Source organism: Flavihumibacter sp. UBA7668, from assembly GCF_002483205.1.
In the GTDB taxonomy this organism is placed as follows: domain Bacteria; phylum Bacteroidota; class Bacteroidia; order Chitinophagales; family Chitinophagaceae; genus Flavihumibacter.
Map to the genome: position 1 here is coordinate 793861 of NZ_DLHM01000001.1, position 43411 is coordinate 837271.

General features: G+C 41.2%; 34 protein-coding genes and 1 tRNA gene (1 of these 35 cut by a window edge). 24 read left to right on the top strand and 11 right to left on the bottom strand.

Annotation, left to right across the window (positions count from 1 at the left end; genetic code table 11):
- The 3 genes from B2746_RS03375 to B2746_RS03385 form a co-directional block, all read left to right on the top strand.
- A protein-coding gene (locus tag B2746_RS03375; RefSeq protein WP_290790986.1) for a 4-alpha-glucanotransferase crosses the window boundary here: on the top strand, window positions 1-1300 show its end. 1373 nt of this gene lie to the left of the window's left edge; the window shows 1300 of its 2673 coding nt (coding positions 1374-2673); its start codon lies beyond the left edge, outside the window; it ends in the stop codon at window positions 1298-1300.
- 18 nt (window positions 1301-1318) lie between these two features.
- Window positions 1319-2350 (top strand): dipeptide epimerase, encoded by a 1032-nt coding sequence (locus B2746_RS03380; protein ID WP_290790987.1) that lies wholly within the window; start codon window positions 1319-1321, stop codon window positions 2348-2350.
- A gap of 8 nt (window positions 2351-2358) precedes the next feature.
- A tRNA-Pro gene (locus B2746_RS03385) sits at window positions 2359-2432 on the top strand.
- Window positions 2433-2439: 7 nt separating this feature from the next.
- Here B2746_RS03385 and B2746_RS03390 read toward each other — a convergent pair.
- A complete protein-coding gene (locus B2746_RS03390) occupies window positions 2440-3666 on the bottom strand; it encodes an exo-beta-N-acetylmuramidase NamZ family protein (RefSeq protein WP_290790989.1) in 1227 nt (408 codons plus the stop codon).
- Between the two features lie 172 nt (window positions 3667-3838).
- Between B2746_RS03390 and B2746_RS03395 the strand changes: the two genes are divergently transcribed.
- The 3 genes from B2746_RS03395 to B2746_RS03405 all read left to right on the top strand — a co-directional run bounded on the left by B2746_RS03395 (window position 3839) and on the right by B2746_RS03405 (window position 11782).
- A complete protein-coding gene (locus B2746_RS03395) occupies window positions 3839-6832 on the top strand; it encodes a beta-L-arabinofuranosidase domain-containing protein (RefSeq protein ID WP_290790991.1) in 2994 nt (997 codons plus the stop codon).
- A 70-nt stretch (window positions 6833-6902) separates the two neighbouring features.
- Complete coding sequence (locus B2746_RS03400) at window positions 6903-9071, top strand: catalase (protein ID WP_290790993.1); 2169 nt, start codon at window positions 6903-6905, stop codon at window positions 9069-9071.
- 326 nt (window positions 9072-9397) lie between these two features.
- Window positions 9398-11782 (top strand): ABC transporter permease, encoded by a 2385-nt coding sequence (locus B2746_RS03405; protein ID WP_290790995.1) that lies wholly within the window; start codon window positions 9398-9400, stop codon window positions 11780-11782.
- Window positions 11783-11785: 3 nt separating this feature from the next.
- On the opposite strand, the gene B2746_RS03410 is transcribed toward B2746_RS03405, so the two are convergent.
- A complete protein-coding gene (locus B2746_RS03410) occupies window positions 11786-12652 on the bottom strand; it encodes an AraC family transcriptional regulator (RefSeq protein WP_290790997.1) in 867 nt (288 codons plus the stop codon).
- A 140-nt stretch (window positions 12653-12792) separates the two neighbouring features.
- Between B2746_RS03410 and B2746_RS03415 the strand changes: the two genes are divergently transcribed.
- From B2746_RS03415 to B2746_RS03425, 3 genes are read left to right on the top strand one after another with little or no spacing between them, the layout of a single operon-like run.
- Window positions 12793-13989, top strand: coding sequence for a Gfo/Idh/MocA family protein (locus B2746_RS03415; RefSeq protein WP_290790999.1), 1197 nt, complete (start codon window positions 12793-12795; stop codon window positions 13987-13989).
- Window positions 13990-14016: 27 nt separating this feature from the next.
- Window positions 14017-14844: a phytanoyl-CoA dioxygenase family protein gene (locus B2746_RS03420; protein ID WP_290791001.1), complete on the top strand. Its 828-nt coding sequence runs from the start codon at window positions 14017-14019 to the stop codon at window positions 14842-14844.
- The gene (locus B2746_RS03425) at window positions 14834-15757 is read left to right on the top strand and encodes a HEPN domain-containing protein (RefSeq protein ID WP_290791003.1); all 924 of its coding nucleotides are present in this window, start codon (window positions 14834-14836) and stop codon (window positions 15755-15757) included. Before B2746_RS03420 ends, B2746_RS03425 begins: the two co-directional genes overlap by 11 nt.
- On the opposite strand, the gene B2746_RS03430 is transcribed toward B2746_RS03425, so the two are convergent.
- The 3 genes from B2746_RS03430 to B2746_RS03440 are packed head-to-tail and all read right to left on the bottom strand — an operon-like array spanning window position 15746 to window position 18910.
- A complete protein-coding gene (locus tag B2746_RS03430; RefSeq protein ID WP_349680599.1) occupies window positions 15746-17023 on the bottom strand; it encodes a serine hydrolase domain-containing protein in 1278 nt (425 codons plus the stop codon). The genes B2746_RS03425 and B2746_RS03430 overlap by 12 nt on opposite strands.
- A gap of 30 nt (window positions 17024-17053) precedes the next feature.
- Window positions 17054-18289: a DUF418 domain-containing protein gene (locus B2746_RS03435; protein ID WP_290791005.1), complete on the bottom strand. Its 1236-nt coding sequence runs from the start codon at window positions 18287-18289 to the stop codon at window positions 17054-17056.
- A 39-nt stretch (window positions 18290-18328) separates the two neighbouring features.
- Window positions 18329-18910, bottom strand: coding sequence for a PhnA domain-containing protein (locus tag B2746_RS03440; RefSeq protein ID WP_290791007.1), 582 nt, complete (start codon window positions 18908-18910; stop codon window positions 18329-18331).
- 155 nt (window positions 18911-19065) lie between these two features.
- Between B2746_RS03440 and B2746_RS03445 the strand changes: the two genes are divergently transcribed.
- Together B2746_RS03445 and B2746_RS03450 are read left to right on the top strand one after the other, a co-directional pair.
- Window positions 19066-19791: a DUF4397 domain-containing protein gene (locus tag B2746_RS03445; protein ID WP_290791008.1), complete on the top strand. Its 726-nt coding sequence runs from the start codon at window positions 19066-19068 to the stop codon at window positions 19789-19791.
- A 47-nt stretch (window positions 19792-19838) separates the two neighbouring features.
- Window positions 19839-20597: an SGNH/GDSL hydrolase family protein gene (locus B2746_RS03450; protein ID WP_290791009.1), complete on the top strand. Its 759-nt coding sequence runs from the start codon at window positions 19839-19841 to the stop codon at window positions 20595-20597.
- Here B2746_RS03450 and B2746_RS03455 read toward each other — a convergent pair.
- Entirely contained in the window at window positions 20589-21941 is a 1353-nt protein-coding gene (locus tag B2746_RS03455) for an MATE family efflux transporter (RefSeq protein ID WP_290791011.1), read from the bottom strand. The two genes, B2746_RS03450 and B2746_RS03455, sit on opposite strands and share 9 nt — an antisense overlap.
- Before the next feature lie 51 nt (window positions 21942-21992).
- Between B2746_RS03455 and B2746_RS03460 the strand changes: the two genes are divergently transcribed.
- The gene (locus B2746_RS03460) at window positions 21993-23234 is read left to right on the top strand and encodes a DEAD/DEAH box helicase (protein WP_290791012.1); all 1242 of its coding nucleotides are present in this window, start codon (window positions 21993-21995) and stop codon (window positions 23232-23234) included.
- 2 nt (window positions 23235-23236) lie between these two features.
- Here B2746_RS03460 and B2746_RS03465 read toward each other — a convergent pair whose 3' ends face one another.
- The gene (locus B2746_RS03465; RefSeq protein ID WP_290791013.1) at window positions 23237-23944 is read right to left on the bottom strand and encodes a FadR/GntR family transcriptional regulator; all 708 of its coding nucleotides are present in this window, start codon (window positions 23942-23944) and stop codon (window positions 23237-23239) included.
- Between the two features lie 146 nt (window positions 23945-24090).
- On the opposite strand from B2746_RS03465, the gene B2746_RS03470 reads away from it, so the two are divergent.
- From B2746_RS03470 to B2746_RS03505, 8 genes are read left to right on the top strand one after another with little or no spacing between them, the layout of a single operon-like run.
- Window positions 24091-27480, top strand: coding sequence for a SusC/RagA family TonB-linked outer membrane protein (locus B2746_RS03470; RefSeq protein WP_290791015.1), 3390 nt, complete (start codon window positions 24091-24093; stop codon window positions 27478-27480).
- A gap of 24 nt (window positions 27481-27504) precedes the next feature.
- Window positions 27505-29085 (top strand): RagB/SusD family nutrient uptake outer membrane protein, encoded by a 1581-nt coding sequence (locus B2746_RS03475; RefSeq protein ID WP_290791017.1) that lies wholly within the window; start codon window positions 27505-27507, stop codon window positions 29083-29085.
- Window positions 29086-29108: 23 nt separating this feature from the next.
- The gene (locus B2746_RS03480) at window positions 29109-30050 is read left to right on the top strand and encodes a dihydrodipicolinate synthase family protein (protein ID WP_290791019.1); all 942 of its coding nucleotides are present in this window, start codon (window positions 29109-29111) and stop codon (window positions 30048-30050) included.
- A 35-nt stretch (window positions 30051-30085) separates the two neighbouring features.
- On the top strand, window positions 30086-31207 hold the full coding sequence (locus tag B2746_RS03485) for a kelch repeat-containing protein (protein WP_290791020.1): 1122 nt from the start codon (window positions 30086-30088) through the stop codon (window positions 31205-31207).
- 1 nt (window position 31208) lies between these two features.
- Window positions 31209-32435, top strand: a complete 1227-nt coding sequence (locus B2746_RS03490) for an MFS transporter (RefSeq protein ID WP_290791021.1) — start codon at window positions 31209-31211, stop codon at window positions 32433-32435.
- The gene (locus tag B2746_RS03495; protein ID WP_290791023.1) at window positions 32422-33612 is read left to right on the top strand and encodes an AGE family epimerase/isomerase; all 1191 of its coding nucleotides are present in this window, start codon (window positions 32422-32424) and stop codon (window positions 33610-33612) included. The genes B2746_RS03490 and B2746_RS03495 overlap by 14 nt, the downstream gene beginning before the upstream one ends.
- The gene (locus B2746_RS03500) at window positions 33609-34475 is read left to right on the top strand and encodes a DMT family transporter (protein WP_290791025.1); all 867 of its coding nucleotides are present in this window, start codon (window positions 33609-33611) and stop codon (window positions 34473-34475) included. The genes B2746_RS03495 and B2746_RS03500 overlap by 4 nt, the downstream gene beginning before the upstream one ends.
- Before the next feature lies 1 nt (window position 34476).
- Window positions 34477-35643, top strand: a complete 1167-nt coding sequence (locus B2746_RS03505) for a sialidase family protein (RefSeq protein WP_290791026.1) — start codon at window positions 34477-34479, stop codon at window positions 35641-35643.
- Here B2746_RS03505 and B2746_RS03510 read toward each other — a convergent pair.
- The 4 genes from B2746_RS03510 to B2746_RS03525 all read right to left on the bottom strand — a co-directional run bounded on the left by B2746_RS03510 (window position 35621) and on the right by B2746_RS03525 (window position 39101).
- Window positions 35621-35989 (bottom strand): hypothetical protein, encoded by a 369-nt coding sequence (locus B2746_RS03510; RefSeq protein WP_290791027.1) that lies wholly within the window; start codon window positions 35987-35989, stop codon window positions 35621-35623. The two genes, B2746_RS03505 and B2746_RS03510, sit on opposite strands and share 23 nt — an antisense overlap.
- A 1-nt stretch (window position 35990) precedes the next feature.
- On the bottom strand, window positions 35991-36218 hold the full coding sequence (locus B2746_RS03515; protein ID WP_290791028.1) for an alpha/beta fold hydrolase: 228 nt from the start codon (window positions 36216-36218) through the stop codon (window positions 35991-35993).
- Between the two features lie 135 nt (window positions 36219-36353).
- Window positions 36354-37862 (bottom strand): NAD(P)H-hydrate dehydratase, encoded by a 1509-nt coding sequence (locus B2746_RS03520; protein WP_290791029.1) that lies wholly within the window; start codon window positions 37860-37862, stop codon window positions 36354-36356.
- Between the two features lie 30 nt (window positions 37863-37892).
- The gene (locus B2746_RS03525; RefSeq protein WP_290791030.1) at window positions 37893-39101 is read right to left on the bottom strand and encodes a serine hydrolase domain-containing protein; all 1209 of its coding nucleotides are present in this window, start codon (window positions 39099-39101) and stop codon (window positions 37893-37895) included.
- Window positions 39102-39242: 141 nt separating this feature from the next.
- Between B2746_RS03525 and serA the strand changes: the two genes are divergently transcribed.
- From serA to B2746_RS03545, 4 genes are all read left to right on the top strand, one after another.
- A complete protein-coding gene (gene serA, locus B2746_RS03530) occupies window positions 39243-40475 on the top strand; it encodes a phosphoglycerate dehydrogenase (protein WP_290791032.1) in 1233 nt (410 codons plus the stop codon).
- Window positions 40476-40647: 172 nt separating this feature from the next.
- Window positions 40648-41934 (top strand): NAD(P)/FAD-dependent oxidoreductase, encoded by a 1287-nt coding sequence (locus B2746_RS03535; RefSeq protein ID WP_290791033.1) that lies wholly within the window; start codon window positions 40648-40650, stop codon window positions 41932-41934.
- A gap of 78 nt (window positions 41935-42012) precedes the next feature.
- Complete coding sequence (locus B2746_RS03540; RefSeq protein WP_290791035.1) at window positions 42013-42396, top strand: hypothetical protein; 384 nt, start codon at window positions 42013-42015, stop codon at window positions 42394-42396.
- Window positions 42368-43372: a type II TA system antitoxin MqsA family protein gene (locus B2746_RS03545; RefSeq protein WP_290791037.1), complete on the top strand. Its 1005-nt coding sequence runs from the start codon at window positions 42368-42370 to the stop codon at window positions 43370-43372. Before B2746_RS03540 ends, B2746_RS03545 begins: the two co-directional genes overlap by 29 nt.
- Window positions 43373-43411 lie beyond the last annotated feature (39 nt).

Below are 43411 nucleotides of genomic sequence, written 5' to 3' on the forward strand. Positions count from 1 at the left end.
TTACCGTTATAGCTGCGATGCCTGGGTGGCACCGGAATTGTACAATATGGATCAACAAGCGGGCGCGCCCCCGGATGATTTTGCAATAAAGGGTCAGAACTGGGGTTTCCCCACCTACAACTGGCAGCAAATGCAGAAAGATGGCTTTGGCTGGTGGAAACGTCGTTTTGCCCAGATGAGCGATTATTTTGATGCCTTTCGAATTGATCACATACTTGGATTCTTCCGGATCTGGTCCATTCCCTATCAGGCAACTGAAGGAATCATGGGACGATTTGTACCGGCCATTGGGGTCCATAAAAAAGAATTTCAGGAGAGAGGCATTTGGTTTGATCATATCCGTTATTCACGACCTTATATAACCGAAAATGAAGTTGACCGCAGATTCGGAGAGTTATCCGGATTTGTAAAGGATTCCTTTCTTGAACCAACCGGTTATGGACAATATTTTTTCAAGCCGGAATTTGATACCCAACGTAAGATTGAAAATTGGTTTGTTGAAGCAGGAGTGCGGGATAACAATAACTGGTTGCGTCAGGGATTGTATGATTTGCACAGTAATGTGATTCTGTTTGAGGAGGAGGGATCGAATGGAAATTATTATCATTTTAGGTTTGGAATGGATCAGACAAGCTCTTTTCAATCGCTGGAATGGGATACGCAACAGAAACTGAAAGACCTTTATATAAATTATTTCTTCCGTCGCCAGGATGCTTTCTGGCAGGAAGAAGCCATGCATAAATTGCCCGCACTAAAAGCATCTACCAATATGCTGATTTGCGGTGAAGATCTTGGTATGGTACCGGACTGTGTACCGGATGTGATGAACCAGCTTGGAATTTTGAGCCTTGAAATACAGCGAATGCCGAAGGATCCAACGAAGGAATTTTTTCATCCAAATGATGCACCCTATTTGTCCGTGGTTACGCCATCCACCCATGATATGAGTACCATTCGGGGCTGGTGGGAAGAGGACCGGGCCAAAACCCAGCGTTTCTTCAATAATGAATTGGGGCAATGGGGAGAAGCTCCGGTATTTTGCGAAGCCTGGATCAATAAACAGATAATAATCCAGCACCTCCATTCGCCTGCCATGTGGAGCATTTTCCAGTTGCAGGATCTGTTGGGAGGAGATGAGCAATTGCGGCGAGCCGATCCGGCAGATGAACGAATCAATGTACCGGCCAATCCAAAACATTACTGGAGGTACCGGATGCACCTGACCCTGGAGCAACTTCAGAAAGAAAAAACCTTCAACCAGGATTTAAAAGACTATATAAAAGCAAGCGGACGCGCATAATTTTTTTAGGTTTGCACCATGCGTGTAAGCTATATAAAAACAAACCTGCCTTTTATTCATCCTTTCACGATTTCGAAAGGAACAAAAACTCATCAACCCGCGCTGGTGGTGGAGCTCGATTTTAATGGCATTAAAGGCTATGGAGAAGCGCCGGCAATTGCATATTACAATATCCCGGTAGAACAGATGGAAGCGGATTTAATTGCGAAGAAAATCTTCGTAGAGAAATTCGCTTTTACTACACCGGATCGCTATTGGCATTATCTGCATCATTTATTTCCAGCCAATGGATTTTTGGTTGCTGCATTGGATATAGCGGCCTGGGATATTTTTGGTAAGATCAAGCGGCAGCCTTTGTATAAATTATTCGGGGGTGATGCTTCAAAGATGCCTATTACAGATTATACCATCGGGATTGATAGTATTGAAAAGATGGTTGCAAAAATGAAAGAAAAACCCTGGCCGGTATATAAAATCAAGTTAGGCACACATCAGGATATTGAAATTATGGAGGCCCTGCGCCAGCATACGGACACGCCATTACGGATTGATGCCAATGCTGCCTGGACAAAAGAAGAAGCCCTTGAAAAAATCACGGCATTCGCTTCGATGAAGGTGGAATTCATTGAACAACCGCTTGCTAAAGATGATTGGGAAGGCATGGCCTGGCTGAAAGATCGATCTCCTTTACCGCTGGTGGCTGATGAATCCTGTGTATTTGAAAAAGATGTGGTTAAATGTGCAGGTCATTTTCATGGTATCAATATCAAACTGACCAAGTGTACCGGAATTACACCTGCCTTACGGATGATCAAAGAAGCACGTGTTCTGGGTTTGAAAGTTATGCTGGGTTGCATGAATGAAAGTACGATTGGCTCTGCCGCATTGGCTCATCTTGCACCGCTTGCAGACTGGCTCGACATGGATGGCCCCTTATTACTGTCTGAAGACCTCGCGTCCGGCCTACACTATGATTTTGGTCGCGTAACCCTACCCGAAACCCCGGGTCTAGGTATTACCCGTCGGGTAAACCCGACGGGTAATACCTAAGGTCCATTCGGGATGTAGCGCAGCCCGGAAGCGCGCTTCGTTCGGGACGAAGAGGCCGCTGGTTCGAATCCAGTCATCCCGACAAATAATTACGGATACAACAAATACTTCGCGCGTATCGCTTTGAATTTCTGTAACCCTGGTTCCCAGCTTTTGCGGATTTCTTCTTCAGAAAGACCGGCTATAATTTGCTTTCTCAATTGATCGGTACCAATGCGCAGGTCAAAGGCGGAGATGTCCAGATTCGGTCGGCCAGGCGCAAAGAAATTTGCCTTATCCGGATACACCTTGTACAACTCAATCAACCATGATAAATTTATCTGGCGGCTTGCCCGAAGCTTATTGATATCATAATCGCGGAGATCCAGTCCATAACACACAACATCCTTGTGACGCGGACTTTCACTCATTCCGGGGATACCAATTGGTTTATAGGAAAACGGATAGATGCCCTTTAATGCAGGAGCTCCTAAAATTGTAAAGGGCATAAAAGTACCGCGACCTTCATTGATGACCGTTCCTTCAAACATACATAAGCTTGGAAACAATAGTACCGCCTGTTGGGTATTTAGGTTAGGAGAGGGGTTAACTGGCAGATCATAGGGCATATCATGATTATAATTTGCCACTTTAATCACCTTTATTTTACAGGGCTTCTTTAAATAACCTTCCCCATTCAGGTAATGAGCAAATTCTCCCAGTGTCATACCATGCGTCATGGGCGTATAATGAATCCCAATAGACGATTTAAACCGATCCTCGGTCATTACTGGCCCGTCCACCACATATCCGTTTGGATTAGGCCTGTCAAGAATCAGTAGCTCTTTATCATTTTCAGCACACCCCTGCATCACATGTTCCAATGTATTGATGTTCGTGTAATATCGGCAACCCACGTCCTGAATATCAAAGACCATCAGATCAATATCCGCCAATTGTTCTTTTGTTGGTTTTTCATTTCGTCCATATAAGGAAATGATGGGCAAGCCGGTTTTAGCATCTTTTTCATCATTCACTACAGCACCATTACTGGCATTTCCTCTGAATCCATGTTCCGGTCCAAACACTTTTACAATATTTACACCCAGACTCAGCAGACTGTCCACACTACTTTTATCTCCAATGATAGAACTTTGATTTGCGACGAGCCCAATCCTTTTGCCCTTCAGATAAGGAAGATATAATGCTGTTTGATCGGCACCAGTAATAATTTTCTGCTTTCCAGCCACTGATTTACCTGAATTTGTTACTTGTGCCTTACAATGAAAATTTCCAACAGCAAGCAATGTTACTATCAATAAAGTGTAAACTCTCATGATTTTCTAAATGAGTATTTTGAGTAATAATACTTCAATTAATCCGTAGAATGCTCCGGTTGGCTGGAATTTTCCAACCACTTCAACAAATCTTCCTGTTAAAATCATTTGATCATCGGCTAAAATAGGTTAAACTGAACTTCCTGCTTCTTCCTAGTTTAGTTGTATGAAAATGATCAAACTAGTCTTTCGCGTCTGTCTGTTTTTTTTATTGCTGCAACACTATGGTAATAACCTGCAGGCACAAAACGGCGACCAGATTTTAGATGGAATTGGTGAAACCGGACTGATAGCCAGGTATCTGTTAAAAGGTGATACCAGAGACTGGTCGAGGAATAATTTACACGCATCATTTAAGGATACTGCTATTCAATTTATTAATGAAATTCGCTTTGGAAAAGTTTTGTCTCTTACTGGTGCAAAGAATGCTTTTATTTCAATTCCTGGTGATGTGATTAAGGATATGGAATCATTCAGTATATCAACCTGGATCCAACTTCGTTCCAATGTATCCGGACAGGAACTTTTAGTTTTCAGGAAAGAAAATCAACCTCATTTTGCAATACAACCACTATCACTGGCTCCTTCCATAGAATTGAATAAATGGGTACATTTTGTATTAGTAGTAGATGTTGCATCAAAATCAATGATGACCTATCTTAATAGCAAACTGGTAGGTGAGGAAAAGGCTATCCCTACAGAACTAAATAAAATTTTGGGACAACAATCCGGAGAAAATATTCGGATTTATATTGGGAAATCACAACAATCCGGAATTCCGAATCTGAATGCACTGTTACATGATTTTCGGATCTACCGCGTTCCTCTCAATAGTGGACAAATTGCCGGTATCTATAAAAACGCTCAACGAGGCTTAAACGACGGATCGGTCAACGTGCGCAAACAAGAAGAAGAGCTTCCAACATTCTCTTCGACTGAACCTCAACTTTACACAGCATATTTAACAAAAGTAAATGACATCGAAGTTGAAACTGAACTAGGTAATTTACCCAGATTACCGACCCACTTGAAAGGGATTTATCGCAATGGAATCAAAGGTCCGTATGTTCGCGTAATCTGGCCTTCGGATATCGATAACAACGCAGTAACCAAACCCGGAAAATATACCATTATTGGTCGGATTGCCGGAACCAATATTAAGCCGAAGGCAATCGTTACTATTAAATATGCCGGCACATCATCACCAGTAAAAAAACTGGAACCATTCAAACTGCAGCAGGTTTCGCTGAAAACTGACAACAAGGGAAATAAGACAAAATTTATAGAAAATCGTGATAAATTCATCCATACATTAGCCCAAACTGATCCCAATTCCTTCCTTTATATGTTCCGTCATGCTTTTGGTCAATCACAACCGGAAGGAGCAAAACCATTGGGTGTATGGGATAGTAAGGATACCAAGTTAAGAGGCCATGCCACGGGTCACTACCTTACTGCGATAGCGCAGGCCTATGCGGGAACTGGATATGACAAAACACTTCAGGCCAATTTTATGGGAAAAATGGACCAGATGGTGAACTCGCTTTATGAATTGTCTCAATTATCTGGTAATCCAAAAGAAGCAAATGGTTATCATGTTGCAGATCCTTTGGCCATACCGGTAGGTCCTGGTAAAACAGCATACGATTCCGATCTCAGTGATACGGGTATTCGAACTGATTATTGGAATTGGGGAAAAGGATTCATCAGCGCTTATCCACCTGATCAATTTATTCTATTGGAGAAGGGTGCAAAATATGGCGGACAAAATAACCAGGTTTGGGCACCTTATTATACCCTTCATAAAATCCTTGCCGGCTTACTTGATATTTATGAGGTAAGTGGTAACAAAAAAGCACTGGAAATAGCAACAGGTATGAGTGATTGGGTATACACCCGGCTGAGTCAGGTTCCAAAGGATACGCTGATTAAGATCTGGAATACGTATATCGCCGGTGAGTATGGCGGAATGAATGAAACAATGGCGCGTTTATATAAAATTACAAGGGAAGACAATTATCTCAAAACAGCGCAATTATTTGATAATATCAAGGTCTTCTTTGGTGATTCCAATCATTCTCACGGACTAGCAAAAAATGTGGATCTTTTCCGCGGATTACATGCTAATCAGCATATTCCGCAGATTGTAGGAAGTATTGAATTATATGGAGTTTCAAAAAATCCGGATTATTATAAAATTGCCGATAATTTCTGGCACAAGGCAGTGAATGATTATATGTATAGTATAGGAGGTGTTGCAGGTGCCCGCAATCCCGCCAATGCAGAATGCTTTATCAGTCAGCCTGGAACTCTGTATGAAAACGGATTCTCTGCAGGTGGACAAAACGAAACCTGTGCTACCTACAATATGTTGAAACTAACCAGCAATCTTTTCTTTTACGATCAAAAGGCCATTTATATGGATTATTACGAGCGTGGCTTATATAATCACATACTGGCATCCGTGGCAGAGAACAGTCCGGCAAACACCTATCATGTTCCGCTCAAACCGGGATCCATCAAACAGTTTGACAATGCAGATATGACCGGATTTACCTGTTGCAATGGAACGGCCATCGAAAGTAGTACCAAACTGCAAAACTCCATTTATTTTAAATCAACCGATAACAATTCACTTTATATAAATCTCTATATCGCTTCCACTTTAAATTGGAGTGAAAGAAATATCCAATTGGAACAATCTACGGATTTTCCAAAACAAGATCAAACGCGGCTAACCATTAAAGGACGTGGACAATTTGATCTGCATGTCAGGGTACCAGGATGGGCTACAAAAGGGTTTATTGTAAAGATTAATGGGAAAGTATATAAACATGCTGCTCTACCCGGCAGTTACCTGAAAATAAGTCGCAGTTGGAAAGAGGGAGATACAATCGAACTAAAAATGCCCTTCCAATTTCACCTTGATCCGGTTATGGATCAGCAGAACATAGCAAGTCTTTTTTATGGTCCGGTTCTATTAGCTGCCCAGGAACCGGAAGCGCGAAAGGAATGGCGAAAAATCAACCTGAATGCTAACGATATAAGCAGTACAATTAAGGGAGACCCAAAGAAAATGGAATTTACAATTGATGATATTTTATTCAAACCATTTTATGACACCTATGGTCGGCACTCTGTTTACCTGGATGTAAAACTAAAATAAACGAAGGGTATTTCCAGAGGCGCAATATTTGCATAACCAAAAGAATGGATAAACCTTTCAAATTTTGGTTATGAAATCTAAAAAACAAGCAACCTCCGTAAATCGTTCTGAAAATTCAAAGAAAATAGACCTTGACTTAGATTCAGTGAATGATGCGTCAACTTTACTTACCACCAATCAGGGTGTAAAAATCAATGATGATCAAAATTCATTAAAAGCCGGACCACGAGGAGCAACCTTGCTGGAGGATTTCATTTTACGGGAAAAGATTACCCACTTTGACCACGAAAGAATACCGGAGCGGATTGTGCATGCCAGAGGTTCAGCAGCACATGGAATCTTTAAACTTTATAAAACCCAGAGCAAGTATACCAAAGCTTCCTTTTTGACAGATACATCCGTTGAAACTCCGGTATTTGTTCGATTCTCCACGGTTGCCGGATCCAGAGGATCCACAGATTTAGCCCGTGATGTACGGGGCTTTGCCGTAAAATTTTATACACAGGAAGGAAATTTTGATCTGGTGGGGAATAATATGCCGGTATTCTTCATCCAGGATGCCATCAAATTCCCCGATTTGGTACATGCTGTAAAACCAGAGCCACATAATGAAATTCCACAGGCTGCATCAGCCCACGACACTTTCTGGGATTTTATTTCTTTAATGCCGGAATCTGCTCATATGATTATGTGGCTGATGAGTGATCGGGCAATTCCCAGAAGTTATCGGATGATGGAAGGATTTGGAGTACATACTTTTCGCCTGATCAATGAAAAAGGCGCAGCGCATTTTGTAAAATTTCACTGGAAACCTTTATTAGGTGTCCATTCACTTGCCTGGGATGAAGCACAAAAGATATCAGGAAAAGATCCTGATTTTCATCGTCGGGATTTATGGGAATCCATTGAAAACAGGAATTTCCCAGAATGGGAATTAGGTCTGCAAATCATTCCTGAAATAGACGAACACAAGTATTCTTTTGATTTATTGGATCCAACCAAACTGGTACCGGAAGAACTGGTTCCAGTTCAGCGGGTTGGAAAACTAACTTTGAATAGAAATCCGGAAAATTTTTTTGCTGAAACTGAACAAGTAGCCTTTCATGTTGGACATATCGTACCAGGTATTGATTTTACCAATGATCCCTTATTGCAGGGAAGGCTTTTTTCTTATACTGATACCCAACTTATCCGGTTAGGCGGACCCAATTTCCACGAAATTCCCATTAATCGACCCATAGTACCCGTACATAATAATCAACGGGATGGATTTATGCGTCAAACCATTAACAAAGGACGAACCAGTTACCATCCTAATTCATTGGGAGGTGGCTGCCCTTTTCAGGCTTCTATGAAAGAGGGTGGTTTTACCTCTTATGCTGAAAAAATAGATGCCCATAAAGTAAGGGAACGAAGTAAAAGTTTTTTTGATCATTTCACTCAGGCTGGATTGTTCTACAACAGCCAATCTGAACCTGAAAAGCAGCATATAGTTGATGCCTTCTCCTTTGAATTGGGGAAAGTGGAAACAATAAGCATCCGGGAAAGAATGCTGGGAATAATCTCGCTTATTAACAAAACTCTGGCAACTGAAGTAGGGTATAAATTAGGCTTGAAAGTACCCATCCCTGAAAAACCCATCAACAAGAGTATTCCCGCGGATGGTGTTGAAAAAGATTTTCAACCTATTGAAAGTAAACCTGAAATTGAAATTGCCGCTTCTTTAAGTATGGCCAATACAGTTAAGGATACTATTAAAAGCCGGGTAATTGCATTTCTGGCAGCGGATGGAGTAAATGAACAAGCTATTGCAGGAATGAAAAAAATACTGGAGGAAAATGGCGCAAAAGTTGATATAATCGCACCCCGACTAGGAAGAATCCAGGGAGCAGGAAAAAAAGAAATACTGGTGAATCAAAGTTTTTTCACAGCTGCTTCTGTTTTGTATGATGCAGTTTACGTCCCGGGAGGAGATCAACATATAGCCACATTGGCAGCTGATCCGGATGCGATTCATTTTCTCAATGAGGCGTTCCGTCATTGTAAGGCAATTGCATTTGAAATTGATTCAAAGCCATTGTTAAAACTGACATATTTTGGAAAAAAATTGACAAGTAACAAAAAGGAGGACGGTTTAATCAGTTCTGAAAAACAGCAGGATATTCGGAAAGAATTTATTAAAGCAATATCACGTCATCGTTTTTGGGAAAGAGAAAAACCAAGAAAAATTCCTGCCTAAATTACTGAGAAACATAAAACCTGCCGGTGGAAGGAGCAGGACAAACTGGTGCGGAATGTACAATTCAATCAGGAGAATAGATCCAGGATTTCCAAAATGATGCAGAAATATTATTTAACCAAATTTACATAGGCTTTCTGCTCTATGATGGTCGCTGAATCAATGCTTTTTAACTTATCTAGAAGATTTTAAACTTGTATCATAATCGTACAATACTTGTATCATAATCGAATAAATGGATCAACTAAACTTAAAATAATGAATTGAAAATCAATTCATTATGATTTTGGCATAAAATACGAGCAGTTTAGCTATAATTAACTGCCATGATTAAGAATTATTTCAAAATTGCCTGGCGCAATCTGATGAAAAGTAAAGGATACAGTGTCATCAATATTGGAGGGTTGGCAGTTGGTATGGCAGTAGCTATTATGATTGGACTCTGGGTATATGATGAACTCACCTTTAATAAATACCACACAAATTACTATAAGATAGCGCAGGTAATGCAACATGCCAACTACAATGGTAAAATCGGAACCCAGGCAGCAAATCCGGCAATCATGGGGCCGGATATCAAAGCAAAATTTGGAAACGATTTTAAATACGTAGTTCAAAGTTCATGGTTTGGCACACATCTGTTGAGCTTGGGTGATAAACATATAAAGAGCGAAGGGTTGTTCATGGAACCAGACGGTCCAACTATGCTGACACTTAAATTATTAAAAGGTTCAAGTGCAGGAATGTCAGACCCATATACAATTCTCCTCGCTGCATCTGTAGCTGAATCCATATTTGGAGTAGAAAACCCAATAAATAAAACGATCAAACTAAACCGAACACACAATTTAAAAGTGATTGGTGTTTATGAAGATCTGCCAGATAATACAACATTCAAGTCCGTAAAAATCCTGATGCCATGGTCTTTATGGTTGATTGATAATCCCTGGGTAAAAAGAATGGATGATCCATGGGATAGCAATTTCAGTCAGACATTTGCTCAGTTGGCTGATAATGCTGATATGGAAGCTGTATCAGCAAAAATTAAAAATATTAAACTAGATCAGATTTCTGCTGAAGCGAAGAAATATGAGTGGGCTGTTTTTCTTCAACCCATGCGTAAATGGCATCTTTTTAATGAATTCAAAAATGGGATCAATACCGGAGGAAATATCCAATATGTATGGTTATTCAGTATTATAGGCATTTTTGTTTTGCTTTTAGCCTGTATTAACTTCATGAATTTAAGTACTGCAAGAAGTGAGAAAAGATCAAAGGAGGTGGGCATTAGAAAAACAATTGGTTCACTCCGTTGGCAACTGATTGTTCAGTTTTTTGCAGAATCTTATCTTATTGTTGTCCTGGCATTTTTTGTTTCAATCCTTCTAGTCCAGTTATGTTTACCATTTTTCAATGAAGTTGCGGGGAAGAAAATGGGGATTCCCTGGGAAAGCAGTATTTTCTGGATTTTTAACCTTGCCTTTATTTTGATAACCGGTTTATTAGCTGGAAGTTACCCTGCATTGTTTCTTTCTTCTTTTCAGCCTTTAAAAGTATTAAAAGGAACGTTCCGTTTGGGAAGATTTGCCTCTATGCCCAGGAAGGTATTGGTTGTAGTTCAATTTACTGTATCTGTTATGCTTATAATCGGAACCATTATAGTTTACCAGCAAATTCAATTCGCCAAAAACCGACCAATAGGATACACCAAAAATGGGTTGATCAGTCTGGATCTTGAAGATGAGGTTAGAAAACATTTTGATGCAGTTAAACTTGAAATGATTAACTCTGGAGCAGTGGAAGAAATGGCCGCATCTCAGGGCCCACTTACGGATGTTTGGAATACGAACGGAGGATTTGAGTGGGAGGGGAAAGACCCCAATCTGGCGGTTGATTTTCCAAATAATGCAATCAGCTTTGACTATGGAAAAACAATTCAGTGGGAAATTAAAGAGGGCAGAGATTTTTCCAAAGACTTTGCATCTGATTCTGCTGCATTTGTTTTGAATGAAACAGCTGCAAAATTTATTGGCATGAAAGATCCGGTTGGAAAAATTCTAAATTGGAACAGAGAGCCCTATAAAATTGTAGGTGTTGTAAGTGATATCTTACAGGAATCACCATTTTTTCCTGTTCGTCCTACGCTTTATCACATTGGTTCGTATGAAAACATGAGTGTATTGATTCTAAAACTAAATCCCAAACAAAGTACCAGCAAGTCGTTAAGCAGCATTGAAAACATTTGGAAAAAGCATACCCCAACGGTTCCCTTTGAATATAAATTTATTGATGAGGCATTCGGTAGTAAATTCAAATCTGAGGAAAGAATCGGTAAATTATCCACCTATTTCGCAATACTTGCCATTTTCATTTCCTGTCTGGGTTTATTTGGTATGGCAAGTTTTGTAGCTGAACAAAGAACAAAAGAAATTGGCATCCGAAAAGTACTGGGAGCAACAGTAGCAAATTTATGGGGGCTTCTTTCAAAAGAATTTATTGTACTGGTTATAGTTTCGTGTGTAATTGCTGTACCCATCGCTTATTATTATTTGAATAACTGGTTAACGAACTATGACTATCGGGTACCCATCAGCTGGCAGGTATTTGCATTGGCTGGAGTAACGGCAATTTTACTAACGCTGGCAACTGTAAGTTTTCAGGCGATAAAAACAGCATTATCGAATCCGATTAAGTCGCTTCGCACGGAATAGGTTTCATCTTCCAAACTGCTCCAGGAAACTGGAGCGAAATTTCCGCGGTGTTGTTTTTTTCAACTTAAAAAACTGCTTGTTAAAATTGACTGGTGAATTAAATCCGCTATCGTAGCAGATCTCTAAAATTGTTTTATCTGAACCTTGTAATTGCTGGCAGGCATATCCAATTCTAATTTCAGTTAAAAACTGAACATAGGATTTCTGAGTAGATTTTTTAAAATACCGGCAAAATGCAGTTACACTCATGTGTGCTAAGGCTGCTACTTCTTCTAAACTTATTTTCTGTTGGAAATTCCGAATGGTGAAATCAAAAACCTCATCCAGACGCTGTTTAAATTTATCATTGCTTGTAAATTGCTGCTGCGAGGAGAGTCCGATTTTTTCACAGGCACCTTCCATCATTTTAAGGCAATACAATAAATTGAACAGTCGGGAAAAACCTTGATCGAATTCCAATTGAGTTAAAATCTCAACCAACTCTTTCATGCATTCTCCTCTCAGTTGAATACCCTGCATGGACAAATGCAATAAGTTTCGAATAGATTGATTTTCCGGTATTCGCAAAAAATCCTTGCCCCAGAACTCTTCCGTAAACTGAACCACCATGGAAGAAGCAATCTGAACACCTTCATTTTTATAAAAAGCATGCGGCAGGTTTTTGCCTAATAGAAAAATATCACCCGTTTTAAATTCCCCGACATAATTACCAATAAAACACATTCCATGCCCCTCTTTAAAAAGGGCAATTTCATATTCCACATGCTGGTGCCAGGGTGTTTCAAAATAGGGGGTCCGGAACGTCTTCGCTATAAACGAGGTTTCGCTGGCCAGGGGCAGTTTTTGTACTATTGGACGAGCACCGATCATATTTTGAGTAGAATTGACATAAATTATACAAGTATCTGCTAATATAGTTTATATAATAAAGAAAAAAGAGCCCTTATTTTTCTTTATTTAAAGCTAACTATGTAACAGCACAACTATTATTGAACCAATGTATTCCGTTTATGAAAATTGCCCTATTAGGTGCCGGTTTTATCGCCAGATTTTATGCAACCACCCTTCATTCTCAACGAAGGAAGGACCATATTCATCTTGTTTATTCGCGTAAAAGATCAACTGCACAACAATTTGCAGGAGATTTTAACCTGCAGCATTCGACAGATGACATGGAAGCGGCAATCAACCATCCCGATACCGAAGTTGTGCTAATCGCATTACCGAATCACCTGCATCTTACAGCGGTTAAACTGGCTGTAAAAGCGGGCAAATCTATCCTGTGCACGAAGCCTTTGGGAAGAACTGCTGAAGAGGCAAAAACCATGTTGGATTTGGTCGAAAAAAAAGGAGTGTTTGCAGGATACCTTGAAGACCTTTGCTATACCCCTAAAATTCTCAAATCTATTAAAGCTGTTTCAAGCGGAGCCATTGGTCGGGTTTTATGGACAAAATCGAGAGAGGCTCATCCTGGTCCGCATAGCGACTGGTTTTGGAATAAAGAACTTTCCGGAGGAGGAGCCATTATTGACCTGGCCTGCCATTGTGTGGAGATCGGTAGAAATCTGATTGGAAAAAATATACGTCCGCTTGAAGTCATGTGCTGGGCAGGCACTCAGGTGCATCCTATTGAAGCAGAAGATCATGCTATCGGACTGGTTAAATATGCCAATGGTGCAATAGGTCAGTTTGAAGTTAGCTGGACCTTTCGTGGTGGAATGGATCTGCGTGATGAGGTAATGGGTACTGAAGGATCCATTTGGTTGAACAGTTTTTTGAGAACAGGTTTTGAAATGTATGTTGCAGGAAATAAACAAGGCTATGTGGCAGAAAAGGCAGAACAACAATCAGGCTGGCTATTTCCGGTTGGGGATGAAGCCCACGAGTTAGGCTATCCACATATGTTTACGGATATGTTTGATGCAATAGAAGAAAACAGGCTTCCGCAGGAAACATTTTATGACGGATATGTAGTAAATGCCATTCTGGATGCTGCACTTCTTTCAGCAAATTCAAGAAAATGGGAACCGGTAAAACTGGAAGACTGGCGGGGTATTCATCAACAGGAAACTGAGATGGAAATAGCGACTTATGATGATCATTATTTCCTGATTAAAAAAGAAATGTTACCAAATGGAACGCATAAGTTGATTTTGAAAGACAAACAATCCGGCGCTATAATTCAAAAAGAAATTACCGCAATATAATTTCGCTCAAACTAAATAAACCCTGTTATGAAAAAAATCCTTTCAGATGAGGAATTCAGATCCTTTCAACAAGCTGGTTACCTGATTTGCCGCACTATGTTTTCAGAAGAGGAAACAGCCTTGCTTTATAAAACAGCAACAGACGATGCCATAACCACCAATGCCATGGACTTTCGGGACACTACCGGAAAGGATACCAAACTAACCCTCTGGTTTACGCCGGGTGAAGATGCATTTGGCTTAATGTCCCGTTCAGAAAGACTTGTGTATGCAGTAGGAGAGTTGCTTCAGAACAAGCCTGAAGAAGTATGCCATTTTCATTCCAAGGTAATGCAGAAGCAGCCACTTACTGGTGGAGCATGGGAATGGCATCAGGACTATGGATACTGGTATAAAAACGGATTTCTATATCCCGATGCTATGATCTCTGTAATGGTGGCATTAACTGAAGCAACTAAAGAAAATGGCTGTTTACAAGTCATGAAAGGATCACACAAAATGCAACGATTTGAACACAATTTTGTGGGAGAGCAACAAGGTGCTGATATTGATTTTGTTCAGGAAGCAGCAAAAATCTGCGAACTGGTATATTGTGAATTGCAGCCGGGTGATGTACTTTTTTTTCATAGCAATATTTTACACCGATCTGATGCAAATACGTCCGGCAAGTCGAGATGGTCAGTAATATCAGCCTATAATCTCAGCTACAACAAACCTTTCAGAGAAAAACATTTATCCTGCATTGAACCCATACGGATTGTGGCCGATTCTGCGCTGCTTGCCGCGGGTACTCAACAACCGGTACAAGTTGATTTCTTAAAAAAACAGGATGAAATAACCCTGCATGTTAAATAGGAGCGGGATAAAATATCCTCCTGGAAAAGTTTTTTATTCCAATACAGAATTTCATACCTGCAAAGAGTGGTGCAACTTTATATCAACAGGAAAATTGAAGCGTATGAACTGTGAAGCACCAATCGAATCTATCAGTCAGTCAGGCAGCCTGCAGGCGATTATACATTTGCTGGTAATATCCATAGTACCTTCAAAAATATTTATGATGGAACATTCTTCCATCCCAAATGAAATAACAGGGCCTTATAGAGAATTACTGGTTGTACTTCCAAGCTCCGGCAATCATAAATTTACCCTGATGGAACCAATTATGGAATTATTTCACCATAAAAACAGACAGCTTTCGATTTCTCTATATGCAGAATGTAAAGTAATGGAAGGGCTTAGAAACGGAGAATGGTTTTACTCACTTTATTTTACTGAAGACAATCTTATTTATGATGATTTTTCGACAACATATCCTTTACCGGACAAAGCACAGTCACTGGAAATGAAAAATAATTTATTAACGTGCTTTAATGAATCCATAAAAAAAGCGAAGGAATTTTTAGAAATGGCTATCACGCTATACAAGCAATCAGTCTCTCCTTTATGTGTATTTTTTCTACATCAGTCAGTTGAACTTTGCTTTCGATCCGTTATACAGTATTTGGGAGGATATGAAAAACGAACACATAATTTAGGCATACTTAAAAAGCAGCTACTTAGAGTTGCTCCCGAAATGAACAATTGCTTTCAGGTAGAAACAGAAGAAGAAAAATCAGGAATGGAAATTCTTGAAAATGCTTATTTGAAAGCAAGGTATGATGATTCCTATGAAGTGCCTGTTTTGCAGCTTCCTTTGCTAATTAAAGAGGTAAATCATACGTTGGTTACAGCCTGTCAGACAATGAATAAAAAATTAGTAGGTTAATTTTCGAAACAGGTAAACATTATCCTTTTCTTTAACCTTTATTTCTCCTTTATCAGGAAAAAATTCAAAAAAATAACCCATTTTTTTATTCATAAAATAATTCCTGCGAACCGGATCCAATAAAATATCCTGACCTTGTATTTGAATTACCATATTTGTAGAATCTTTCGCACAGGTCAATTTCAAATTTCCAGATGAATAATTTCCTAAACATGAATCTGGCAAACTAAGATCCTCTGAAAATGGAAATGCAAACGAAATACCCGTGCATGATTTAAGTATTTCCTCGATTAAATCAACTCTTGGATAATAAATCCCATTAAGGCATACAGCCAGGATCAACTTATCCTTTGGGTAATACCAAAGTGCTGAATAAAACTCTTCTATTCGACCATTATGACCAAAACCAGGCGATGTCCCATATTTGTTGGCGAATACCCCCATGCCATACTCTTCCAATATAATTTGCATCGAGTTCCAATTTGACTTTTGGATTAATTTACCGGAATTAAGTCCATCCATAAAAATCAGCAGGTCTTCTGGAGTTGATAAAATTGCACCAGCACCACCATGAAGTTCAAGATTGGAGGCAGGTTCAGTTTTCCATTTGCCATTCACATAGGAGTAGGAAGAAAGGGTATCTAACCCAGATGCTTCGCTTCCAAAATAGGTATGATTCATTTTTAAAGGCTGTGTAATTTTTTTCTTTAGAAAATAAGCGTATGTGGATTGACTCAATTTTTCTACTATCCATCCCAAAATCAGAAAATTAGAATTGGAATAGTCGGCTTTGCTATCAGGTTCAAAATCCGGACTTTTTGACCGTATTATAGTTAATAGTTCTTCACTGGTTTTGGTTTGATTCTTCCAGTTTTCAAATTGGGTGTCTTTAGTATAATCATGTAAACCAGATCTGTGGTATAACAAATCTCTTATTTTGATTTTTTTCGCATTAGGAAGATCAGGGAAAAACTTATAAAGAATATCGTCTAATGATAATCGCTTTTCTTCCACCAGTTTAAAAATAAGAACAGTTGTAAATAATTTGGTAACAGATCCTATACGGTATAAGGTTTGAGTACTTGCCCCAAAAGCTTTTTTGGTGAGCTGCTTTCCATTGATTGAAACAGCGATACTTCCTTTAATCATTCCTTTTGAATCCAATATATTGAGCAGACTGTCTAATTTTCTTTGTGCCACTAATTGCGCAGAAACATTAAGTGCAATGAAATACCCAATTACCAATAAAACCAGTTTTTTTTTCATGTCAGATATGCTTGGAATATTATTACTCAGTTACAGCAACTGGGATGTTTTTTTTCTGAAACGTTGTATATGTTGGTAAGTAAGCGTACGCCAAAGCCATTCCATCGGACCGAAGTGAAAGTATTTTAGCCAAATAGGACTATAAGTTAACTGGAGAATATAAATACCGATTGCTATCAATGATAAAACTGCAGGACCGTAGAACGCTTCTTTCCCAAGACCATAGCTCATAAAAATAAATACACAGAAAACGGATTGCATCAGATAATTAGTTAGTGCCATTTGTCCCACTGGCGCAAATACCATCAAACGACTTTTCCATCTCGGAAGGATAAATAACAAAGCAAGTGAGGCAGCATAAAACAACGAAAGAGCCGGAACACCCAAAGCATACACCAGGGGTTGAATTATTCCCATTGGCTCCAGCTGATAATAGGCTGGTGTTGTCATCATAATCGCCAATATCAAGTTACAAGGAATTCCGATTAAGGCACCATATAGTACTGTCTTTTTAAGCAGCTGTCGACGACTTTCCAAATCAAGAAACAGGTTTTTTCCGGCTATATACATGCCCAAAAGAAACATTGCTAAAACCCGGAAAAAACGACCGGTAAAGAACAAATCAGGATATCGGCCGAATAATAATCCTCCGATATTATTCTGAACAATTTCCCAAAAACTGCCTGTTCGGTAGGTTTGTATCAACTGATCAAATAATGGATTGGAATTTCCACCTGCATTTTGAGGTGGAGGTGGATCAGATAAATGAACCAGCTGCATGATTAGGTATTGAATCACCGGCAAAAAAAGAAGAATAAAACCAGACCTGATCACAATTTTATCAGACGAATTTCGGAAAAGCAGAAGAATAAATCCCGTGAATGCATATACGGTTAAAATATCTCCAACATATAAAAAGACGGCATGCAAGACACCAAATGCAAACATGAAAAAAAGTCGTCTTCGAAAAAGAGGCAAAAAAGAAGCTTGTTTTTCTCCGGCCCGTTTCATTTGAAGAGCGAAACCAATTCCAAATAATAGTGAAAATAAAGAGTAGAACTTGCCGTCAATCAGAAAATGGTCGAGCCATTCAATTATATGATCGATATGTGCTGTCTCCATTGACTGTTGGCTATCAGATGACAGGAAAAAATAACCGGAATGTGTAACCATATTTGCCATCAAAACACCTAACAGGGAGAAACCACGAAGAACATCCAAAAACTGATAGCGCTCTGATCGGGCGACAGGTTGAATTGGGGTCATAAAAGATCCGTTGTTATGGACCTTATTAAATATACCAAATCAACCCTGTTTCTTCACAAATTTTGTAAGAATAACAATTTGCTGCCCTTCTACTCGCCCTTCAATTTGCTCGAAATTATCCTTCACAAGTTTTATATTTTTGACCACCGTTCCCAATCGGGCAGTAAGGCTGGAACCTTTTACATCCAGTGATTTGGTAAGCACAACCGAATCACCCTCCTGCAATATGGCACCATTGGCATCCCGATGCAATTCAACCAATCCATCGTTTACATGATCACCAGTTGCTTTGGCCCATGCTTCATGTTCTTCCGGCAGATAAAACAGATCCAGTAAATCTGCCGCCCAACTGTCTGAACGTAACCGATTCAGCATTCTCCAGGAAATCACCTGGATGGACGGAATTTCTGACCACATGGTTTGTTCCAACAGTTTCCAGTGTCGAGCATCCGGCATTTCTTTTTTCTCCAGTTGAGCCTTACATTTAGAACAAACATATACAGCAATCTCCTCTTTGGTAGCAGCATCAGGACCCGTTTCGTAGATTGATAATCCGGTAACTGATTCACATAACTCACATTTATTTCCGCTTCTGATTTGCAGGGCTTTTTCTGTTAACATATTGGCTGACTTGAGACGGCGAAGGTATTATTTTAAAATGAAAGAAAATTTTAACAGAAAAAAGGTTGTTACGTTAAAGAACCTATAAGGTTAAAATACCCTGCAACTATGGAGTCTCTTTTGCTCTCATAGCAATGAATCTAAACTACATAATTATGATATCTGTAACCAGGAAAATTTCTATGATGCTGTTATTTGCAGCAGTGGGATTGGGACTGACATCCTGCATGAAAAACAACGATGATCAACCTGATATCCCAAATGCCGGACTGATGGCCTTTAATTTATCACCCGATCAGGACGGAATCTTTGTTCGTTTATCCGGTAATACCTTAGGGAATCAGCCGCTGGCGTATACCAATTATACCGGCACTTATCTTCCGATTTTTACCGGCAACAGGGATGTGCGCGCACTTAATGCCACAACCGGAGAGGAAATCACCAATACCACCGGATTTACTTTTGATATAGACAAGTATTATACCCTTTTTGTAACGGGATCGGACAGTGTTTATACCAATCTGCTTGTAAATGACCATCTGGACACGCTGTTACCAGAATCAGGTGAAGCATTGGTACGATATGTTCAGGCGATTCCCGATTCGGCGGCATACAATGTTAGTCTGAGTTCAGGGTCAAAAGAAGTTCCTACGGAAGCATCATTTAATACGGTTAGTGAATTTGCCTCTATGCCTTCCGGCGATCTTACGGTAACTGCGTCCAAAGGTTCCGGGTCTGCTCTGACAAGGACAATCGCTATTGAAGCAAATAAAGCCTATACAGTTTTATTGATCGGTGATCCGAGTGCATCGGATGACACAAGAAAGCCGCAGATTAAGTTTATCGTGAATGGCACCGTTACTGATTCAACTGACCAGTAATTTTGAGCGCAATTGAACCAAAAAGGCAGGCAATCCGTAATTAAGGAATGCCTGTCTTTTTTTATTCCAACCGATCTGTAGCCAACTTATTTTGGATACTTGTCATATTAGGAGCCTGCTCCAAATCAAGGCCGAAACCAGCGCCACCACCAACACCGGTTCCGCCTCCACCCATTGAAATTAATCCACCTGTTATTCAACCCGATTCCCTTAGCTATTTGGCGTTGGGTGATTCCTATACAATTGGCCAGTCAGTTCCACCTGAAGACCGCTTTCCGGTCCTTGCTGCCAATCTCCTGCACCAAAAAGGTTTTAAAATGAAAGCACCGGATATTATTGCAAGAACAGGTTGGAGTACAGCAGATTTATTGTATGACCTAACCCAGTATTCAGTTCCCAATAATTATCAACTGGTGACCCTGCTAATTGGTGTAAATAACCAATTTCGCCGGCTTCCCCTGGCAGAATACGAAACTGAATTCCGGCAATTATTACAGTTCTCAGTAAACCGCGCCGGTGGAAATCCCAAGCGGGTAATCGTATTGTCCATTCCAGACTATTCAGTAACACCATTTGCACGAACCTCTAATCGTTCCCAGATTGCCAGTGAAATAGACCTCTTTAATGAAAGAAACCGGAACATAACAGCCGGCTCTGGTATATCTTATATCAATATTACTGAACTTTCAAGAGAAGCTGCCTCAGATAAGGCTCTGCTGACTTATGATAGTTTACATTATTCAAAGAAGTATTATGCTCAGGTTGCGGAGCTGGTAGTTAAGCTGGCAGTTGATAAATTACAATGACCCTTTCCGGCTCATCCGGAGGAACCGATAGATCAAAAACAAAGAAGCAAAACTTAATCCGGCTATCAATCCAATCCACATTCCTTTGGCACCCATTTGAAAATGAAACCCGAAAAGGTAACCCAATGGAATTCCAATAACCCAATAAGCTATCCCAATCAGGAGTGTTGGAATTTTTACATCTTTGATTCCACGCAATAAACCTGCACCAATGGCCTGGGTACTGTCAGATATCTGAAAAAATCCGGCAAATAACAGGAGGCTGGATGCCAGTGCCAGTACTTCCGCATTTTTGTTAAACAATTGTGGAATCTGATCACGAAAGACTACAAAACTTATGGCACAAATAAAACCATAAACCAGGGCTGTAACGAGGGTTGATCTTCCAATAACTGAAATTTTGGTCCAGTTTCTCCGACCATATGCATTGCTTACCCGAATTGATCCGGCCTGTGCCAGTCCCATTGAGACCATAAAAGTGAAGGAAGCTGTACTTAGTGCAATCTGGTGACTGGCCTGTGCAATCGCGCCCATCGTTCCTATAATAATTCCAGAAACTGCAAAAGCACCGGCTTCCATACCAACCTGCAAACTGCTTGGAATTCCTATATACAATAATTCACGGAGTGTGTGGGCTTTTAATTTCCACTGTTTTCCACTAACGGCAATGTACCTGCGAAAGGTTTTATGCCGTAGGATAACGATCAACAGTGTAAGAAACAAAATAGAACGGGTAATCAGGGTAGACCAGCCGGCACCCAACAATTCCAATCGGGGGAAGCCCCAGTTGCCATAAATTAATAACCAGTTCAGAAATATATTGATAGGCATACCGGCAAGCGACAAAATCATAGCCGTTTTGGTAAATTCCAGTCCATCTGTAAATTGCTTGAGCGTCATGAACAATAACATGGGAATAATTGAGAGTCCCATCAATTTCATGAAGGGTAGGGCAAAAGCCACTACTTCCGGGTCTTGCCCCATATGCTGCAGTAAACCTCTTCCACCAATCAACAGAAAAGAGATAAGCAAGGCTGTTAAGGCACAAAGAAAAAAACCATTGAACAGATAATGAGATACCAGCTGCGAGTCTCGGCGGCCATGTGCCAGGGAAACCATCTGGGAAACGGAAATAGTCATCCCAATCCCAATTACGAAAGGAATTCCAAGCGCATTGATTACCAGGGAAGCCGCTGCAAGTTGCTTGTAGCTGATTGCCCCTACCATGGCGGTATCAATAATATGCAATGCCATTTGTGCCAGTTCCCCCACCACGATCGGAAAAGCCAGCTGTATTGTTTGTTTCGCTTCCTGCCTGAACATACCCATCTTTTTTCGGGGCACAAATCTACGGTTAAAAAGCACGACCTTTGATAGCTATTTACAGTTTGGAACATGCGATTTGAACAATATAATATTTCTGAAGACATTAAAGAGAGTTTGGTTGAGCTTGGGTTTAAACGACCCACTGATATTCAATACAAGGCCATTCCGAGTATTTTAAAAGGGGAGGATGTATTGGCAATAGCCCAGACAGGTACAGGTAAAACAGCGGCATTTGCCATTCCCATCCTGCACCTCCTTCAAATGGATCAGGATCGCCGGCGCAAACCCAAACACCTTTTACAATGCCTCGTAATGGTTCCTACCAGGGAACTCGCCATTCAAATTGCCGGTGTATTTCAGCAAATTGGTCAATTTACAGAATTGAAAACCCTTGCCCTGGTTGGAGGAGTTGAACAAGACAATCAGATCAAAACACTTAAAAGAGGAGTAGATATAGTGGTTGCCACACCCGGACGGTTATTTGATCTTCAACATCAGCAGGCATTGGATCTTAAGGAAGTTCGGTTATTGGTTTTGGATGAAGCGGATCATATGCTTGATCTTGGCTTCAATAAAGACATTGTTGATATCAAAAAACGCCTGCCCAAACGCCACCAGACCCTCTTCTTTTCTGCCACGATTGATACCCGTATTAAAGATCTGGCCTATGCTATGGTACATAACCCGATCCGGATACAGGTATCTCCGCAGGACCCAGTTTCAAAAAATATTGATCATTCTGTGGCTTTTGTTGCAATGGATGATAAACGTTTTTTTCTGGAACGATTGGTTAAGGAATTACCAGGAAAAAAAATGCTGGTTTTTGCCAGAACCAAGGTGCGCGCTGAGCGGGTTCAGGCTGCCATGAAACGGGTAGAAATTGAAAGTCTGGTTATGCATGGCGGTAAGGAACAGGAAGACCGGCTTACCGTAATGGAACAATTCAGACTGGGAGAAATTCCACTACTGATAACAACCGATGTAAATGCACGCGGAATTGACATTCCGGATGTGGATTATGTTGTGAATTACGATTTACCCGAGCAGGCAGATAATTACGTGCATCGGGTTGGACGAACAGGAAGAGGTGTAAAAAAAGGACAGGCAATCAGCTTCTGCAGCGAAGAGGAAAAACCATTGCTCGAGGCAATTGAAGCTTATACCGGTACTAAAATCAAGGAAAAAATAATCGCTTCTTCGGAGTACCGGGAAACAGTTGCCCTATCTGAAGAAACACCACATGACAACTGGCGTCAGTTGCTAAAAGAAGCTGAAAAAGTTGAACCAAAAAAAAGGAAGAAAAAGAAATAAGTTTACTCAAATAAACGGGAGAAATGATTTTCCAGGTGATTTCGCATCGCATTCCGAAACAGCTCAGGGGAACCATTTTCAATTATTTCCACCAGACCTTTATGGGATACATAGCGCTTGACAGCTACCTGCTTTTTCAATAATCCACTATGGTGTACATAATCAAATACCGGTAATAACATGCGCTGAAATTTCTTAAGGGTTTCATTACCGGCAATTTCATATAACTTCCCGTGAAAAGCGATTTCATGTTCAATATTGAACAAATAATCCTGTGTAGCATCCGGCTCATTACTCACGATTTTTTTTAATTCCTGTATATCGGCAGGGGTTATGCGCTGAAAAATAAAATCAGCCATTCCGATTTCAAGAATAAGCCGCAATTCAAACATTTCTTTAAGTGTGGTTTGATCCAGTATATGAGGATTTACACTTTTTGAGATTATTCCAAAAATATCCGGACTTGTAATGACCGCGCCTTTTTTCTTTTTTGATTCTATCAACCCCATTACACGCAAACGGAGAAGGGCTTCCCTAATAACAGTTCGACTTACCCCCAGCCGATCTGCTAACTCCAGCTCTTTCGGGATGGTATCTCCCACATTCAGCTTCTGGTCCTTCAGCAACTGAACCAGTTTCGCTTCCACTTTATCCACTAGGCTACTGGTATCCACCGAATTGAAATCATCCATTAAGGAATTGATTGCCATACTGTTATTATGTATTACTAATTCTGACAAAACTACCGATTTCCTGTTTATCCACAAGAATAAGCCAGTTCCCAAACTTTTTCTTGGCGGTTTTAAATTAATTATTATTTTTATTATGTCATACATAATGCATAACTAATTAAATTATGAGAAAAACGATTAACTACCGGCATTTGTTCATTTTGCTGGTAACACTGCTTGGCTCCATTCAACTTTTTGCGCAATCCCGGTTGGTTTCCGGAAGCGTACGTTCAGGAGAAGATGGGAGAGCCCTTCCCGGTGTATCTGTTCTTGTGAAGGGCAGTACCAGGGGAACCCAAACCGACGAAAAAGGGAATTTTACTATTTCAATTGAGCCCGGTTCAATTTTGGTGATCAGTTCACTTGGATTTGAAACCCTTGAGTTAAATCCGGCTAATCAGGCAAGCCTGAGCATTACTTTAAATCCATCGAATAGTAAGATGGATGAGGTCGTAGTAGTTGGTTATGGAACCATCAAACGATCAAAAGTAACATCCTCCATTTCCAAACTGGACAACAAAGTGTTGGAAACTGGAATCCGTTCCAATCCGGCTCAGGCGCTGGCAGGAACCATACCAGGGTTGCGGGTTTCAACAGGAACCGGCCGACCAGGTGCGTTGCCTTCGATCATTCTCAGAGGAGGAACCGGTTTTGATGGAAGTGGAAGTCCGTTGATCATTATGGACGGACAAGTTCGTGAATCATTAAGCGATATCAATCCAGAAGAAATAGAAAGCCTGGAAGTATTGAAAGATGCTTCTGCTACCGCAATTTATGGTGCGCGTGCGAGTAATGGGGTAATTCTGATCAGTTCTAAAAAAGGGCGGTCCGGGAAATCATCTATCAGCCTGAAAGCACGTACTGGTTGGAACTACCTGAATGTTCCCTATAATTTTCTTTCTGCGCAGGACTACATTACTTGGCAAAGAAGGGGAGTAGTGGAAGCCATAAAAAATGGAACGCTTGCTGCTTCCGCATTAGGCGCTGTTGGGCCGCGTGGAACCGGGAATCTCTACAAAGATGCCAATGGTGTGGTGTTGGATGGTAATTATGATAACAGAGCTGTATGGAGTACCATGCGTCTTACCGATGCCAATCGGGAGTTATTAAGTCTGGGTCAGGGCTGGAAAACCATGACAGATGCCGTGCCAACCAATGCTGCCGGCGCCTATGATCCGAATGGAACATTTGCAGAACTCATTTACAAAGATTTCAATTATGGCGATTATGGTCTGAATAAAACAGCCATGGTGCAGGATTATAATGTTGGTATGTCGGGTGGAAATGATAAAGGAAAATATTACGCCAATATTGGTTACTACGATGAAGGTGGATTATCACTGGCCACTTTCTATAAGCGATTGAATTTCGCATTGAATGGAGAATATAAAATCAAGGAATGGTTAAAATCTGAAAGCAGTCTGCAATTCATTAAAGCCAACTGGCGTGATCAGTCGTTAACGAATGGAGAAGGCAACTATTGGGGTAGAATGCTCTCTGCGCCACCCACCATGCGAGGCACCAATATGAATGGTGAATTGTTACTGGGTCGCGATGCCAGTGATGGTAATCCGGTCATCAATATTGATAAATACCATCGTAAAAACCAGACAGATAAAATTACGTTGGGGCAGTCATTCACGATTAACCTGCATAAAGATTTGTACGCAAAAGTAGGCGGCATTCTGATGTATGACGAAGGATTATACGAAGCATTCAACCGTGATTTCAGAACCGGTTTGCTGAGTTATACCAATCCTAATACAGGATGGAACAGAACCCGGGCAAGTTCAAATTCTTTTGGCCGGACAACACGTCAAACATACAATGCCATCTTGAATTACAATTCAAGTTTTTCTGATTTACATAATATCGGAGCGATGGCTGGTTTTGAATATTACTCTGTTTATAATACCGGATTTTCTGCTGGTGGCGCATTGGCACCTACTGATGATTTTCAAAATCTGGGACTGACCTTAAATAATGCGGTAACCCAAACCCGTACAATGGGTTCCTATCATACAAGAGAACGGATCATGTCCGGATTCGGCCGCCTCAATTACGATTATGACGGTAAATACCTGGCAACTTTCACTGTGCGCCGGGATGGTTATTCCCGTTTGATTGGAGATAATCAATACGGTACCTTCCCTGGTGTTTCAGTTGGCTGGATGGCACATAGAGAAAGCTTCATGGCATCCACTGAAAATTGGTTATCCTTTTTAAAAGTCCGGGCTAGTTGGGGGAAGAATGGAAATATTGGGATTGGTACCAGTGGAAATAATTTTATTGGACTCTATGAGTTGCAAGGTGCTTATGATGCACAATCAGCTTATAATGGTGTAATCGGGTTCTTACAAACTGCCATTGCTAATCCGAAATTAACCTGGGAAAAATCAAATACAGTGGAAATTGGTGTAGAAATGGGATTCCTGGAAAACAAAATCAATGCCTCTATAGCTTATTACAATCGCCTTACTACCGATAAACTCGCCTTTATAAACCTGCCTATTTCATCCGGACTGGACCGTCTGCGTACAAATAACGGGAGTATGCGAAATAAAGGGGTGGAAATGGAATTGAGTTATCGCCTGCTGAAAGGAAAAAATTTCCGCTGGACAATCGGTGCCAATGCAGCCTGGAATAAAAACACCATTGTTAAATTACCAGAAAATGGAATAGAGAACAACCGTCAGGGTGGCACACAAGTTTATGATCCCAAAACAGATCGAATGATCTGGGTAGGTGGTTACCAGGAAGGTCAGGAATATGGTGAAATCTTTGGTTTTGTAAGTGCGGGAATTATCCGCAGTCAGAAAGAGTTGGATGCGTATAACGTTATTGATATCGCAGCAGGAGAAGCCCAATATGGAGCAGCCGCAGGAAAACGCGTGGCCAGCCAGGCATTGATCAGTCAATTAGGACTAAGCAATCATATCTCAACAAAATTAGGAGATATGATGTGGAAGGATCTGGATAAGAATGATACTATTGATTACCGGGATCGGGTTTCACTTGGCAGAATCATACCGCGTTGGACAGGCGGATTAAATACTACGGTTTCTTATAAAGGATTGTCTTTATTCGCACGGGTAGATTTTGGAGCAGGTCATATTCAGCAGGACTTCATGCAGATGTGGGCACTGGGAAGTTTCCAGGGTGAATTCAATGCAACGGATATCGTAAAAGATACCTGGACACCGGAAAATCCGAATGCTAAATATCCACGCTACACCTGGGCAGATCAATTAAATACAAAAAATTTCGACCGTCCCAGTGATATGTTCTGGGTGAATTCCAGTTATGTTGCATTGCGGGAAGTTTCACTGAGTTATGGTATTCCAACAGACATGCTTAAACGCTTTAAAATAGAAGGATTAACCCTGACCATAACCGGACAAAACCTTGGTTATCTGTCAAATGATCTGTTGAATTTACCTGAAAGAACCGGTGAGCAGAACAGTGCATACACCATTCCGACTTCTTTGATTTTTGGCGCCAATCTCACTTTTTAATTCTGAATGATTAAACAAACAAGAATGAAAAAATTACATTCCATTATATGGCTGCTGGTATTGGTACTCAGCACTTTCACATCCTGCCGTAAAACCCTTCAAGTGGCACCAGAGGATGGTTTTGGAGACAGAAACTTCTGGCAGAATGAAGCCCAGGTTAGCAATTTTATGGTCGGCTTACACAAGCAATTCCGTGATAATAATTATATGTTTATCCGCCTGGGTGAAATGCGCGGCGGAGGGTATAGTAATGTTGATGTGCAAAACACCTCTCTGAATGAACTCAATATTATTGAACAGCGTATAGAAGAAAATTCTTCCGGTGTAAGCAATTGGGCTGGCTTTTATAACCCGATTCTTCAACTCAACCTGTTTATTCTGCGAGTTAAGGCCATTGAATTTCTACCGGCAGAAAAGAAATCCTATTTGCTGGGACAGGCGCATGCCATGCGATCCTATTATTATTTCCATTTGTTGCGCACCTATGGAGGTGTACCCATTTGGCTGGAACCCGAAGTATTGACCGGCAATACCAATCAGGAAGCCCTGCGCAGGGCCAGATCAACTGAAGCAGAAGTATTGGCTGTTATCAAAAATGATATCAATACATCGCTTGAATTCTTTGGAAGCAGTGCAAGCCTTGATAAGTACCAGTGGAACCCCCATGCTGCCAGGATGCTAAAAGGAGAAATTTATTTATGGTCTGCTAAACTGGGAGGCACAACCGCTGATCTTGCCGAAGCAAAGAACAGTTTGCTCGCAGTAACCGATTATTCCTTACAACCTAATTTCAAAGATGTTTTTGCGTATGGCAAAAAAAGAAACAATGAAATTATTTTTGCCTTACCCTACCGGGTAGGGGAAGCCGAACTACCGAATGTAGCTGCCTATACCTATTCAACTTTTAATTTCGACGGACAGCATTACAAAGATTCAACAGTAAGTGCCGGGGTTGGAAATTTCCTGGTTGATCCATTAGTTATTGCCCAAACAAATTCACAACAGATCATTCAGCGGTATCGGTATACATTCGAGTTATTCCAGTCCTATGATCTTACTGATCAGCGTCGTAATGCGACTTTTTATGATTATTACAAAGTAAATACAAGCACCAGTCCATACACCGTAACCGTAAGGAATACGGCCCTGGTGAAATTTATCGGAACCATTGATGCCAACAAGCGCTATTTTGCAGATGACTGGCCGGTTTACAGAGAAGCAGATCGTTTGCTGATGCTGGCAGAGATTGCGAATGCAGAGGGTGCAGATCCAACAAGTTTTATTCAAGCTGTACGTGATAGAGCCTTCGGTGGAGCAGGAAATGATCCTACACCCTTTGTAAATGGAAACAAAGATCAGAATGAACTGGCCATATTTGCAGAACGCAGCAAGGAGTTTGTATATGAAGGTAAACAGTGGTATGATTTGAGAAGAATGATGGTTGGTTCAGAAGCCCTTGTTTTCAAAAGCAGCCAGCATCCATATGGAGTATTGGATAAAGCAAGTATTGGATATAAAACGCTCTGGCCAATTCCACCTTCAATCTGGACAAATGATCCGCTCGTAGACCAAACTCCAGGTTATCAGACGGCCAAACCTAAATAAGACAGAACAATTAAAATCGAAACATGTCCATTTATCATTTAGAAGGGTTGATTGCCGCACCGTTCACCCCCTTTTTTCCATCAGGTGACCTGAACCTCTCCATCATTCCGGAATACTATGCCATGCTTAAGGAAAATGGTGTAACCGGAGCATTTATAGCAGGTTCAACCGGAGAAGGTGTTTCCATGTCGCTCAAAGAAAAAAAACAGGTAGCAACGGCCTGGGGCAATGCTACCCGTCATGATCCGGATTTTAAAGTGATGTGCTTTCTAGGAGGCACTTCACTAACAGATTGCAAGGAACTCGCCCTGCATGCCCGACAAGAGGGACTGTATGCGGTTTCATTTACAGCCCCCTTTTATTTTAAACCTGCCAATGTTGAACAGCTCGCTGCCTGCTGTAAGGAAATTGCGGATCAGGTACCCGACATGCCATTATATTATTACCATATTCCGGTACTGACAGGGGTAGGCTTCAATATGCTTGAGCTTCTGCAGGCTGTTGAAAACCATATTCCGAATTTTGCCGGCATCAAGTACACACATGAAGATTTCATGGACTATCTGAGCTGTCTGCGATTCCGGGAAGGAAAATACGACCTGCTCTGGGGAAGGGATGAAAACATGTTATCAGCGCTGGTACTGGGAGCAAAAGGTGCTGTTGGAAGCACCTTCAATTATGCTGCTCCATTGTATCATGCCCTGATCGAAGCATATCAGCGAAACGACCTGGAAACTGCAAGGGCTGAACAACAGCGAAGTATTGATATGATCCGGCTACTGGGAAAATATGGTGGCATAGCAACCGGGAAGGCATTCATGCAGGCGATCGGATTGGATTGTGGAAATTTCCGGTTACCGGTTCGAAATATGAATGAAGAAGCCAAAACAGCTTTTAGCGCCGATCTTGATGCCATTCAATTTCAACAATATTGTTCCAAGTATCCGATTTCACAAAACACCTGATAGTGAAGCGAATTTTTATTTTCTTAAATCTAGTTATGCTCCTAAGCTGGCCGCTCACCGGTTGTAATACCCAATCGGAAACAATTCTTAACTGGAAAAAACCTATCCTTTTAGAGAATACAAACGGTGAGCCGGTTTTAGGATTAGCCGGACCAATTGCAGGAATACACGAAGATCTCCTGCTTCTGGGAGGGGGCGCCAATTTCCCTAATGGATTTCCCTGGGAAGGTGGAAAAAAAATAGTTCAAAAGGAATTGCACTTATATAAGCTGGATGAAAAACACGGCATACATTACCTGAGCAGTCAGTCATTTCCAGAAGCAACTGCTTACGGTATTTCCTGTTCTACACCATCAGGCCTGGTGATAGCAGGAGGAGAGCAGTCAGTTGGAATCACGGCGGCATCCTGGTTATTGACGAAGCAGGGTGATACTATCCGTTCTTCCAAATTACCGTATTTACCCATTCCACTAAGCAATGCTGCCGGTTGTTCAATTGAAGAGGTTCTTTATGTTGGTGGTGGAGAAACTTTAACTGGTATGAGTGACCGATTATTCAAACTTGATTTGCAAAAACAGGAATTTGGATGGCAGGAATTAGCGCCACTTCCATACCCGGTTTCACATGCAGTTTTGCAACCAGGACTTTCCAAAAACGGAAATGATTTGTTATTAATAGGAGGAAGGAGAAAAACAGCCAATAACAGTAGTGATTTTTATTCAACCTGTTATACTTACAACCTGGAGACCCATCAATGGACGCAGGCTCCCAGTTTACCCTATCCGGTTTCCGCAGCACTTGGAACTTCTCTGGCTGAATATGGTATTTTATTGATGGGAGGTGACGATGGCAGTACCTTCAGCAAGGTTGAAACCTTGCTGGGTGAAATCGCCATAGAAAAAGAAAGCTGCAGAATCCAGGAATTGATTGCTCAAAAAAATGAACTGCAAAAAAATCATCCGGGATTTAGAAAAGAGCTGCTCGTACTTAAACCAGGAAAAGATAAATGGCAGGTGCTCGATACACTTCCTTTTGAAGCTCCTGTTACCAGTACTTTATTAAAATGGAAGGATTACCTGATCGTTCCCTCAGGAGAAATTAAAGCAGGTGTTCGATCGCCTTTAATTCAGATTGGTCAACTAAATACCAAATACTAAGATGTCAACAAAAAGATACCCCTGGATAGTGGTCGGACTATTATGGCTGGTGGCTCTGTTGAATTATATGGATCGACAGATGCTGGCAACCATGCGTCCTTCCATGCAGGTGGATATTAAAGACCTGAATACGGCGGAGAACTTTGGTATTCTTATGGCAATTTTTCTATGGATTTATGGATTGATGAGTCCGGTTGCGGGTATCATTGCCGATCGATTTAACCGCAAAAGCCTGATAGTTGGTAGCCTGTTTGTTTGGAGTGGGGTTACCTTTGCCATGGGATACGCTACCAGCTTTGATCAGCTTTACTGGCTTCGTGCAATCATGGGCGTTAGTGAAGCACTTTATATTCCTGCAGCACTATCACTTATTGCAGATTATCATACAGGGAAAACAAGATCACTGGCTATTGGAATTCATATGACAGGCTTGTATATGGGACAGGCTTTAGGCGGATTTGGAGCTACCATTGCTTCAAATTTATCCTGGCAGTTTACGTTTCAGTCATTTGGATTTATCGGGATGGTGTATTCTATAATCTTGATACTTTTTCTGCGAGAGATCAACAGTAAAAACAGTGATTCCAATCGTTTACAATCGGCCGTATCTCCGATAAAAGGCCTTCGATTTTTATTTGGAAATCCGGCATTTTGGTTATTGCTCCTGTATTTTACGCTACCAAGTTTACCAGGCTGGGCTGTAAAAAACTGGCTGCCAACCCTTTTTTCTGAAACACTTGGAATTGATATGGCCAGTGCCGGCCCCATGGCTACCATTACCACCTCAGGCTCCTCCTTATTAGGGGTTTTGATCGGCGGGTATTTATCCGATCGATGGGTACAGAAAAATTTTCGAGGCAGAGTATATACGGGTGCTATTGGTTTGGCGCTCACCATACCGGCGTTGATCCTGCTTGGTTTTGGTTCAGAATTATGGCATATTCTGACGGCTGCTTTTTGTTTCGGATTTGGATTTGGCCTTTTTGACACGAATAACATGCCCATCCTATGCCAGTTAGTACCTTCCCGATACAGGGCAACGGGTTATGGTTTAATGAATCTGACCGGTATATTTTCCGGTGCAATGGTAACTGACTGGCTTGGAAAATCAAGTGATGCCGGTAACCTGGGACAGAGTTTCGCATTGCTTGCGATAATCGTTCTGGTAGTACTGACTGTGCAGCTCTATTTCCTTCGCCCAAAAACAATTGATTATGTCGAAGCCTGATTTGAATTATTATTTTAATTTTTATACGGATCAATTATTGACAGATACGATTCCGTTCTGGTTTCCGAGATCCTATGATAAAGAAAATGGAGGATTTCTTTTGATGCGGGATGCAGATGGCAGCTTACTGGATGATGATAAAGCGGTCTGGATTCAGGGAAGAGCAACCTGGTTATTGGCTACTCTTTATAATACGGTAGAAGCAAAAACAGAGTGGCTGGAGGGTGCAAAACTTGGATATGATTTTTTGGTAAACCATTGTTTTGATACCGATGATCGTATGTTCTTCCACGTTACACGTGAAGGAAAACCCATTCGAAAGAGACGGTATTTTTTTTCTGAAACATTTGCAGTTATTGCTATGGCAGCTTATGCCAAAGCAAGTGGTGATCAGGAAGCAGCAGATCGGGCAAGATGGCTTTTTGGAAAATGTATTGAATACACCACTGTGCCGGGCTTATTGGAACCGAAGTACACGGCTACTCGTCCGGCTATCGGAATTGGCGTTCCAATGATCATGATCAATACTGCCCAGCAATTAAGGGAAAACATTGGTGATGACCGCTGTGATGCATGGATCAGCACCTGGATCGGACAGATTGCCAAAAATTTCGTCAAACATGATATTCGTTGTGTGATGGAACAGGTGGCTCCGGATGGATCCATCATCAATCACCTGGATGGAAGAACGCTGAACCCGGGACATGCCATTGAAGGAGCCTGGTTTATATTACATGAGGCCATATATCGTAACCATGATCCGGTATTAATTGAACTTGGATGCCAGATGTTGGATTATATGTGGGAGAGGGGATGGGACCAGGAATATGGCGGCATACTTTATTTCCTTGATGTCTACAACAAACCCGTGCAGGAATACTGGCAGGACATGAAATTCTGGTGGCCGCAAAATGAAACCATCATTGCAACCCTGCTGGCTTATCTGGTAACCGGCAAAGAAAAATATGCACAATGGCATGAACTTATTCATGACTATGCTTATTCGCATTTTCATGATAAAGTAAATGGAGAGTGGTTTGGGTACCTGCATCGGGATGGGATAGTAGCCCAGCCTGCGAAGGGCAATCTATTTAAGGGACCCTTTCATTTACCCAGGCAGGAGTGGTATTGCAGAGAAATCCTGAAATCCTACCTTGCATCAAAATCGGATGAATGAAGGGAAAATTTGTTGCAGTTGGGATCTTGTTTGCCTTTTTATGGTCATCGGCTGCTACCGCAACCAAACTTGCCCTGGACAGTGCACAGCCCTTAACCATAGCGGTAACACGATTTTTATTTGCCGGATTTCTAATGCTGCTTATTTCACATGCAATACTGAAAAAGAGAAGACCCCAATCAGGTGAATGGAAACAACTGGCGGTTTATGGGTTACTGAATGTGAGCATCTACCTGGGAATTTATGTAGTTGCCATGCAATATCTGGGAGCAGGACTAGGGAGTCTGGCGATTGCAGTAAATCCCTTATTTATCAGTTTGCTGGCTGCCATTTTTTTTCGGTACAGAATTACCGGTACAGCGATCTTCTGTTTGCTGATTTGTTCTGTCGGGGTTTTGGTGGCTGCCTGGCCAATGTTGGAAAACAGTTATGCTACACCAGTAGGAATGGTACTGCTCTTTACAAGTATGTTGACTTATTCAATTGCAGCAATATATTATACCAGACAACAATGGAATGGACTGGATATTTTAACTATAAACGGATGGCATACCCTGATTGGTGGTTTATTTCTGCTGCCAATTGCACATATGGGATTTGATGCTTCGAAAAATAATTTTGATGGCAATTTCTGGCTGGCCACAGGCTGGCTGGCGATACCAGTTTCTATTGGAGCCGTGCAGGCCTGGTTGTATCTGCTGAAAATAAATACGGTGGCAGCGTCATATTGGTTATACCTCTGTCCAGTTTTTGGGTTTTTGCTGGCTTTTCTGGTTTTAAACGAACCAATTACCTGGTTCACAGTTGCGGGGATGTTACTGGTAATTGGTGGATTATATATTTCACAAAGAAAAATAAATTGATATGAATAAATTACTAGGATTTACAGGCATTTTATTATTGGTGACGGGCTGCGTTTTTGCCCAATCTGCAATACCTGTTTTTGTTTCTGGAGAAGACGGACATAAAAGTTATCGAATTCCGGCCATCGTATCCTTACCAAATGGAAAACTATTGGCATTCTGTGAAGGAAGGGTACATTCTGCCGGTGATTTTGGAGACATCAATATTGTTTTAAAAACAAGTTCCGATGGAGGAAAAAGCTGGTCAGCTTTGCAAACTGTTGTGGACTATGACAAAATGCAGGCAGGAAACCCTGCACCCGTTGTTGATCTCCTTGATCCCGTTTATCCGAGCGGTCGAATTTTCCTGTTTTACAATACCGGAAACAACCACGAAGGAGAAGTAAGGAAAGGGAATGGGCTGCGGGAAGTTTGGTATATCAGTTCCACGGATGGAGGAAATTCCTGGTCCGATCCGGTAAATATCACCCTGCAGACACACCGGCCAAATCAACCTGCCTTGAATGCTGCCTATTCCTTTTCAGAAGATTGGAGAAGTTATGCGAATACACCCGGACACGCTATGCAATTACAAACCGGAACCTATAAAGGGCGGATTTTTGTTGCAGCCAATCATTCTGCCGGAGATCCCAAAAAACAGTTTGAAGATTATCAGGCACACGGATTTTATTCGGATGATCATGGTAAAAGTTTTAAACTGAGTGAAACCATTTCTACACCGGGGGGAAATGAAGCAATAGCTGCAGAATTATCCGGCGGCAGGCTAATGTTGAACGCAAGAAATCAGAAAGGAGATATCCGATCAAGAATTGTTGCCATCAGTTCAGATGGGGGAGCCAGTTGGGACAGTACCTATTTTGACCCTCAATTACCTGACCCGGTATGCCAGGGGACCTTATTAACCATCGGCAAAAAGAGAAAGAAAAACATACTTGCTTTTTGCAATGCAGCGGATACCAAACGAAGAGATAATCTTACATTGCGAATCAGTTACGATGATGGTTTTTCCTGGAGTAAAGCGATTCTGGTTGATAAAGGGGAAGATCCCAAACAATCGGATCCTACTGCCTATTCAGATATAGTGAAACTAAATAAAAAAACAATTGGGGTTTTGTACGAAATGAACGGGTATACTAGTATCGCATTTAAAGCGATCCGCTGGAAATAATGCGGTGCTTATTTTCAACCTTCTTTAAATATTGAATCAGTCCGTTGAAATAAGTTGCCTGATCATCATAAAAATTCATATGGCTTCCATTGGGACAATGCAGGTACGTTCCTGATTGCACCTGGGAAGCCATCCATTCATTTAATGGAAGGCGGCAGACATGTTTGGTAAAGAAATTCAACATCAGCAACTCCATATAACGAGGATTTGCATAATCACCCCTTGCTTCAATTTGCCTGATACTGTCCAGTACAACCGGATCCATTTGTTTGGCAAGCACTTCTTGCGCATAGCGACCATAATCCGGGCAACTGCTCATCATATTTGAAACGATTAAACCCTTCATATTATGCTGAAATTTCAATGAAATTATCCTTATTTAGATCGAGTGCCTGGCGTACCTGTTCTACTTCCTCCACATAGCGGTTAAGGTCCCAAAAGCTGGTATCATTGGGGTTATCCGAGTTACCACAACCTAATTGATCATAATAAATGAATTCAATAGATTCAGCTGGTAGAAAGCTTTCAAAGCACTCAAAATATTCATGTGTTGCACCCGGACCTCCATTCAGCAACAGCAGTTTGATTTTCGAATTATTGCCAACCCTTTTGGTCCAGATATTGAAATTTCCTTTGGGAGTTTTGATTGGAATAATTTTAATACCGCCAGTTCGAATACCAGAATCCTGTTGTGTAACAGGATAAAAAAATTAAGCAGATTGTAGTTCCAAAAAAGCAGCACCGATAGAATCAATAAGATCTGTTGCCAGTACAGATTCCATTCCCCATTGGCGACTTGCTATTTCTCCTGCAGTACCATGCAGGTAAACACCCAGAAGGACAGCCTGTTCCGGCGAATAACCACGCGCCAATAAGCCTGTAAGAATGCCAGTTAGTACATCACCACTTCCCCCTTTTGCCATAGCTGCATTGCCGGTTGTGTTGAACCATGCTCGTCCACCAGGCATGGCAATAAAACTATGGTGTCCCTTTAATACAATGATGACCTGGTATTGTATCGCCAGGCGGGATGCCGCATTCATTCGTTCGAAATCATTTGATGCGCCCGGAGCCAGGCGGTCAAACTCTTTGGGATGGGGGGTAAGAATTGAAAAGGCTGGGATCTCTTCCAGCAAACCGGGAATAACCGATAGTATATTTAAGGCATCTGCATCTAATACCATTGGCTTTCGGAACTTTTGAATGAGATAGTGTAACCAGTTTTTTGCCCTTGTATCCTGACCCAAACCCGGACCGATACCAATTGTTTTGAACCGCTCGGTATCAGCGAGTACTTCTCCTGGTTCCTGATCCTGGTAATGGGCACTCATAGTTTCCGGTATTGCAATTGGAAGAGCTATTGATTCTTCGTGCGGAACCAGGGTAGTAAGCAAACCTGCTCCGCTGCGTAAGCATGCTTTTGCAGCTAAAACAGCAGCCCCCATTTTTCCATAGCTTCCGGCTAACAATAATGCATGACCGAAGTTACCCTTGTGAGCGTGAGCCGGTCTAGGTTGAAGGATTGCATGCACCAGTTCTTTATCGGATAATTCATATGGTGGTGTAATGGATTTCAAAAACCGTGGATCCAAACCGATATCCAGAATAATCGGAACTCCATAGTACGGCGAATTTTCAGCCATCAATAAGGCTGTTTTATAACATTGAAAACTTAGTGTGAGACCTGCTTTGATACAGGGATTAGGTATAGTAGTCTGATCGGTAAAAAGTCCGCTTGGCAGATCAATACTGATCACTGCATTGGGAAAGCGATTGATATACATTATCAGTTCCGCTACCCTGCCACTGGCTGGACGATTAAGACCGGTACCGAGAAGTGCATCAATTATCAGTACTTCCTCTGGAATATCCGGGAAGGGAGAGGATTCCTGTATAAAATGTATGGTTACCGGCAGGGTGTGAAGTCGATGAAGATTCTGCTGAAAATCAGGACTACCCAAATGACCGGTTTCGAGGATAAATACGTCAACAGGGCGATTGAATTTTTGAAGAAGTCTGGCTATAGCAAGACCATCGCCACCATTATTACCTTTCCCACAAAAAATATAGAACTGCTCTTGTGCTATCAGATTATTGATTTCCAGCCATTTTACGCATGCAGCTGCAGCTCTTTCCATTAAATCAATGGAAGGAATGGGAAGATTATCAATGGTATATCGATCCCATGCACGAATCTGTTCGGCAGATAAAACAACCATACCGAAATGTACAAAAAATAAGTGAGCGACTTATTCGGATCCTCCACCCACAGATACCGATCCATCGGCATCCGGATCCTGGAAAAGATTATTACTCTGTTGGTAATCACCAAAAAGATCACAGAGTTGTTTGGCTTTATAAATTCCGCGATTGTACCGATTGCCTAACATAATAATAGTGGCTTTTTCTTCCGGCAAACGGATGAAAACTGTATTATTCCCATGCCACCAGCCATTATGATATACTATTTTTTTACCGTTTTTCAATTCTGTCAATCGCCAACCCAATCCATAGTTGCGCATACCTGATTTTTCATAGCTATATCCCTGAAACGCTGCTTCGAGTGTTTCAGGTTTGAAAAGTGAATCACTGTAAAGTGCCTGATCCCATTTCAGCATATCGCGAACCGTGCTGTAAACATTTTTATCTCCATATACCAGATCCATGAATTCCATTCCATACCGGCGGTTATTGGCTTCAAAGGAAGGCATGGAGCCATTTGCGTCTTCCGGACGAAAGACGTAGGTATCATTCATCTGGAGGGGAATGAAGAAATTTTCATCCATGAATTCTGGGAAAGACTGACCGGAAATTTTTTCAATAATCAGCGCCAATAAGGCATAGTTGGTATTGCAATAACTAAAGCGACGGCCTGCTGTAAACTGAATTGGCGGACGCATTTTATAAAGGGAGGCCAATACATCCAGATTGGAGGCGAGTTTTTTCTTATTCCAACCGTAAACATCCAGGTAATTGGTATAGTTTGGTAAACCACTGCGGTGGTTCAGCAACATTTTTACGGTAATATTCTTATATGGGAATTTTTCAAAATACCTGGAGAGCTCATCATCCAATGAAAGTTTTCCTTCTTCCCAAAGTTTCAGAACAGCCATCCCGGTAAATGTTTTCGATACGGATGCCAGATGAAAGGCATCATGTTCCTGAAGGGCCTGGTCTTTCAGAACAGGATCGCGGTAACCAACATATTCCTCCGTGATGATCTGGCCGTCTTTCGCAATCAGGTAGGATCCATTAAACCCTCTGTTTCCAAAATTTCTTTGCATAAAAGCCTGAATAGCAGACTCATATCTATTTACTATGGCCTTATCTGCAAAGGTAAAAGAAGCCGTAACTACAGGGGGCTTTATATTGGAACCCGGCGTTTCTGCGGGTTCAGCATTTCGGCAGCCGGAAAGGCTAACCAGAACTATTAACAGTTGTACGAATCTGTTTTTCAAATGCTACTAATTTTCGATAAAGGATATGGATTGTTCAAATATAACGTAAAAATGGTGTCAAATTGTATGCCGTAAAATTTTAATGGGTCGATTTTTTGGTTGAAAACAAAGATATTTGCGCCTGCAAGCAACAACCAAACAATGGAACCAAAAACAAGTTACCCAAAAGACAAAATCAACATTCTCTTTCTGGAGAACATCAGCGACAAAGCAGTGCAACATTTCAAGCAGATGGGCTATGCATCGGTTCGCAAACTTTCCGGAGCTGTTTCTGAAGAAGATTTGATCAAAGAAATCAAGGATGTTCATTTACTTGGCATACGATCTAAAACAATGGTAACAGAAAAAGTAATAGCCGCTGCTACCAAATTACAGGCCATTGGAGCTTTCTGTATCGGAACCAACCAGATTGACCTGAAAGCAGCTACCAAAGCGGGTATAGCAGTGTACAATGCCCCCTATTCCAATACCAGATCAGTAGCCGAATTGGTTATTGGATTATCTGTTATGCTAATTCGTCGGATACCCGACAAAAATAAAGCTGCACATGACGGAATCTGGATGAAAGATGCAAAAGGAAGTTTCGAATTGAGAGGAAAAACATTGGGAATAATTGGGTATGGAAATATCGGCACACAGGTGAGTATATTAGCAGAAGCGATGGGAATGAAAGTACTCTACTATGATACACTTACGAAGTTACCCTTAGGAAATGCAGTTCCAGGAAAAAGTCTGAAAGATGTGGTATCACAGGCAGATATTATAACCCTGCATGTTCCGGATACGCAGTCCACAAAAAACATGATCAACAAAACCACGCTCAAACATTTCAAAAAAGGCAGTATTCTGCTGAATTATGCCAGAGGGGAGGTGGTTGATCTGGATGCACTACGTAAATGCCTCGTTGAGGGACAACTTAGCGGTGCGGCTATTGACGTATTTCCCTGGGAGCCGGAAAAAAACGGTGAACGATTCCAGACCCCATTACAGGATTTGCCCAATGTAATATTAACCCCGCATATCGGAGGATCAACTGAGGAAGCTCAACAGAATATTGGTGAAGATGTTAGTATGAAACTCTACCAATATCTTGAAATGGGCACAAGTTATGGTTCTTTGACTGTTCCACCACTCAGTTTACCACCACAGGAGGGAACACATCGGATACTGCATATACACCGAAATGTACCCGGCGTATTGTCCGCAATCAACACGGAATTATCAAAGCATAAAATAAATATCCTGGCACAATACCTAAAAACCAATGAGGAGATTGGCTATGTGGTGCTGGATGTAGATAAAAAACTTTCGGCCCAGGCACAAAAATTACTCAGGGATATTAAGGAAACCATCAAGGTTCGTTTGTTGTACTGATTAATACTATTTCTGCTGGCATTATTGCTGCATGTTACAACCTTACAATGCAGCAGTGGTTCTTACGAAACAATGTTTGCCGGTTTAAAAAACCCTGCTTTGTTTCGTTTTTTTAACAGCTAATGTTTCAATAATAATTGAAAGTTTAATAACTTTGTAAAAACTACACACGATGAAAGTTGTAATAGCCGGAGGAGGTTTTGGTGGATTACGATTGGCGCGTAAACTCAACAATAAAAAAGGTATAGAAGTATTATTGGTTGATCGCTTCAATTACCATCAGTTTCAGCCTTTGTTTTACCAGGTGGCAACTGCAGGATTGGATGCGAGTAATATTTCATTTCCCTTGAGGAAGGTTTTTCAGAAAAGTACGAATGTCCGGTTACGTATGGCAGATATTCGAAAAGTTGATGTGGCTCGTAAAGTTTTAGTTACAGATATTGGAGAAATAGGGTACGATAAGCTGGTAATTGCAACGGGAGCAGGTACAAATTTCTTTGGAAATAAGGAGCTGGAATCAAATGCATTTTCAATGAAATCAACGGTAGAAGCTTTACAGATCCGACATCGTTTAATGGAGAATTTGGAGCAGGCAACTGTGGAAAAAGACCCGCTTGAAATTGAACGATTGATGAATATTGTGGTGGTGGGTGGTGGACCAACCGGTGTGGAGCTATCCGGTGCTATTGCAGAAATGAGAAATTATGTATTGCCCAAGGACTATCCAGAACTGGACTTCTCCAAAATGAATATTTATCTGTTGGAAGGGTTTGGGAAGATACTGGGGGCAATGAGTGAAAAAAGTTCTGCCCAGGCGCTCACTTACCTGAAACGTTTGGGTGTTACTGTACTGACCGATACACAAGTAGCCGGGTACGACGGCAAAATTCTGACAAATAAAGATGGCTCAAAAATACAAGCAGCTACCGTTCTATGGGCAGCAGGTATTAAGGGGCAAATTCCGGAAGGAATTACAGATGTGCAACCAGTTCGGGGAAACCGGCTGCCGGTAAATAAATTTAATGAACTCGAGCCTTATAAAGATATCTATGCAATTGGAGATGTGGCGTCAATGGTTACTGAATCTTATCCGAACGGGCATCCGCAGGTAGCTCCGGTTGCTATGCAACAGGCAGATACACTGGCTAAAAATCTATTGGCAGGTGCATCTGGCAGACAGCTTACAGCCTTCAGTTACAAGGATAAGGGATCTATGGCAACCGTTGGAAGAAATCTGGCAGTGGTTGATATACCTAAGCCCAACGTACATTTCGGAGGATTTTTAGCCTGGATGGTTTGGATGGCACTTCACCTTATGTTAATCTTAGGAGTAAAAAACCGGTTGTTTGTATTTCTGAACTGGGTATATAACTATGTCACTTATGACCAGTCACTTCGCCTGATATTCCGCGAATTTCACCGGTCGGGTACTACTGGTCGGGTACCACCCGCCGGATAAAAAATGAATTAAGCGCTTAAAAACACTTATTTTTCAACTTTGATGTTGAATGCAAATTGTTTTTATTACTTTTATGGAATGAAGGAGAGAACAGAGGAGATAGAGAAATTTTTACATGCATTCCATGCCAAACAGAAGAATTTTGGGCTGATTGAGTTGCATAATGCCGCCAATAATCTACAAACAAAAATCAGTTTGGAGCTTCAACCGGATGAACTTTCGGCAATTTTGAATTCTCTCAACTGTTCCAATTACCTCACCGGCCCAATTAAAGAACCACAACATTTTATTACGCCATCCTGGGTTTTCCGAAAAAGAATCAAGCAGCTGGAAGTCCATATAAAAATTACACTGGGTATTCCCAAGGCTCCGGTGGTTTGTATATTTTTTAAAATTGCAGAGGCTGCAATTCTACATCCAATAAATGCATGTTATGAAGAAAAGTCCGTTTACGGGTGGTGATGCACTATTGCAACAGGAGGTACGTACCATTGAATTCAGAAAAGAAGCTTTTCAGATTCAATACCAGTATTATGTATGCAGAGATACCGGCAAATCATTTACTGACAAAGAACTGGAGCAAGCGAATACCAATCAGGTTTATAATAAATACCGGGAGAAATACGGCATCCCATTTCCTGATGAGATTAAAGCAATTCGTGAACAATACGGGTTAGCAGCCAGTAAAATGGCGGATATCCTTGGGTTGGGAATCAATGTCTACAGAAATTATGAATCCGGAGAAGTACCCAGTGTATCAAATGGACGACTTATACAAATGGTGAAGGACCCGCATGAATTCTTTAAGCTGGTCGATGTCAGTAAGAATGAGTTCACACCAGAAGAGCTGGAAAAAATTAACCGGAAAGTTTTGCAGGCGATGAATGACTGGAATGATCATCAGGATTTATACGAGGAAATCATGCTGGGACAGAAACGACCCGGAATAACCAATGGATATAAAGTACCCAATCTGGATATAATCAGTCATATGGTTCTGTATTTTTCGGAACAATGTACTCCTTTCAAAACCAAATTGAATAAACTACTATTTTATGCTGATTTTTTACATTTCAGAAAAACTGGATTTTCAATCAGTGGCTTAACATACCAGGCCATTCAGAGAGGACCCGTACCCAGGAATTATGACTGGGTATTGGATATGGCAATGCAACGCAAACTGGTTCATATTCAATTTCATGATTATGGCGAGTATGTTGGTGAACAGTACCTGAAATCAGATTCAGCAGCATTTGATCCATCCATTTTTTCAGAAAATGAGCTAAACACATTGCAATCCATTGCCCAGGTATTTCGTACAAGTACGGTAAAGGAAATGGTAGCCAAAAGTCATGAAGAGGAGGCCTGGAGAAGCAATTTCGAATCGATGAATGAAATCAGTTATGAGTATGCATTTCTGCTGAAACACCCAGGATAACAAAATTTAGGGTAAAAACTCTATTTAACATAATATAAA

Bases quoted from the DNA above. Each gene is read 5' to 3' on its own strand.
- B2746_RS03400 (WP_290790993.1), top strand. From the start codon at position 6,903: ATGAAATCTAAAAAACAAGCAACCTCCGTAAATCGTTCTGAAAATTCA.
- B2746_RS03440 (WP_290791007.1), bottom strand. From the start codon at position 18,910: ATGTTAACAGAAAAAGCCCTGCAAATCAGAAGCGGAAATAAATGTGAG.
- B2746_RS03480 (WP_290791019.1), top strand. From the start codon at position 29,109: ATGTCCATTTATCATTTAGAAGGGTTGATTGCCGCACCGTTCACCCCC.
- B2746_RS03450 (WP_290791009.1), top strand. From the start codon at position 19,839: ATGCCTGTCTTTTTTTATTCCAACCGATCTGTAGCCAACTTATTTTGG.
- B2746_RS03535 (WP_290791033.1), top strand. From the start codon at position 40,648: ATGAAAGTTGTAATAGCCGGAGGAGGTTTTGGTGGATTACGATTGGCG.
- B2746_RS03395 (WP_290790991.1), top strand. From the start codon at position 3,839: ATGATCAAACTAGTCTTTCGCGTCTGTCTGTTTTTTTTATTGCTGCAA.
- B2746_RS03425 (WP_290791003.1), top strand. From the start codon at position 14,834: ATGTTAAATAGGAGCGGGATAAAATATCCTCCTGGAAAAGTTTTTTAT.
- B2746_RS03415 (WP_290790999.1), top strand. From the start codon at position 12,793: ATGAAAATTGCCCTATTAGGTGCCGGTTTTATCGCCAGATTTTATGCA.
- serA (WP_290791032.1), top strand. From the start codon at position 39,243: ATGGAACCAAAAACAAGTTACCCAAAAGACAAAATCAACATTCTCTTT.
- B2746_RS03520 (WP_290791029.1), bottom strand. From the start codon at position 37,862: ATGGTTGTTTTATCTGCCGAACAGATTCGTGCATGGGATCGATATACC.
- B2746_RS03545 (WP_290791037.1), top strand. From the start codon at position 42,368: ATGAAGAAAAGTCCGTTTACGGGTGGTGATGCACTATTGCAACAGGAG.
- B2746_RS03490 (WP_290791021.1), top strand. From the start codon at position 31,209: ATGTCAACAAAAAGATACCCCTGGATAGTGGTCGGACTATTATGGCTG.
- B2746_RS03460 (WP_290791012.1), top strand. From the start codon at position 21,993: ATGCGATTTGAACAATATAATATTTCTGAAGACATTAAAGAGAGTTTG.
- B2746_RS03410 (WP_290790997.1), bottom strand. From the start codon at position 12,652: ATGATCGGTGCTCGTCCAATAGTACAAAAACTGCCCCTGGCCAGCGAA.
- B2746_RS03500 (WP_290791025.1), top strand. From the start codon at position 33,609: ATGAAGGGAAAATTTGTTGCAGTTGGGATCTTGTTTGCCTTTTTATGG.
- B2746_RS03540 (WP_290791035.1), top strand. From the start codon at position 42,013: ATGAAGGAGAGAACAGAGGAGATAGAGAAATTTTTACATGCATTCCAT.
- B2746_RS03470 (WP_290791015.1), top strand. From the start codon at position 24,091: ATGAGAAAAACGATTAACTACCGGCATTTGTTCATTTTGCTGGTAACA.
- B2746_RS03505 (WP_290791026.1), top strand. From the start codon at position 34,477: ATGAATAAATTACTAGGATTTACAGGCATTTTATTATTGGTGACGGGC.
- B2746_RS03430 (WP_349680599.1), bottom strand. From the start codon at position 17,023: ATGAAAAAAAAACTGGTTTTATTGGTAATTGGGTATTTCATTGCACTT.
- B2746_RS03495 (WP_290791023.1), top strand. From the start codon at position 32,422: ATGTCGAAGCCTGATTTGAATTATTATTTTAATTTTTATACGGATCAA.
- B2746_RS03435 (WP_290791005.1), bottom strand. From the start codon at position 18,289: ATGACCCCAATTCAACCTGTCGCCCGATCAGAGCGCTATCAGTTTTTG.
- B2746_RS03475 (WP_290791017.1), top strand. From the start codon at position 27,505: ATGAAAAAATTACATTCCATTATATGGCTGCTGGTATTGGTACTCAGC.
- B2746_RS03445 (WP_290791008.1), top strand. From the start codon at position 19,066: ATGATATCTGTAACCAGGAAAATTTCTATGATGCTGTTATTTGCAGCA.
- B2746_RS03465 (WP_290791013.1), bottom strand. From the start codon at position 23,944: ATGGCAATCAATTCCTTAATGGATGATTTCAATTCGGTGGATACCAGT.
- B2746_RS03405 (WP_290790995.1), top strand. From the start codon at position 9,398: ATGATTAAGAATTATTTCAAAATTGCCTGGCGCAATCTGATGAAAAGT.
- B2746_RS03420 (WP_290791001.1), top strand. From the start codon at position 14,017: ATGAAAAAAATCCTTTCAGATGAGGAATTCAGATCCTTTCAACAAGCT.
- B2746_RS03510 (WP_290791027.1), bottom strand. From the start codon at position 35,989: ATGAAGGGTTTAATCGTTTCAAATATGATGAGCAGTTGCCCGGATTAT.
- B2746_RS03485 (WP_290791020.1), top strand. From the start codon at position 30,086: ATGCTCCTAAGCTGGCCGCTCACCGGTTGTAATACCCAATCGGAAACA.
- B2746_RS03390 (WP_290790989.1), bottom strand. From the start codon at position 3,666: ATGAGAGTTTACACTTTATTGATAGTAACATTGCTTGCTGTTGGAAAT.
- B2746_RS03380 (WP_290790987.1), top strand. From the start codon at position 1,319: ATGCGTGTAAGCTATATAAAAACAAACCTGCCTTTTATTCATCCTTTC.